The sequence below is a fragment of the Armatimonadota bacterium genome, assembly GCA_039679645.1.
Classification (GTDB): domain Bacteria; phylum Armatimonadota; class UBA5829; order UBA5829; family UBA5829; genus UBA5829.
On sequence record JBDKUO010000045.1, the window covers coordinates 1 to 49104 of the forward strand.

The following is a 49104-nucleotide window of genomic DNA, read 5'->3' on the forward strand; positions in this document are numbered from 1 at the left end:
GTCATTGCTCGTAAGGTAAGTGGTGGCAGCAGATCCGCGAGAGGATCGAAAACACGCATGACTTTATCGAGTTTATTCGGAACCTGGAACCTGCAGGAAAAGGATACTCTACTTACCTGCAATAAGAGCTTGCTGGAGCATTCTAATTTGTACTCATTGATTCTGAGCTGATACGTCTACACGTCTACACTCTCAAGCTTGACTGACGGCAGGCAGGGTAGGATAATTAGTGCTGAGGTGGCCAATTGGGAGAATCAAGGGCTCACAAAAGACAAGTCAAGAAGGCTCTGAAGGATTCGCAGCTTCAGACTGCGCTAATGCGCGCGGCTACGACATACGACAAGGCGCGCGTCGAGGTGATGAAAGATTTCGATGCCGCCGGGTCGCGAGATGAGGTCCGGGCGCTCAAAGAGCGGTGCGTCGGCAATATGGACACGCTCTTCGCCAGGTTCAAAGAGAGCGCAGAAGGTATATCGGCTGTTGTTCATGAGGCGACTGATGGCGCGGAGGCCGTACGGATCGTGCTGGAACTGGCGCGGGAGCGTGGGGTCAAAAAGATCGTCAAGTCCAAGTCGATGCTCACCGAAGAAATCGAGCTTAACCCAAGGCTCGAAGAGGCCGGGATTGATGTCACCGAAACAGACCTGGGCGAGTGGATCATCCAGCTCGCTAAAGAGAAGCCATCGCACTTCACCCAGCCCGCGGTCCACAAGACCAGAGAACAGATTGCGGAGCTTTTCTCGAAGGTGACGGGTGAGCATCAGGAAGCTGATGTGCGCAAGCTCGTAGATGTGGCGAGAGTGCAGCTTCGCAAGGCCTTTATTGAAGCTGATATGGGTATTACCGGCGCAAATATCGCCATTGCCGAGACCGGCGGGATAGTGCTGGTCACAAATGAAGGAAACGGTCGGCTGGTCTCCACGCTGCCGCCGATACACATCGCGATTGTCGGCTACGAGAAGCTCGTAGAGACGATGGATGATGCCAACGCCATCCTCAAGACCCTCTCAAAAAACGGCACGGCGCAGAAGCAGACGGCTTATGTATCGTTCATAACCGGACCCAGCCGCACCACTGACATTGAAAAAACTCTCGCCCTTGGCGTCCACGGCCCGAGGGAGCTTCATATAATATTTGTGGACAATGGTCGAAAGGCTATGGCTGCCGATAATGCCTGCAAAGAGGCGCTCTATTGTATCAAGTGCGGCGCGTGCCTGAATATGTGCCCTGCGTATAATTCTATCGGCGGGCACGCTTATGGCAACGCTTACATGGGTGGGATCGGATCGATACTCACTGCATTTCACCGTGATATGGATGCGACCCTGGACACTATAGGCCTTTGCACCGGGTGCGGTTACTGTACGAGTATATGCCCGTCGAAGATCGACACCCCATCTATGGTATTAGAATTGAGAAAGCGGCTGGTCGAAAAAAATTGCCTGAATGCCACTAGTCAGATCCCGATGAATATGCTCAAGAACCCTGAGAAGTTCAGGAATGCCTTGGCATTGGCGCGCAGTCTACAAGGGCCATTTGTGGACGGCGATGGGATGCTCAAGGATTTCCCAATCGGCCTTGCGATGGGAACTTCGAGAAAGATGCCCGGGCTTGCGAAACAGTTTTTGAGAGAGATATTGCCGGAAGAATCGTCCAAGTCGGGGAAGATGAGCGTCGGGTTATATGCCGGGTGCATGCTCGACTTTATCTACCCTGAGATTGGTCAAGCCATCTGGAATGTGCTGGGTAAGAGCAATGTGCGGGCTTTGTTCCCATACGCCCAAAGCTGCTGCGGAGCACCGGCGTTTTATATAGGCGACCGGGAGAGTGCGAAGGAGCTTGCCATGAGCAATATTGCGGCGATGGAAACCGGGTCGCCTGAATATATCGTGACAGGCTGCCCGACGTGCGCGGTTATGCTCAAGGAAAAGTATCCGGCTCTGCTGGCGGGGACAGAATGGGAAGAGCGTGCGAAAGCTTTATCGGATAAGGTATATGATTTTTCGGCTTTCGCGGTCGATATACTTGGAATCAAGATTGAAAAGAAGCTCGACGGCAAATTTACATATCACGACCCGTGTCACCAAGTGAGAGGCTTGGGCACATCCGATTGCTCAAGAGAGTTGATAAAGTGCGCGGGTATGGAGATTGTCGAGATGGAGAAGCCTGACCAGTGCTGCGGGTTTGCGGGCAGCTATGCGGTCAAGCAATCGGGAATATCATCAGCGATACTGGATCGAAAAATTAAATGTATAGAGGAGACCGGCGCAAAGACTCTTGTCACGGACTGCCCGGGATGCATTATGCAGATCAGAGGCGGACTTGCCACGCGCGGAAGCTCAGTGCGGGTGTGTCACAGTGCGCAGATAATCGAGGGGATAATCGACTAGTATGGCTTATACCGACCTGAGAGATTATATAAAGCATCTGGAAAAGTGCGGCGAACTCATACGGATAAAGTATAAAGTAAGCCCGAAGCTTGAGATCACTGAGATTGCGGACAGGACAGTGAAGTCGGGCGGTCCGGCGCTGCTTTTTGAGAATGTCGATGGCCCCGACCTGCCGGTGCTCATCAATCATTATGGCAGCATGCGCAGGATGGCTATGGCTCTGGGTGTCGAGAATCTGGATGATATTGGTGCTGAGATTGTAAATTTGATGCAGACTGAAGCGCCTGGTGGGCTTATTGAGAAGATGCTGCTGCTGCCCAAACTCGCCAAGCTGGCATCGGCTTTCCCAAAAACAGTGAACAAAGCGCCGTGCCAGGAAGTGGTGCGCACGGGTGAAGACGCAAGCCTTGCGTTTATGCCGATCCTCACGTGCTGGCCGGGGGACGGCGGGCCGTTTATTACTCTGCCAATGGTATTTACAAAGGACCCGGAAACCGGTAAGCGCAATGTCGGGATGTATCGTATGCACGTATACGATGACAAGACGACGGGCATGCACTGGCACATTCATAAGGTAGGGGCGAGGCATTTTGCAGAATATGAGAAGCGGGGTGAGCGGATGCCGGTGGCTGTCGCGCTTGGAGGCGACCCGGCGATCACATATGCCGCCACCGCACCCGTGCCTGAGGATTTTGATGAGATGATCTTTGCCGGTTTTCTGCGTAAGACGCCGGTGGAGATGGTGCAGTGCAAAACAATCGATATGCAGGTCCCGGCGAACTCGGAGATTGTGCTCGAAGGTTATGTGGAGCCGGACGAGCGAAGGATTGAGGGGCCATTTGGGGATCACACCGGATATTACTCACCCGCTGAGGAATATCCGGTATTTCACCTGACATGCGTCACTCACCGAAAGGACCCCATATATCCGGCGACGATTGTGGGCAAGCCGCCCATGGAGGACTGCTTTATCGGCAAGGCGACCGAAAGGATTTTTCTGCCGCTGATAAAGACGCAGATACCCGAGATTGTGGATATGAACCTGCCGGTGGAGGGGATATTCCACAACATAGCGCTGGTATCTATCAGGAAGCGATATCCCATGCAGGCGAGGAAAGTGGTAAATGCCTTGTGGGGGCTTGGGCAGATGGCACTGACTAAGATTGTTATAGTTTTTGATGAAAATATAGACGTGCAGGATATGAGTGAGGTCATATGGAGGCTCGGGAGCAATATAGACCCACAGAGGGATGTATTCTTTACTGAGGGTCCGGTGGATGTGCTCGACCATGCTGCACCGCAGGCTCTGTTCGGCTCCAAGATGGGTATAGACGCCACTAAAAAGCTGGAGGGCGAGAAGCACTGCAGGCCGTGGCCGGACGATATCGTGATGAGCCGCGAGGTCACTAAGAAGATAAATAGTATATGGGGAGAGTTGGGGATTGGATAGAGCTAAGCGCATTATGGTAGCTGTCTCGGGCGCAAGCGGGGCTGTTTATGCCCGGCGGCTGCTTGAAGTTCTGCCCTCGCTTTACGACACTATATACCTCACGGCCTCCGACAACGCTCTGGGTATTATAAAAGACGAACTGTATGTAGATGGCCTCACTGAAATAATCCCGCAGGCAAATGTGCATAAGTTTTCGATATTAAGTTGCGCAGACTTATCCTCGCCTACTGCAAGCGGATCACATGACTATGACGGGCTCATCGTGATTCCGTGCTCCATGGGTGTGGTCGGGAGGATTGCGTCGGGTGTCTCCAATGACCTGGTGACACGCGCGGCGGATGTCTGCCTGAAGGAAAGAAGAAAGCTGGTATTGGTTGTGAGGGAGACCCCACTTAGTCTCATTCATCTGAGAAATATGACCGCTCTGACAGAGGCCGGGGCAATAATACTGCCCGCAGCTCCTGCGTTTTACAATAAGCCGCAGAGTGTGGACGATCTTGTGGATTTTATTGTCGATCGGATTTTGAGGACCATCGGGGCGGACATGCACCTGATTGACGGATGGGGCGAGAGTAAGTGAAATCAGTAATTGCACTGCCGTTCCGTAAGCTTGCGGTCATACTAGACATGATCAAGTTCGAGCATACTATTTTTGCCCTGCCATTTGCGTTGTCGTCAGCACTTATTGCAGCTCGTGGAATCCCTGAGTGGCGCACGCTGGGTTGGATACTGGTCGCAATGGTTGGGGCGAGAAACGCGGCTATGACGTTTAACCGCATTGCCGACGCAAAGATAGACGCCGCTAACCCCAGGACTGCAACCCGCGCTATACCAAGCGGCCTGGTGTCTATCGGGTCGGCATGGGTGTTTACTATTGTATCTGCGGCTCTGCTTGTGTTTGCAGCTTACATGCTCAACCCACTTGCATTTGCTCTATCGCCTCTGGCTATTGTAGCTGTGATTATATACTCTTTCACAAAGCGGTTCACCAGCCTCTCACACTTGTGGCTGGGGCTGTGTTTGGGGATAGCGCCTGTGGGTGCTTGGATCGCAGTAACAGGAAGGTTGGAGTTTGCGCCTATGGTGCTCAGCGCGGGTGTGATTGCGTGGACAGCCGGGTTCGACATCATCTACTCACTGCAGGATATCGAGTTCGACAAAAAGATGGGGCTCTTCTCGCTGCCATCTCGACTTGGCGCGGGTAGAGCGCTGTTTGTGTCGAGGCTGCTGCATACTGCGATGGTCATAATGCTGGTATGGTTCGGTATGCTGACCGGCAGAGGATGGGTCTATTTTGCGGGCGCAGGGTTGGTCGCGCTCTTTTTGATATATGAGCAGAGTATGGTATCGCCGAAGGATATCAGCCGGGTCAACGCAGCGTTCTTTACTATGAACGGCTGCGTGAGCATGGCTCTGCTCGCGTTTGTAATGGTGGATGTGCTTACGTGATCGACAAGATAATAGGCAGCTGCGTAAGCAAAGCCATGCTCACATTTATTTTGATGGATGTGCATATATGATTGATGAAATTATCGGCGGCAGCGATGTCGCGGACGTGCTGCAAAAAGCACTTGATGGTAAAAGGCTGGATGTGGATGACGGCGTGCGGCTCTTTGGCTCGAACGACGTGCATGCCATAGGCGCCGCTGCAAATGAGATCAGGCGGCGGATAAATGGTGACCGGACTTATTACATTGTAAACCGCCACATAAACTACACTGATATCTGCAAGAACAGGTGCAAGTTTTGCGCATACTCGCGCAGTGAGGGCGATGACGGCGCGTATGCGATGAGCGTATCGGAAGTGCTCGAACGCGCCCAGGAATATTACGAGCAGATCAGGTTTACCGAACTGCATATAGTCGGTGGGCTGCACCCCAGTCTGCCGTTTTCATACTATACAGATATGCTGGGCACCCTCAAATCGCACTTCCCGGAGGTTCACATCCAAGCTTTTACAGCTGTGGAAATTGCGCATATGGCCGAGATTTCGGAGTTGAGTGTGCGTGACGTTCTCATTGCACTAAAGGAGGCAGGGTTGGGATCGATCCCCGGAGGAGGAGCTGAGATCTTCAGCCCCAGGGTGCGGGGGATCGTCTGCCCGGAGAAGATGCCCGCTGAAAAATGGCTGTCTGTTATGCGGCAGGCGCACAGCCTCGGGATCAAGAGCAACTCGACTATGCTCTACGGGCATGTGGAGACGGACCGCGAAAGGGTCGAGCATATGCTCACTCTTCGTGATCTGCAGGATGAGACGGGCGGGTTTATGACATTCATCCCGCTCAGGTATCACACTGCCAACACGCGGCTGGGAGAGGTAGCAAAACCGATGAGCGCACAGGACCACCTCAAGCTCTATGCGGTCTCGCGGCTTATGATAGACAATATAGCGCATATTAAAGTCTTCTGGATAATGCTCGGGCTCAAATTGGCGCAGGTTGCTCTGAGCTATGGGTCGGACGATATAGACGGCACTGTGATCGAAGAGAAGATAACACACCGCGCGGGAGCGACTACTCCGCAGGCCATGACTGTGGCAAAACTTAAAGCAATGATCGAGGAGACAGGAACGACGCCTGTAGAGCGGGACACGGTATATAACGAGGTAGTAAGGGATGAAACTGGGATGTTTGCCATATCTTAATGTAAGGCCGTTGGTGCATTCGCTGGAAAACGGCGAGCTGCCCGACGGTTGGGAACTGGCATACGCCCCACCCTCGCAGCTCGCTAAAATGCTGGCAGCAGGAGAAATCGCTGCAGCGCCGGTGTCTATCTTTGCCACGTTTCTTTATACAGACTTTAGCATATGCCCCGGTATATGCATCGCTGCTGATGGGCCAGTGATAAGCGTGCTGCTCATCTCAAAGAAAGAGCCGAAAGACATAGAAACAGTTGCGCTGGACACGAGCAGCCTGTCCGGGGCGAATATGCTTAAAATTTTACTAAAGGAGAGCTATGGCATGGAGCCTGCATTCATACGGATGCCGCCGGACCCGGTGTCGCATATGCTGGATGTATGCGACGCAGCGATGGTTATCGGGGACCCGGCTATGCTCTACCCGAAGGACGGGCTGTTTGTAATGGACCTGGCGGCTGAATGGAAGAAACTGACCGGACTGCCTGCAGTATTTGCAGTCTGGGCGGGCAAGGGAATAACACCTGAGCTTGTAGACATATTGCACGATGCCAAGGCAAAGGGGATGGCGAAGGTCCATCAGATAGCGCTCGAAGAGTCCAAAAGGCTGGAACTGCCTTTTGAAGTGTGTGATGAGTATCTATCGAAGATCATACACTACGATATGGGCGAGAAAGAGGTCGAGAGTATCAGGACATTTCACAAAAAGGCTGTAGAGCACGGGTTGGTGAGAGCATGATGAATATGCATGAAGGTCTGCAGCTATTTTATATGCCTCTGCCTGAACTGCTCGGAGAAGCCGGGCGCGCATGCGATAAAATGCACCCTGGCGGCATAAGGACATATGCAATCGACCGAAACATCAACTACACAAATATATGCGTCTCAGGCTGCAAGTTCTGCGCGTTCTACAAAAAGCCGGGGGACCCCGAAGGGTATGTGCTGACGGACGATCAGATATTTGAGAAGATACACGAAGCAGTCGAGCTGGGAGCGACTCAAATTCTGATGCAGGGCGGTCTACACCCCGACCTTAAAATAGACTACTTTGAATCGCTGTTTAAGAATATCAAGGATCGGTTTGATGTGCAGCTTCACAGTCTTTCTGCGCCTGAAATCGTGCACATAGCCAATATCTCAGGATTGAGTATTGAGAAGACACTGGGAAAGCTGCATGACGCCGGTCTCGACTCGCTGCCGGGCGGCGGGGCTGAGATGCTGGTGGACGAAGTGAGGACAGACGTCAGCCCAAGAAAGTGTTCGTCCGACCAATGGCTGGAAGTGATGCGGGCTGCAGCAAAGATAGGTATGCGCGCGACTGCGACTATGGTGTTCGGCATGGGCGAAACCCTGGCGGACAGGGTCTATCATATGGACAAGATCAGAGCTTTACAGGAAGAGACGGGAGTCTTTACTGCATTTATCCCATGGCCGTTTCAGCCGGGTAACTCGGAACTGGATATGCCTGCTGTAGGCGCTCACGATTATCTGAGGACTCTGGCCGTTGCTCGGCTGTATCTGGATAATGTGGAGAATGTGCAGGCGTCATGGGTCACGCAGGGCAGTGAGATTGCTCAGATGGCGATGAGTTCCGGTGCGAACGACATCGGCAGCACGATGATAGAGGAAAATGTTGTGGCGGCGGCAGGGTGCCGTCATAGAATGAATGAAGCTGAGATCATTGAACTGATCCATCTGGCGGGGTATGATGCGGCGCAGAGGACAACCGGGTATGAGTTGCTGAGAGTTTATCCGGTAGGTAGTGTTGGGATATGATATCCGGTTTTTCTGTTTCGGTCGCGATCGGATATCGCGACCGAGCTTAGACTTCGCTCGGAATGACTATGATTGAAACGCTTGAAATAATCAATATAAAATATCAAATACAAAATAAAAAAGCCCCTCTGCCGGGGCTAATTTGTCTGGCGATTCGTTTATTTTCTGCGCTTCCAGGGTCGAAGGACGATCCCACCAATGCCTGTCATCAGAGCGAGTATAGAACTCGGCTCTGGAACATCCGGCGGAGGAATCGCACCTACAACACCACTGCAGCTTGGCTTGAACCCGAATTCCGGTGAACTGCTCTGTGTCCTGTAAACAACACATGTAGCAGGCGCCTCGGGCCGAAAGCTTTCCGCGGATGCCAGCGGTGTGGCCTGCGCAGGCTGAGTCTCATAAGCCTGAACCGTATAAGCTACCGGTGCAGACTCTATAGGCTCAGATGCAATCTCAAACGATTGACTGCTCGCCAGCTCAAGAGGCTCTTGCAGGACTTGCTCGGCAACAACCGGCTCTACAGTCGGCAAATTGCTTTCAATGTCAGCAAAAGCAGGAGCAATGCAGGTAACCATCAAAGTAACTATTGTTATCGGGACTGCAACGCGCATATTTTTGTTCCTCCAGACACAGTGAAAGGCTGCAAGAATCGTGCCAAAAAACAGACTTAGCAAAAACTCTGCAATAATAGCAGGTAGCAAGGGCTATAAACTGGTAAAATTGCTGGGTGAGAGCCGGATTATCGATCCGATCAAGACACCATTCGGTGACTCCGCGCCAATACACGAAGTAACCAGGGACGACGCGCGAGTGTTCGTTATGTCGCGACATGGCGAGTCCGGCTATCAGATCTCAGCTCCCTTCGTAAACTACAGAGCCAATATATGGGCGCTCAAAGAACTCGGCGTAGAACAGATAATTGCGTGGTCCGGCCCCGGCGCAATTGATCCGTCAATACCCATCGGAGATTTATTGGTCCCCGGTGATATTATCGATGAAACCAGGGGACGAGCCTATACATTTTTTGAAGGGCTCGGCATCGGATTCATAAGGCAAAACCCTGTGTTCTGTCCACGGTTGTCTGCAAGCCTTACGCAGGTCATTAAAGCGCGCCAGGGGCACTGCCGCACACGAGACGTATATGTCTGCACGCAGGGGCCAAGACTCGAAACACGCGCCGAGATCAAAAAATTCTCATCATACGGCACAACCCTGGTCGGAATGACACTTGTGCCGGAAGCGTTCCTGGCCAAAGAACTCGAAATTTGTTACTGCCCGGTCTGTTACATTACAAACTACGCTGAAGGGGTTGTCGAGCGTTCCTATGAACCCGGCAAGCTCTTCGAAGGACTGCTCTCCGACCAGGAGAAAGCGAGAGTAGATGCGGCTGTCGATGCGCTGCCGGGTATAGTAATCGAGGCGCTGACATCCGCGCAAGATACACCTGAATGCCGGTGCGGACAAGCCATGGAGCGCTACAGGCGCCAGGGTATTATCAGCTCAAACTGGCACAAATGGATTTAGTAATTTAGATTTTATATTGATTATTTTGGTGGGTTATTACAACCTCGGTGGTGATTTCCGAATCACCATCGCACGGTATAGGGTCAGGATTCGGAAATCCTGACCCAGATGGAAAGAAATTCTGACCCAGACGGAATGATTTAGTAATTTAGATTTTATATTTTATATTTGGTGGATACTTATATGAATGTGCTTATTACAAATGATGATGGGATACATGCCGAAGGGCTTTTTGCCCTAAAGACGGCTTTTGATAAGATAGCAAAAGTGCATATCGTAGCGCCGGACAGGCCAAGGAGCGCATGCGGCCACTCCATAACGCTTCACAAACCACTGCGGGCTGATAAGGTAAAACTCCGCGATGGAAGCACGGCATTTGCCAGCAATGGAACGCCATCAGACTGCGTGAGCCTCGGGCTGCTGGGAGTGATAGAAGAGAAAGTCGACCTTGTTATCTCAGGGATCAATCGAGGTCCGAACCTGGGCTGGGACCTGACATACTCCGGGACAGTCTCGGCTGCCATGGAAGGTGCCATTTCCGGTGTGCCGTCCCTTGCCATATCCGTCGCTACATATCAGTCCGATGTAAACTACTCGACTGCCGCGCGATTATCAGTCCAGATCGCAAAAATTCTGCAAGAACATAAGCTGCCGGAGAGCACACTGCTCAATATCAACGTTCCACCCGTGGACTCGGACATCAAAGGGATCAGGATCACAAAAGCAGGCAAACGCAGATATATGGGAAGCCTGGAAAAGAGGTCCGATCCCACCGGTAGAGACTACTACTGGCTCGGCGGCGACCAGCCTGTCGACAGCCTGGATGAGGGCACCGACGTGAAGGCAATTGCCGACGACTACATCTCCATTACACCTATCCATCTCGACCTTACGGACTACGCCGCACTTGAATCTATCCGTTCATGGGGCTTGGAAGAGATCGATGTCGGTAAAATTTAAACCCAAAAACATGCAATAATACCACCCGTAGCAATAGTCTATATAATTGATGGATCGTTCCGGCAGGAAACATTTATTCCACGGCGAATCATTTGTTATTGGCAAGTACTGCAAATTTCGTATACAATTGGAACAAGCAGGCATATTCAGCAGTATACATTAATAAAAAACGAATAACCATGCCACTCCAGGTAGGATACCTGGAGGGATACAAAAAAACAAATTACATACAATATGGGGTGAAAAATGTCAGTCCTTTTACGCATCGGACGCTGTGCAATACTCCCCGCTCTACTTCTTGTGGCCGCCCTCCCCTGTATGGCCATTTCAATGAATGTAACCGCAGGTTTCAGTGATACCGCAAAGGCCTCCAAATGGATGCCGATCACTGTGAGTATGGTCAACAACTCATCAGAGGATGTGGCAGGCACTCTCATCGCGGCACAGGTGGAACCTGAAAAGAACACACCTGTCTGCGCAGCCCCCGTGATCCTGCCAGCGAACTCTAAAAAGCTCTATCACGTTTACACCAAGATCGCAGGCTATGGAGCTAGCATGCAGGTGTCGTTTGTACACACAAATGGCGCGACGGACACAAAAAAAGTCAATGTCAATGCCGCTACTGAAGATGATAAGCTGATCGTGTCGGTAGGCAATCGAGCTTCAAGGCTGAGTTTCTTATCGGGTGAAAAACTGCCTGTTAAGACAAAGCCCGTACCAAACACATATGGCGGCCCACAACCGCCGCCCAGCCCTACTGAGGCGACTATATTTCCAACATCAATCGAACCCAATGCTCTGCCGGACAGACCGGCGGCATACGAAAGCGTCGATATGCTGGTCCTCTCGGATTTCGATTCATCATCCGTAAGGCCCGACGCGCTCAAAGCCATCGGAATGTGGGTGGCATCCGGCGGGACGCTTGTCATATCGACCGGAGCCGACTATAAGCGATTCACCAACGATTTTTATGGCGACCTGCTGCCGGTAAAGATCACCGGCGCGGCAAGTGTGCCCGGACTCCCGACGCTCGGCAGTTTCGGCAAGACGGCTTTTCCGTCCGGCGCGACGACTGTCGCAATGAGCACGGTTAAGCCCGGAATCGGGAAAGTAATCGTGAGCGAGTCGGGGACTCCGATATTGGTCGAGAGGAACTACGGCTCAGGCAAAGTCGTCTTCATCGCGCTGGATATTTCGTCTCAGCCATTCAACTCTTGGAACGGGCAGACCCAGTTTTGGAAGAACCTGCTCAAGTCCGAACCGGCCGGGCCGCTGGTGGAAACGGCCAAGGGATTTATCGAAGACAACGGACCTGGATATATGTCTCAGAATGAAGGAGCAAGGCCGGCAATGTCCGGGGTTGTGACTCAGAGCGTAAACGTTAAGACCCCCACTATCAGCACAATCGGGTTGTTTCTGATTGCGTATCTGATAGTGCTGGTGCCGGTCAACTATTTTGTGCTCAAGCAAAGGCGCAAGCTCGAACTCGCCTGGATCACAACACCGGTGATTGTATTGGTATTTACTCTCGGCGCTTATGCAATCGGATATACTATGAAAGGCGGCAGGCTGCAGCTTCGTGAAGCAACCCTGATTGAGGGATCGGCGAATGCCAGATATGCAAGAGTCGTAAGCGACGCATCGCTCTTCTCCCCGGCGCGGCGGCGATATAATATCGAGATTGATGACAAATACGCAATAAGCCAGGCTATACCTGACGACAGCACAGATGCCATAGCCCCGGCGCTGCTGGCGGACACGACTATTATCAACGACGTGCCGATGGCAATGTGGTCGAACAAGTTGTTTGAGTCTGTAAGCGGAGTCGACCTGGGCGGTGAGATCAAAACCAATTTGACGCTCACAGGAGGACATGTGCGAGGCACGATCACTAATGAGACCGGCATCACCTTTACGGAATGCGCGGTTGTCTGTGGATCGGCGTCCAGCCCAGTAGGTAACATTGGACCAGGAGCAACCGTCAAGATCGATATCGCTCAGGCTCCGGCACCTAATAATCAATCCCGGTATCCTTACCAAAATCCATCAAATGACCTTGGATACTCACTTAACACTTTTGCAAAAGATCAGGCAGGTTATGCCGGATGCCCGATACTTGTTGCGCGTGGAAGTGGAGATGGAGAGTATAGCATCAAAGGATTGTCTCACGACAGGCAGGCAGGCAAAGTGTATGTTTTCAGGCTATTATAGCCCTCACCCTTGCCCACAAGGCGAACGCATCTTAAGAAATATGTCTCCGCTTTGTTCGGGCAGATTTAAAATCTGCGCCGAAAAGGGCCAAACGGCATCTCTGATGCCACTACCTAACACTTATATGCAGGCTTAGCGGTTAACGGGATCTCATATCCCGAGATTGCCGCAAAGGGGCCAGATTACAAATCTGCCCCAACAGAGATTAGATGTGTCAGCCCTACCTTTGCCCTCTCACCCAGGGAGAGGGAGTTGGCTCGGGTGAACATTCTCTTATTACACACTTCTGTTTATGAAGGAGAAATATATGCTCAGAACGCAAAATCTGACTAAAATATACGGCGGGCTCACTGCGGTAAACAATCTTAATCTGGAACTCGGCTCCGGAGACATAATGGGGTTTATCGGGCCAAATGGTGCAGGAAAGACAACGACCATAAAAATGGTCGCTACTCTCCTGCGTCCGACATCGGGGACAGTTTTTGTAGATGGAATAGACGTAAATGCGGAGCCTGAAGCCGTGCGGCCCTTGATCGGGTATATGCCGGACTTCTTTGGGCTATATGACGATGTGAAGGTGTGGGAATATCTGGATTTCTTTGCAGCGGCATACAGGACACCCGTCAATAAGCGCAAGGGCACAATAGACGACGTGCTGGAGCTTACGGACCTCACTATAAAACGCGATTCGTTCGTATCCGAGCTATCACGCGGAATGCAGCAGAGGCTCTGCCTGGCAAAGACCTTGATCCACGACCCCAAGCTGCTGCTGCTGGATGAACCGGCGTCCGGCCTGGACCCCCGCGCGCGAATCGAGATCAAAGAACTGCTCAAAGAGCTGCGCTCCATGGGCAAGACAATACTCATCTCATCGCATATACTGCCTGAGCTTGCCGATTTCTGCAACAAAATAGCTATTATCGAGCAGGGCAAGCTGGTAGTGAGTGGTGACGTCTCGGAAATTGTGGAGCAGTGCCGGGGCGGAATATGTCTGCGCATCGGGATTATTGAACGATGCGAGGAGGCTCTGGCATTTTTGCAGAGTCTGGATGTGATTGGCGAGGCTCATATAGAGGACGGTGTGATATCTGCGACTTACACCGGTGAACCTGACTGCCAGCATGAGGTACTCCAAAAGCTTGCTGAAAACGGGTTCAAGGTGAAGGCATTCGCTGAGGCCCAAATGGACCTGGAAGACGTATTCTTAAAAGTGACCAGGGGTGCGGTCAGTTGAGTTTGGCGGCTTGGGTCGAAAACTATATAGCGAGATTTGACCTGCCCATTGTCACGCTTGAAACTAGACGGATTTTGAGAGGAAAGTGGAGCTTTAAGAGCGCGCTGATAGTTGTAGGCCTGTTTTCTGGTGTCTCAGTATTTTTATCCTTTCTCTGCCTGGTAGACGGACAGACTAATACGCTGACGAGTCTTGATACACAAACCTGCGTGATGTTGATGGGTTTCGTGCTCAGCGTGATCAAACTGGGCATTCTCTTCATTGTATTGCCGGTATATGCTTCAAGAGTGCTGGTGGAGATGAGGGAAACAGGCTCTTTTACAATGCTCGCTATGATTCCGCTCAAATCAAGCTCGATAATTATGCAATACGCCTGCATAGCATTTGCGGTGGCGGTTCTGGTGATGCTTATAACGCTGCCCGCAACAATTTTGTTCGTGATGGCATCCGCTCAATTCGGCGAACCGCCTTTCTCAATGCCGTTGCTCTCGATATGGGATATATTGATCTATCCCACAGCGGCGGCATTATATGTTTCTATAGGAGTCCTGTGCTCGTGCCTTTGTTCAAAAGCGCAATCGGCTACAACAGCAACGTACATCATGATAGGTGTTTTGACCTGGCTAATATCAAAAGCGCCTATGTCACTCTTTTCAGACGCGTTCTTGACCTGTAGCCAGCTCGTTCAAATCAGTGTGGCAAGGGCTGTGCCTATACTATTGACTGCGATGCTTAGCGCGGGACTGACAGCAATTGCAATGATGTTTTCGACACGCGCATTCGAATCATTGAGGAGAGCCGAGTGATGAGTGCCGCCGAAACAGCTCGCAAAATGGGATGGCTCGATCTGCCTATTGTCACGCTTGAATCGAGACGAATGCTGCGCAGGCCAAAAATCTTTACCTGGACACTTGTATATGCGGCAGTGTTATCCATCATTACACTGGCTGGAATTGCCATCTTTGGGATGAACAACTCGTTCAGTAGGTCAATCGGACAGCCAAGTATGGCCGTGGTCGGCAGGGGTATCTTCATAACGCTGTGCTGTATACAGATGGCTATGGTCAAATTCGTTGTGCCTGCATATGTGGGCAGAGCGATAAGTTCAGAACGAGAAATGCATACGTTTGAAACGTTGGCGATTACTCTGATCAGGTCGCGCAGCATTGTAACTCAAAAAATGGTTGCGAGCGTAATCCCGGTAGTCGGGCTCATTATATCGGCTATGCCTGTTATGTTCATCACAGTGGTTATCGGAGGCGTATCGCCGGGCGAAGCCTTGATCGCTAACTTCCTGCTCATATTCTCGGTGGCGTATTACAGCTCAGCATGTGTGCTGCTGTCAGCACTCTTTGATAATTCAAGAAATGCAGTCCTAGTTGCATATCTTATAGTCATATTTGCTCTGCCTGATATTCAACCGGCAGGCATGTACGTAATGCGGCGATTACTAGGTATGCTTGCCTTCCTGGGAGCAAGATATGGTTACTCGTGGTGGAACCCCATGGCGCTCACCGGAATATGCGTATTGGCAACACTTCTTTTCTGGTTCCTGGCTGTAAAAAAGGTGAACTCTCTCAGGAGGGCAAAGCATTGATCGGCGGTATTGCCAAAAAGATTGAGAGTATAGATGCGCCTGTACTTCGTCAGGAGATGCGTATCCGGCAAAGAGGCGGAAGGGCATTCGGAGTTATGTTCGGATATATCGCGATGCTCTCGATTATAGCGATATTAATGATGTATATAAGCGACCCGCCAAGCTCGATCAATCCGCAAATCGGCACTTCAGCACTGGAACGAGCCGGAAGGTATATGTTCAGGGGACTGACTTATGCACAGCTTGTGATGGTGATACTGGTCGTGCCGGCATACAGCGCGGGGGTAATATCCATGGAGCGCGAGAAAGGCTCATTTGATCTGCTTGCCATAACAACGCTGCGTTCTGCGAGCATTGTTACTCAGAAACTGTGGGCGGCTCTTGCGCAGGTAGTTTTGCTGTTGATCGCATCTGTGCCGGTGCTATCGATAGTATTCCTGCTGGGCGGAGTGTCGCCGGGCGAGGTAGCGGTGGCCTATGCTTTGATCGCGATGAGCGCGGCTGCTGTAGGGGCGCTCGGGGTTATGTGTTCATGCTACTTTGCTAACACACGCGCGGCTACATTCATGACTTATCTGGTCACGGTGCTATTTCTTGCCGGGCTGCCGATTGCCGGAGCTATACTCGAAAGCTATAGGGGTTATAGCGGCAACTCTTCCGGTATCGGCTATGCGCTCGGGATAACCCTAGCGGTGGCATTCGCTGCAGGGATCATTGCTGTGTTTATGTTCGGAATGGTCGCGCTGATACTGAGAAAAACGACCGGGCACTGGAACTCGCGCACGTTCAGGATGTGGATATTCGGAGCAACATATGCGGCTGTGCTGCTGGTCTTTAACATACCCTCCATCTGCTACGCGATAATGGATACGGCAAATATAGGCGGATTGTTCATGCCGCTTTTTGTAAATGCATTTGTGGCGATGGCTGCTGTTGTTAATCCTGAGACATTTGTTGCAAGCACTTCACTGGTGATCGTCCTGACTCTGCTATTTTCGGCAGGGTGCGCTTATCTGTTTCGTAATCTCTCGGTCATTCGATTCAACGCCATAAGGAGAGTTTAATGAATGTCGCATCAATAGCAATAAATAGAGTGACAAACACGGTTGTGGAGTCTGTATATGATAACCCCGTGATGACTCGCGAGTTTCGCACCCGGATGCGCGGATGGAAGGCATTCGGCGTGATGGGCGGTTATGTGCTTCTGCTGGCTACGTTTCTGTTTATACATTATTTGACGATTGCCAGTGAAAGCCCTCACAACTACGGCTATTACAATCCGCTCGGAAACCTCCAGATAGGCCAGAGGCTGTTCGGCACGCTTGCCTGGACACAGGCGATTATGCTGATGTTTATAGTGCCCTCTCTTACGGCAGGAACACTGACGCAGGAGCTTGAGAAAAAAACTATAGAAATGCTGGTGCTCACACGCCTGAGCGCGGGAAAGATTGTGCTGGGAAAGCATCTCTCGGGGTTCTTCTATGCGTTGATGCTGCTAGTGTGCTCAGCGCCACTTGCGGGTATCTGTCTTATGCTGGGCGGAATCTCTCCGGCAGAAGTATTTATAACCTATGCGCTCCTGGCCGGCACTTCATTTCTGTTTGCGGCCCTGAGTATCGCGTGCTCGTCTTTAATGAACAAAAGCGCCGGGTCCGCGCTGCTTTCATATATGATCAGCATTGGCTATATGGCTCTCACGGCTCCTCTGGGAACAACAGCGCTGATGGGACGCTACAGTCACAATATATACGCACTGAGTATGCTCAACCCGATATTCGCAGCCTACGGCTCGGCGCTTGCCAAGACTCGGGTGTGTGGAATCGAAATTTCTGCGGCGCTCGCGGCGTTTGCAATCGAGGTGATGGTCGGACTGCTTGCACTGTTGATCGCATCCACTCATGTGCGACACCGCAAGGTAGAGCGCGCTTTATCGGTCCGGCTTATGCTGATATTCACCATGGCTCTGATTATATGGCTGGGTGTAGGAAGCCTGACAAGCTTGATATCGTTTGCATGGAGGCCATCTACAGCAGAAGATATGAAAGGCATTCTATACGTAGCATCCATAATCATAGCTTCAATTTTATGTTTGACTGCGGCTGCGATTGCAACAGGTGAGATTACGTCCAGATCTCCAGGTAAGATACCTGGAGAGATATCGAAAGGCTCGCTGCTGATGGGCGTGCTGTCTCTCAAGAAAATGTTTAAGAGTGATGCGCGAGGGGCCGTTGTATTCATGACAGCCATGAGTGTGATTACTTACGCGATATTCACCGGTACTCTATACTGGGTAGCTAAAGTGGAATCGGTGCCGGTATACAAATGGTTCTGGGCGGCATGCGTTAAAAATGGGATCGCAATGACCGCAGTAGTTGCCGGAATATCGGCCATTGGAATCCTTTTCTCCTCGATAATAACCAAGCGCAAAAATGCTGCTGCGCTTGTAGTATTTATAGCTCTGATAGCATTCATTGCATACGGTTTTGTGCTCTCATATTATCAGATCAGATATGACCACACTGCCAGTCTGATGGGGCAGACCGCAGCATTTTGGCCTGTAGCGCCGGTAATCGGGCTTGCAAACGACTGGGGAAGATCAATGCCGACACTTATTTGGAACCCACACAATACGTGGATTGTGACGAGCGCAGCATATCTGATAATTGGATTGATAGCGCTGGCTATTGCCGGGCCTGCACTCCGAAAAACAGGCGGAGTGAAGGAAGACATGGATGAATGATCCGGAGCTTAAAAACTTCATAAAGCGGCTGAGGCATCGTGTGCGGCTGCTGCTTGCAGAACGCTACGCTCTGTTTGGAGCAGGCGGGGGCGCAATTGTATCTGCCATACTTGCACTCTTATCTCTAAGATATGACGCGCTGATCAGTTATGCACTTTGGATTGGAGTTGTCGCGTTGGGCGCGGCGCTTGGAGCCTTGTGGGGTCTGGTGCACAGGCTCGATGATTTGTCGGTCGCAGCGGCCGTTGACAAACGAGCCGGGCTCAAAGAACGCATATCGACGGCAGTAATGCTGCCCCATTCGGACTCTCGACCTGCCGAATCGGCGGTCATCACAGACGCGATTTCACATACATCCGGCCTTAGACCCAAGGATGTCTTCCCGCACAGGTTCGGGCTGCCGCACGGCGCGTTCGGGATCACGCTGATACTGTTAGCCGCCGCGATTCTTTTACCACAAATGCCTGCGATGCAGTCAGGCACTCGCAGGCAGGAAGTGCAGGTGATGAAGCGGGAGGGCGTTAAGCTCGAAAAAATCGCGAAGGATATCCACAAGCAAACATCATCCAAGCACGAAGAACTGCGCAATCTCGCAAATAAGCTCAATACGCTCGGCAAAAAGATGCAGACAGGCCGCATGACTCGCAAGCAGGCCATGCTCAAAACGCGCAAGCTTTCCAAGCAGATCAAAGAGCAGCAGGACCTGCTGGCAAAGCAAAACTCCGCAGCCAAACCGATGGACCAGGCGCAGCTTGAAATGCAAAAAGCCAGCGAGCAGCTCGCGCAGAAGATGGCTGAGGAGCTTGCAAAAAAAGAAAATATACCATTGAGCGAGGCGATGAAAAAGCTGCCGACCGACCAGCGAATGGCCGAGCTTGCACGAAAAGAGGGCCCACTGAGTGAGTCTGAGCGCAAAGAACTCGAGAAATTGGTCTCAAAATATGCCAACCCAAACAGCGGCTTGCCGGTCCCATCTGAGCTTGCAGAAGCCATGGCCAAGCTCGCCCAGAACAAAGATTATCAGAAAGCAGCCGAGCTTATGCGTAAGCTCGCGCAAAGGCTCAACTCGTCCAACATGAGCAAGCAGGACAAAGAAGCGCTCAAAAAACAGATGGAGGCCCTTGCAAAGGCTCTCAAAAACACCGACCTCGATAAGCTCGCAAAAGCGATGCGCGAAAATGCTGAAAAGTTAGCGAATATGAGCGATGAAGAACTCAAAAAGCTGATGAAGCAGATCAAGGAGATGCAAAAGCTCCAGAAAATGTGCGCCAAAGCAGGCGGCGGGTGACTGAGCGCAGGGCTCGCACTCGGGCAGTGCGGATTAGGACTGGGATCAGGAATGAGCGGCAATTCTCCAGGCGGAGGTATGGGCGGAAATAATGCCAATACCGGGCCGCGCGGAAAGATCAAGGATGTAAAGGATGTTGAGAAAGTGCCGTCGGCTGTCGGAGCGAGCGGCATGATCTTCTCCGCAGGCGAAACAAAAGGCGCGCCGGATACTGCTGCGCCCGCGTCTGTGCCATATACCGACGTGCTTCCAAACTATAAGAAGGCTGCCGAGAAGGCGATGGACAAGGAGAAAGTCCCGCCTGCGTATCGGACCAGGGTAAAGGACTATTTCAGCAGTCTTTCGGAATAATTGTGAATTCTGAGTTGGGGACTCAAGTCCCTCATACGTGCGTCGGGGATTCAAATCCCCGACGATCTCAACATAAAACATAGATAATAGTTGAGAGGTAGCGCCCTCACCCCAGCCAACTCCCCCAGGAGAGGGAGTTGGCTAAGATTTACTACCTCTTACTTATCTTTTTGGAGGGAATATTATGCAGGCACAGGAAAAACTTGAACAGTTCAATGCATACTTCAAGCGGCTTCGCGAGGAGGTCGGGAAGGTTATTGTCGGACAGGACGAACTTGTCGAGGACGTGATCACCGCTATGATCTCAAACGGCAACGTCCTGCTGGAAGGCGTGCCGGGTCTTGGCAAGACACTGCTGGTGCGCACACTTGCTGAGGCCATGGACCTGAAGTTCTCACGAATACAGTTTACGCCCGACCTGATGCCAGCCGATATAGTCGGCACAAACATACTGATTGAGGATGAGCAGGGTCGGCGGTGCTTCCAGTTTCAGCACGGGCCGGTATTCGCCAACATAGTGCTGGCGGACGAGATAAACCGCGCCACACCCAAGACTCAATCGGCCATGCTTGAAGCTATGCAGGAGAAATCGGTGACAGTGGCAGGCGAGATAAGAAAACTCGACGAGCCGTTCCTTGTCCTGGCGACCCAAAACCCGCTTGAAATGGAGGGTACCTACCCGCTGCCGGAGGCTCAGCTCGACAGATTTTTGTTCAAGCTGATGGTGCGATTCCCCACCCTGACCGAACTTGCCGGAATTATCGATCGGACGACTGGCTCGTCCGACGCGCACGCCGAAAACGTCCTTAATGGCCCGGATGTTCTCGAGATGCGTGATCTTGCACGCGAGGTAATCATCGCCGACCATGTTAAAGAATTTGCGCTGAAGTGCATCCTGGCTACACATCCGGAAAGTGAGTGCGCTACAGATATGACCCGGCAATATGTGCGCTACGGCTCAAGCCCGCGCGGTGCTCAGGCGATAGTGATCGCCGCAAAAGTCCGCGCTCTGCTTGACGGCAGACTCAACGTCTCATTTGATGATATCAAGCGAGTGGCTAAGCAGTCGCTTCGGCACAGACTCATATTAAACTTTGAGGGCGAGGCTGAGAGGATCGAACCGGACTCGATTATAGAAGATGTGATGGAGAAGGCGGGGAAGGTGGAGGAACTGCCGGTTTAGGTTTCTCGAATCGCGGAGTGCACGGAGGAAATGGAAAACACGGAAATGGGCGCGATAGATAGTATTCCAACTAAACGCGAGTTGACCAACGATGGATGACCAACTAACAACCGAACAAGAACCGCTTCTGACTCCGGACTTTCTTCGCAAGCTGGAGCAGCTTTCGCTCGTCTCGCGGCGAGTATTTGCAGGTAAGATGCGAGGAGAGAGGCGTTCGACCAAACGCGGGGCGTCAGTAGAGTTCGCAGACTATCGCAACTACACTCACGGCGATGACTTCAGGCGTGTGGACTGGAATGTCTACGCCCGGCTGGAAAAGCTATTCCTGAAACTTTTCGTTGAAGAAGAAGATTTACATATATACATATTAATAGATGCATCGAAGTCGATGGAGTTCGGCAGCCCGTCGAAGCTGCTGCATGCAAAACGTATTGCGGCGGCTTTGTCATATATCGGTCTGGCAAACCTGGACAGAGTCGGTCTGGCAGCATTATCCGGCTCAGATGCGCATATTCTGCAGCCGAAACGCGGCAAGCAGTCAGCGCATGAAGTGTTCAGATGGCTGGAATGTATAAGTCCTTCAGGCCAAACTGACCTCGCTGCAAGCATACGTGATTTCAGCCTGCGCACGGCTCAGTCGGGGGTTGTTATAGTTCTGTCTGATTTCTTGTGCACAAGTTATCCACAGGGGTTGATAACTTTGCTCGCGCGCAAGTTTGAGCCTGTAATCTTGCACATTCTCGATCAAGACGAGCTTCAGCCGCCTCTTGTCGGTGACCTTTTGCTCATAGATTCTGAAACAGGGGAAAGGCGGGAGGTCACGATTACGCAGACTCTGCTGCGAAAGTATCAGCAGCGGCTGTCGGCATTCAAAACAGACTTGGAATCGTTCTGCGTCCGCTATGGATGCACGCATGCCTGCATATCTAACCGGACACCGTTTGAAGACCTGGTGCTGAACTATCTCCGCCAAAAAGGCACAATCAGTTGATTTAGTATTTTGGATTTTGTGTTGAGTATTATGAGTCTATTGTCACCGCTCAGTTTAATACTGATCATTCCGCTCGGCGGGATTATTGTATTTCTTTACCTGCTGAAACTCAGGCGCAAGGAACAAATGGTTTCGAGCACGCTGCTGTGGCAGGACGCCGTCGCGGACCTGCAGGCAGATGCTCCATTTCAAAAGCTCAAAAAGAACCTGCTTCTCTTTCTGCAACTGCTTGCGGTCATACTTCTGACAATGGCCATCGCAAGGCCCATAGTGCGGGCGAAGGGAATATCGGAAAATAAAATAGTGGTAATCCTGGACTCATCGGCTAGCATGCAATCGACTGACGTGAAGCCGTCACGCTTCGAATCTGCAAAGGTGCACGCTATGGAAATAGCAAACAAAATGGGTCCGCGCGATACAATGCTCGTTATCACCGCATCTACCAAAACGCAGGTGGTGCAGTCTTTTACATCCGACAAGAAGTCTCTTGATTCTGCTGTATCAGCCTTGAAGCCGTGTGACACGTCGTGCAATATGCGTCAGGCGCTTGTGCTGGCGCTGTCACTTGTCGCGGGGACAGGCTCAGCCCCACCCCGGATCGTTATATTCTCTGATGGCCGTTTTGGCAGCTTACATGATCTGCCCGTAGGCAAAGCGCGGCTCGATTTCATAAAGATAGGCACGGGCAGTGACAACGTGGCTATAACCGGAATCGACTCGCGCAAGAACCTTTCTGGCGGGCAGCAGGTCTTTATCGGCATTAGGAACTTCTCCAGGCAAACGCGGACATTTAACCTTGAGATATATATTGATAATGAAAAAGGCAAGCAAGGTAATCTTTTCGATATACTCGAGGAGACTCTCGGCCCGGGCGAGATGAAGCAGGAGATTATCGGCAATACATCACACCTTTCGGGCAGGATCACTGCTAAGCTGGATATACCGGACGACCTGGGTGCGGATAACTCCGGATCGGTATATCTCGCCAAGCCGCGCAATATGAACGTTTTGCTGGTCTCTAGGGGCAACATATTCCTGCAAAACGCACTTAACCTAGACCCGAGGACAAGCCTGACCCGGGCGCAGTCGGTCCCGGCTGATTTCGGCAGGCAATCATATGACATGGTGGTCTTCGATGGCATAAAGCCACCGTCAAAACTCCCCCCGGGAGGATATCTGCTCATCAACACCATTGCAGATCAGGGTCCTGCTGGGGCGCGATTCGGAGATCATGCCCCATCATCAAAAGGAAACTCACCACGCCCAACAATTATAGATGCGGATCAGCATCACCCGATCACGCGATATGTCGATTTCACGAGTATACGGCTGGCTGAGGCGAATTACCTATCAGCAAAACCATGGGCAAGATCGATAGTCGAAGGTGAATCCGGGCCGCTGGCTGTAGTGGGAACAAATAATGGACGAAGGTTCGTTCAGCTCGGTTTTGACCTGTTGAAGAGTGACTTTCCGCTGCACGTCGGGTTCCCTATCTTCATATCAAACTGCCTGGAGTGGCTGGCACCTTCTCAAATTGGCGGCAGCGCGGGTTCACGAACAGGGCAGCCGGTATATATAGACGTCCCGCCGGGCATTGATAGAATCGCCATTACAGGCCCGGATGGCAGTAAGCACTATGTTGATGTGAGCCAGACGCCGGTCGTCTTCAATGACACGGATCGAGCCGGAATATATCGGGTCACTGGCAAGAACTTCAGCCGCGAGTTTGCATGTAACCTCGCGTCCCCTGCCGAATCGGACACTTACCCGCGCGAGGCAGTCGACATTGGCGGCAGGCAGTTGGCGTCATCGAGCAAGCCTGTCGAGACGAACCGTGAATATTACTGGCCGCTGGCGCTTATCGCGCTTGCGGTGATGGCGTTCGAGTGGTACGCCTATCACAGGAGGCTGTAGGCAATGATCACGTTTACAAAACCTGCATACCTGCTCCTCTTGCCGCTGCTGGGATACTTCACATGGCGCCTGACGCGGGGGAGCCTGGCGGACCTGTCGAAATTCCGCTCGCGCATGGCTCTCGGGCTGCGACTGATAATCATTGCACTGCTGATATGTGCCCTAGCAGGGGCAAGGGTCGTAAAGAATGCCTCGCAGGAGAGCGTTGTGTTTGTGCTCGACGTATCTGACTCGATCCCCAAAGCTAAACAGGACGCCGCTCTTGCATTTGTCAACAATGCTCTCAAACACAAGAAAAACGAGCAGAAGATCGGTCTTATCGCGTTCGGAGCAGATGCATCAGTGGAGCTTGCTCCTTCTGACGCTATCCCTCCAGGTATGATACCTGGAGGGATAAACAGGTTCGATAAGATCTACTCGGTGCCTAACCCGTCGAATACCGATATCTCCCAGGCTCTCGGGCTTGCGCTGGCGACTTTCCCTGAGCAGAGCGCGAAGAAGATAGTGCTCCTCTCGGACGGCAATGAGACTATCGGCAAAGCCATCGAGCAGGCCGCTCTGATCGGCGCGAATGGTGTCTCTATCGACACAGTTCCAATCGCAAGCCAGCTCCCGCGTGAGGCACTGCTGGACAAGATGATCTCGCCGGGAAGTGTGAAGGTGGGCGAACCGTTCGATCTCAAAATAATCGCGGTCTCCAAACAGCCGACTCTTGCCACCATCCGCTTGCTGCGAAATAATACGCCGGTCGGCATCAAAACTGTTGAACTGGTGGGCAGCCCTCCAGGTAAGATACCTGGAGGGACATCAAAGAATGTGCTCACTTTCCGCCAATCGATACCCAAACCGGGAAACTATGAGTATCGCGCAATACTCGATTGCCCGAACGACACCAGGCCGGAGAATAACACAGCGCTCTCGTATACTATTGTCCGTGGCAAGCCTAAGGTGCTCTATATCGAGGGGCAACTGGGTCAAGCAAGTTACCTTGCCTCAGCGCTCAGATCCAGCGATATAGACGTTGATACGCGTGATCCATCAGGCGTGCCGACATCGCTCGCGCAGATGCAGGGCTATGATATTGTGGTCTTTTCCGATCTGCCCGCATGGAAGCTCTCGCCCGATCAGATGCGGATGATCCAATCGGGTGTAAAAGACCTCGGAATCGGTTTCACCATGATCGGTGGAGAGAACAGTTTCGGCGCCGGTGGGTATTTTGACACCCCCATTGAGCAGGCTCTGCCGGTGGACATGTCGATACGCAAAACTAAGATTCTACCGTCGCTGTCGGTTGTGATTGTGATGGACAAGTCCGGCTCCATGGGCGCTATAGAGGGCGGCAGGGAAAAGATCCAGCTTGCCAATGACGCCGCAGCGGCTGTAGTGAAGCTCCTGCAGCCTATTGACAAGGTCGGGATCATTGTATGCCACAGTTACCCGGTTGCCGCGGTTCCACTTAAGTCCGCAGTCAATAAAGGTCCAATCTATGGTGAAATATCGACTATCAGAGCCGAGGGAGGCGGGATAGCGGTCTATCCGTCTATGGTGATGGCTCACAACATGATCAAGAACAGCGGCACTCGTCAGAAGCATATTATACTGCTTGCGGACGGCTCGGACTGTGACGACCAGGAGGGCGTGATCCCGCTGGTCCAACAAATGCAGAAGCAGAAGATAACCGTGACGGCTGTGGCAATTGGCGACGGGCCGCACGTGCCTTTTCTGAAGGGTGTGGCTTATTACGGCAAGGGCGGCTATTATCTGGCTCAGAGGGCTGCCGACCTTAAGGCTATCTTCACAAAAGACGTCATGACGATATCAAAGTCACTCGTAATTGAGGAGCCGTTCACTCCCAGAGCAGACCCTTCAAGCCCCGAACTCGGGGGAATTGACTTGGCGAGCATGCCGCCACTGCTGGGTTATGTGGCGACAAGCGCTAAGCCTGCCGCGCGTGTAGCGATAGCCTCGCAAAAGAATGACCCCATATTTGTAACCTGGCAATACGGGCTTGGTCGGTCGGCTGCGTTTACATCAGACTGCAAGGCCAGATGGGCTGCAAGGTGGCTCACCTGGCCGAATTACAACAAGTTCTGGGCACAAGCGGTCCGCTCGACTATGCGTAAGAGCGCATCGAAGGACTTCCAGAGCAGTGTCGAGATCGATAGTGGCGTCGGGAGAGTAAATATCGATGCAGTAGACGAGAAGGGCAACTTTATCAATTTGCTCAAGTTCGCAGGATCGGTCGTAGGACCGGATATGACCTCGCATGCGCTAAATATAGAGCAGACAGGACCTGGGCGATATGAGGCGAGTTTTGATGCGCGAGAGGTCGGGACGTATGTAGTAAACGTAGCTCGCAGAGATTCGACCCCTCCAGGTAAGATACCTGGAGGTATTGGAGACAGGATTCAGGATTCGACTGCGCCTGATGTGTCGGTGGTCTCTATCCCCTACCCAGCCGAATATAAGCAGATAAGCTCAAATGAGGCGTTACTCAGGCAGCTTGCGTCAGAGACGTCCGGCAGGTTTGACCCAAAGGCTAACAATATCTTCAGCTCGCACTTCCGCAAGTTCAAGACATATACGGACCTTTGGCGTCTGCTGATAATATTGGCGGCTGTGCTCTTCCCGCTGGATGTGGCTGTGCGGCGAGTGGCTCTCAGCTCTGAACTGGCGGCTGAAATCCGCGAGAGAGTTGTCAATCGCATTCGCAGGCGCAGGGCTTTGAAAAGAGTTCACGGTGCCGAGCGCGTGGAGAGTGTAGGATCGCTGCTGCAATCTAAGAAACAGCGAAAAGAGTCGGATGAAGATGTTGCTATAAATGCTCCGGCCCCTTTGGAACCGAAGCAACAAACACCTTTTACTCCATCCGTCCAGGATCAGCACATAGCTTCAAACCCTCCAGGTAAGATACCTGGAGGGATAGGTGATATGAGACATCGGGGGAAAGACTCTCCTGACAATCAAAACGATCAAGATCAACAACAAAGTTACGTCCGGGGCAAGAATACCCCGGATGATCATGGCTCCGCCAAGCCGCAGGAACCGCGAAAAGATGATAATACTGCTGATACGACCTCTCGGCTACTTGCTGCAAAGAGAAGGGCGAAGGACAAGCGCGAATAGTTTGTCTTAAAACTATCATTTCGAGTTGTATACTGAAGATGTAACTATAAATGCTCCGGCCCCTTCGGAACCGAAGCAACAAAAGCGATAATCAACGGCCAGTTTCGCCAAGCCGATATCCTGCAGACTGTAGAGCCATTGATTTCAAGCCATCGAACCCGTCCATTCATCAAACCAACCCCATAAAAGAATTGTCCTGCACTACATATATTTCGCCATTCAATATAAGAATCCTACATGCCATACTGCATCAGAAGATCGTCCAGAGCCTCGCGCAGGAGCACGGCCTCGCCGACCTTTTCACGCTTAGCAAGATGCGCTAGCCGCGCGAGCTGAGCCTGCGTATAGTGGCTGGTCTTAGTGACCATTCTCTCTTCTTTTGCCAGGCAGACTTTGTTACGCCCGGTGGTTTTCGCTCGATACAATGCATCATTGGCCTTGCGCAGAACGTCTTGCGGGCGCAAACCGTCCTCAGGAAACGTCGCGACTGCCGCACTGAATGTGATTGGCACAGCCAACTTCTGTCCATCATGCTCGATCTCATGCTCACCGGCAAAGGCTGCGCGTTCACGCTCCAGCAATAGAAATGCGTCTTCTTTCTCTACAGAGGGCATTACAATAACGAACTCATCTCCGCCTGCACGGAAGCTGTGTCTGAACACTCTCTTTTCGGCAGGTGTAAGCTCTATAAGCCGTCCGGCGACCAGCTCAAGCGCTTTATCGCCTACTTCGTGCCCATAGTTGTCATTGATCTGGCCGAAATTGTCGATATCGATTAGAGCAATCGATACGCTGCCATCCGACTCGGCTGCATTTGTAATCTCGGCAGAAAGAGCTTCAAAGAGCTCCTCGCTATTACCAAGATTCGATAAATGATCCCTACCCGTGACCGTTGTCTCAGACATACCTATTGTCCTCCTTATACATATAATAGCCTATGTATTCATGTCATACCATGCTATTAAGCATATTGCAATAGCATTTATTCGTATTTCCAGTTTTTTTGTATTGAGCGCTTGCGAGTGAGGTTGCGCCCTCACTCCAAGGTATCTAGCCTCATACTTCTATCTTCAATTGCTGATAGTGCGAATGCCTATTGGAGGCAATTGCGATAAACGTCAAACCCAGCGATTTTCTTGCTCGACCGCTTCTCAATTAAACTGGGAGGGCAGTAAAATCGCGACCATATTTCCTCTATCACAACAGCCTCTATTGACATATTTTGATTGCATGCTATACTTCAAATACTGGTAATGCTGTAGCATATAATATAAGTCGGGAGGGTAGCATTATGAGATATGCTAAGGGTTTTACACTAATAGAACTACTTGTTGTCATCGCCATTATTGCAATCCTTGCGGCGATACTTTTTCCGGTATATACAAGCGCAAAAGCGAAAGGAAAACAGGCTGCTTGCCTGAATAATGTGAAACAATTGGCCACTGCATACACCAGTTACTGTGACGACAATAATGGACGTCTGTGCCCTTACGCAATAAGCGGCAAAGGCCGTTGGAGACCGGACTGGCGTTACTGGATGGAAAACATAATGCCTTATGTCAGAAACTATAAAGTGTTCGCTTGTGCGGCACGGCCAATGGGCAAATATGCAGATTACGACAACACAGCTCTCCCATGGTATAAATTTATCGGCTATGGTATTAACTATTACTATCTTGCAAGCAATGTCCCAGGCCAGCCGGGTTATGTCCCGAAGGGGTTCTCTGCAAGCAATATCAAGACTCCGTCGAAAACCGTTTTCCTGGTAGATTCGATTGGCCGCGTAGCTGGAAGTGTAGCCGGCGATGAAATGGATGGACCTTACACATATCAAGGACAACCCTGCATTTATAGTGACATTGCTTCGCCAATGAAAATGCCGGATGGAAGCGCAGAATATGTGGTTTCGGATTGCCACAACGGAGGCGCCATTGTAGCATGGTGTGATGGGCATGCCTCTTGGATGAAGAAAAGCAAGCTTTGCCAGGATACTACGCTATGGGATTGGAACTAAATGGAGTTATCGTTAAGTCTAAAAATAGTTAAAGAAACACCAAGTAAACTGTCGGCGGCCCAGTGCCGCCGAATGCTTGTGGGACCCGGTGTAAACCAACCTGACCCATTCCCCGGATACAATGGATTTGTGGGATGGGAAGCGGCAGCCAGGCTTAAAAACGGAACATGGTTGGTAACGTTCAATGCAGGCTACTGGCATGCTTCTCCTCGCGTGCAGCCGATATTCAATAACCCTATGCCTTGGACTGTCGCAGCGCCTACAGGCGGGCGAGCAATGATCATCAGGTCCAATGATGAGGGGCTCACATGGAGCAAGCCCGAAACCCTTGTTGACACCCCTGATGATGACCGGCACCCATTCATTGTCGAACTACCGAGCGGCACGCTTATTTGCACTTTTTTTGCCTATGGTGAAGATAGGGATGATGAAGGCGAAGTGGCTAAGAGCAGCGCAAGAACATATACCATTCGCTCGTTTGATGGAGGTCTGACCTGGACCCAGCCGGAGCGCATGGACACCGGTTTCAACAGAGACGCAACTGACGGACCGATCATTATTCTCAACGACGGCTCGCTATTGCTTGCAATATACGGCAAAAATGAAGGCGAAGACGAATATTATAAACTAGCAATAATGCGTTCGACTGATGAGGGCGTGTCCTGGAAGCGGCTCTCTGTTATAGAAGCGGACCATACACTCGAAGAGCCGGGTATTGCGCAATTGCCGAACGGACGGCTGGTAATGATCGCCCGTCCACTTGCCGACATATGCTTCTCTGATGACGGTGGAAACACGTGGACCACGCCTTCCCCACTGTGCAAGGGCAAGCTGGGCATATTCGCATGCAATCTGTTATGCCTGGATAATGGCGTTCTTGTGTGCACGCACGGCAACTATGGGACCTATGGCGGAGTGTATGCAATTCTCAGCGCCGATGGAGGGCAGACCTGGCTTTCGCCGTCACGTAAATACGGCTTTAGTGTGGACCCGGATGTTTATGGCTATGCGCAGCCCATGCTGCTGCCCGACGGATCGATCTTTGCGGTGTATCTGGATAACCAGGGTGTCAGGATGGACCAGATCAGGCGCGAGGCGGTCTGGGGAGTGCGGATGCGTATGCGTGAAGACCTTACAGGAATTGAAATGCTCCCAGCACCCGGTGTCACAATAAAATGATAGAAGACAGCATTGAAACTGATGTTGTAGTGGTTGGAGGAGGTTTGGCAGGCACATTCGCGGCGATCGCTTCCGCTCGAATGGGCTGCGAGACTGTCCTCATACAAGACAGGCCGGTGCTGGGCGGAAATGCGTCCAGTGAGATATTAGTCGGTATCGGCGGCGCGGATTTCTCCGGCAGCGGTCTTATTCGCTATGCTCGTGAAACAGGGCTGATGGGCGAATATGCGCTGGAGATGCTGCATCGCTCGACAAGCGCTCTCGGCAGTATACCTCTGCGCAGTGTGATCCTCTGGGAGATGGCAAAACGCGAAAAAAAACTTACCCTGCTGCTGAACACGTCTGTTCGTAACGTCTATATAGATGAGGATGGCTCGATTTCCGCCATTAAGGCATCACAACTGACGAACGAAAAAGAGCTTGTGATCTCGGGCAGGCTCTTTGTAGACTGCACGGGTCATGGCAGTCTGGGAGCGCTGGCGGGAGCCCGGTTCCGAATGGGGCGAGAGGCACGCGATGAATTCGACGAATCGCTTGCCCCTGAATCCGCCGACAAGTGCACGATGGGAGACTCCCTTTACTTCAGAGCGCGCGACCTTGGCAGGCCGGTCCCGTTTACAGCCCCGAGTTGGGCAAAAAAGTTTCCGACGGATGATAGCCTGCCGTTTCGTCACCCTGAGCTGGAGATATATGACCCTGAGACAGGTGAGCTGTTCGGGTTCTGGTGGATTGAATACGGCGGTATGCTCGATGTGATCGATGATGCCGAGGATATCTATGATGAATTGATGGCTGTTGTATACGGCATCTGGGACCACATGAAAAATGCGGGAGACCACGGCGTCGCAAATTACGAGCTTACCTGGATAAGCCCGGTTATCGCTCCAAGGGAGAGCAGGCGGCTGGTCGGCGATTATATAATAAAGGAAAACGATATCAGGAGCGGAACTCTATTTGATGACAGGGTCGCTTATGGCGGCTGGCCGATAGATATTCATCCGCCCGAAGGCATGTATTCCAAGGAACCGCCGTGCATTCATGACTTTATTGCCGAGCCATGCAGTGTACCGTTCAGGGCGCTTTACTCAAAAGATGTGCCTAACTTGCTATTTGCAGGACGTGACATAAGTGTCACACATGTAGCTCTGGGAACGCTTCGAGTGATGGCAACATGCGCGGTGATCGGTCAGGCGGCTGGAACTGCTGCCGCGCTGTGCTCACGACATAACACCACACCGAGAGAGCTTGCAAAGGATCATATACACGAGCTTCAGCAGCAGTTGCTCGATGATGACTGCTACATTGTGGAAATGCGCAAGGATAACTCCGGCGATTTGATTGCGAATGCATCAATTAGGACATCGAGCGAGGCTGTTCTTGAGGTTACCGATGCCGATGAATGGCACGAGCTATCTACCGATATCGCTCAGATGTTTCCTGTGAGCGGGTCCAGACTGGATAAAGTCGGTTTCTACATGCTCTCGGGCCTGGAGCATCCTGTAACGATCGAAGCAGGTTTGAGGGAAGCAAATACAATAAACGATTTCAAAAGCAAGTCGGATGTCGCAACTGCATCAGCAACGGTTCATGCTGCAAATGAAGCACTTTGGGTTGAATTCGATTTTAATGTTGATGTCGAGCCTGAAAAGTTCTACTGTGTGCATTTGTCCGCACAGCCCGGCGTATATTGCGCCGCGCAGACATCAAGAGTGTTCGCAACCAATCGAGCAGTTTTTGACTCCAACGGCAAGGTAAAATGGAGGTCGATGTCGAAGGGAACATTTAGGTTCAGGAATACGCCGCTGTCTCGGCCTTATGGCGGGTCGAATGTACAATCAGGCGTAAACAGACCTGAGAAATGGACAAACTGCTGGATATCCGACCCGCATCAGGCCCTGCCGCAATCGATAGAGATTGAGTTTGATGAAACTAAAGTTGTCAGCAGAGTCGATCTAATCTTTGACCCTGATCTTGACCGGAACATATACTGGCCGCCGCCGTACGGTCGGCTTGGGTCGGGAATGGTTGAGACAATCGTGCGGGATTATGTTATATCGCTTCACGATGGGTCGGGTTGGAAGGAAGCAGCCGTTGTCGTCGGCAACTACCAACGCTGCAGATCACACACGTTTGCCGATATTGCCGCGAAAGGAATCAGAGTTGATTGCCTGGCAACTCACGGCTCCCAATCGGCTAGAATTTACGAAATACGGGCTTTTGGTCCAAAGAAACAAGGAGAATTGTATGAAAAGTAGTCGAGTCCTGCGGAAATTGAGAGCAGGTGAGATAGTAAGCTCTTTGAAGCTGAATCTGGACAGTTCCAGGGCCGCTGAAATGGCGGCAATGGCTGGGATTGACTGCCTGTGGCTTTGCATGGAGCATGTGCCTAATGATCTTGCCTTGATCGAGAGGCAAATATTGGCGGCAAAGGCTTATGATACGGACACGATGGTAAGGATCCCAAGAGGCTGCTACAGCGATTACATTAGGCCGCTTGAACTGGACGCGACCGGTATTATGGTCCCGCATATAATGAGCCTGGAAGATGCGAAAAATGTTGTTAGGATGACTCGTTTTCACCCACTCGGCAGACGGCCGATAGACGGCGGCAACTCGGACGGCGATTTCTGCGCGGCCGAAATGATCGAGTATATGGAATTTGCCAACCGCGAGAGGTTCATTACTGTTCAAATAGAAGACCCTGAACCCCTGGACGAATTGGAAGAGATTGCAGCCCTGGACGGCATAGACATGCTCTTCTTCGGACCCGCCGACTTCAGCCAGGGAATCGGAGCGCCGGGTCAATGGGACGCCCCCAGAATTACCGAGACTCGCAAGCGAGTGGCGGAAGTGGCCATAAAGCACGGCAAGTTTGCGGGAACTCCGGGCAGCCCTGAGAAGATTGAAGAGCTTGTTGACCTGGGCTACAGGTTCCTTCCGATGGGATCGGACGTGAGGACGCTTTCCGTTTTCTTCAACGATGTCGTATGCAAATTTAATGAGAAAGCCAGGGAATATAACAAGTAAATGAGGGTAAACTCCAACTGGACGTTTGTCGAAGTAGATCAAAAAATTGCCGAAGAAATGCGCTCTCTTATGCCTGAGCGCATCTTCGATACGCATGCGCATATCTATCGAATTCGTGATCTTCAGCTATCCGGCTCAAATATAATTACCCAAGGCCCGGATGTGGCAGACATTGAGCTCTGGAAGAAACACATAGGCATGCAGGTCGGCAAAAGTAAGCTGGTCGGCGGACTGTTCATGGGTTATCCCTGCATCAAAGACCTGAACGAAGCAAATCAGTTCACAATCTCGCAGGCAAGCAGCGCTAAAGATAACAGCAAGGCGCTGCTTGTCGTCTCACCGGATTCGAGCCAGGATGAGATCGCCAAGTTATGCGAACTGCCTGTTGTACGCGGGTTCAAACCATATCACACAATGAGCAAGCACACTCCGACTTATAATGCTCAAGTGGGCGAGTATCTGCCTGAGTGGATCTGGCGTGTCGCAAATGACAGGGGCATGGTCATCATGCTTCACCTCGTCCGATACGCTGCACTCTCAGACAAAGGAAATCTGGACTGCATCCGGCGGATGTGCGAGAAGTATCCTGATGCCAGGCTTGTGCTGGCGCACTGCGGCCGAGGCTTTTGTGCATGCAACACAATCAACGGCATTTCGACACTTAAGGGTTTGGAAAACGTCTGGTTCGATACATCGGGTATCTGTGAAGCTGAAGCCATCATGGCTGTCCTCGAAGAGTTTGGTCCGAGAAGGCTCCTGTGGGGAAGCGATTTTCCCATATCCGAGCAGCGAGGCAAGTTTGTAACGGTCGGCGACGGTTTTGCATTTATCACGCCGGAAAGCGCAGACGAGTCTGATTCTTCATTCTGCCGCCCGGCTTTGACGGGTCTTGAATCACTGAGAGCGCTGGTGAATGCCGCGCACTCTTTCGGCTTGAACAAGACCGACTTGCAAGACATCTTCTGTGACAATGCACTGGCTCTGCTTTCGATAAATGAAAGTGATACTACTCTCAGCCAGCAACTCTATACTCACGCAAAGAAGCGAATTCCCGGCGGTGTGCAACTGCTGAGCAAACGTCCTGAGATGATGGCTCCGGACCAGTGGCCGCCGTACTCCGGACAGGCGCGAGGCTGTGAAGTGTGGGACATAGACGGCAGGCATTATTATGACATGTCCACCAACGGAATCGGATCATGCCTGCTGGGCTTTCGCGACCCGGACGTTACCCAGGCAGTGCGGCGCAGGATCAATCTTGGTAGTATGAGCAGCCTCAATCCTCCCGAGGAAGTGGAGTTGGCTGACACGCTCTGCAAGATCCACCCCTGGGCCGAACAAGTCAGATTCGGCAGAAGCGGAGGAGAAGCCGCGGCTATAGCGGTGCGGATCGCACGCGCAACTACTGACCGCTCAGTTGTGACTATCTGTGGATATCATGGCTGGCACGACTGGTATCTTGCGGCAAACCTGGCCGAGAATGATTCACTGCGCGGTCACCTGCTTGCCGGTCTCGACCCGCTGGGCGTGCCAAGAGAGCTTAGAGGAACGGCTTTCACTTTCAAATACAATGACAGAGCGGCACTTCAGGCAATTTTGGATCAACACGGCGAAAAACTGGCCGCCATCATAATGGAGCCGTGCCGCTACAACAACCCTGAGCCTGGATTTTTGGAGTTTGTGAGGGACTCTGCGCACAAGTGCGGGGCATTGTTGATATTCGATGAAATAACTATCGGCTGGAGGCTTCACTTCGGAGGAGCGCACCTCAAACTGGGAGTAAACCCCGACATTGCCGTTTTCGCGAAGGCCTTGGGTAATGGACATCCGGTTGCAGCGATTATTGGTTCGGCAGAAGCGATGAGCGGCGCACAGTCGTCGTTTATCAGCAGCACATACTGGACAGAATCCGTCGGGCCTGCGGCAGCTCTCGCCACAATAGGCAAGATGAAAAGCGCAAATGTGGTGGAAAATGTTGCGCGCGTAGGATCGCTGATATCTGATAGTTGGAACAGACATGCTGCAACAACCGGGCTGCCGGTAGTCGCCGGAGACGGTTACCCCTGCCTTGCCCACTTCAGGTTTGAACATAAACAGAGCGCCGAACTGCGCACTCTCTACACTCAGCTTATGCTCGATAGAAGCTTTCTGGCAGGCTGCAGTATCTACCCCACCCTTGCGCACACTGACGATGTGATTGAGCTTTATGATAAAGCGGTTGGAGAGGTCTTCGAAGAGATTAGCCAGGCGCTTGACTCAAACACGGTACGCGAGAAGCTGCGAGGGCAACCAGCTCACAGCGGATTTCAACGTCTGCTTTGATCGATATTACGCACTGAATAGGGACAGAATTCTTACATCTGCTCAAGACAACCGCTTTACTTACTAGTCTTGAGCAGATATAAGAAGAACGGCGCGCCCAGCATAGCTGTAACGATACCGACAGGCAGCCCACTCGGAGGCAGGACCACTCGCGAGATCAAATCAGCTAGCACTGTAAGCACGGCTCCGCCTATCGCGGCAGTCGGAATGAGGATCCTGTGATCAGGCCCGAAAATCTTTCTACAGATATGCGGCACAACCAGCCCTACAAACCCGATTATCCCGCTAACAGCCACCGCAGCAGACGTGATGAGCGACGCTACAGCGATAATCACGATCTTGAGATTCTCAGTCTCGATGCCTAAATGACGCGCTGTCTCCTCACCCATGGAAAAGACATTGAGGTCTCGCGCAAATGCAAACAGCGCGATCAGCCCGAATGCGGCAAACGGAGCGGCTATACGCGTGTAGCCCCATGGATCGGCAGCGTCGAAGCTGCCTAAGAGCCAGAAAATAATACTCGACTGCACACCATCCGGGCCATGAGGCGCAAGAGCAATTACAAAACTCAGCATTGCCCACAGAAACGACCCTACCACTATCCCCGCCAGCAAAAATGAATGAATCGATACTCTTCCGGCGGACCTGGCAAGCGCATATACGATAAACATTGCGCCCATGGCAAAAACGAATGCGACCACAGGCACGCCATATCCGCCCGCAACCGTGCTCAGACCGAGAATAGTCGCGAGCCCCGCTCCTAAGGCTGCGCCGGACGAGACTCCCACCGTATATGGGTCAGCAAGAGGGTTCAAAAGCAGACCCTGCAAGGCCGCGCCAGCCATCGCAAGCAAGGCTCCAACAATAAGCGCAAGGAGTGCGCGAGGGACACGGATATCCCAGACAATGGTCCGGTCCATCTCGCTGACACCGAGGGCGCTGCCCGCCAGACCGGGCAGATGCGATCCGACAACCCGAACTACTGCGCCGACCGGCACACTGCTCTCACCGTAGGAAACATCGAATGCAAAAGCAAGCGCAAGTAATATAAGAAGCGAAACGCATCCGATCATTATGCGTCTGAATATATGAGACTCGCCTGTGGGTTTCATGATATGCCAAGTATACGCGAGCACACGATAAAGATCAACATTTGACACCACCAACCAGTCAGTTATAATAAGAATGGGAATAAGTCAGGAGTAAATATATGGACAACGAGCAGATCATCCGTAACTTGCGAGGGCAGTTGCTGATTGAAAGAATCTTTTTTGCCCTCATCGCAATTATCCTCATCACCATCTGGGGCATCGGACGCCTCCATGGCGATAAATCTATAATAGTAGTTGACGGTAAACCCGTGGTATGCGTGCCGTCAGAGCAGGAAGCAAGAGGTGTAATTCAGGAAGTTAAACGCAAGACCGGCTGCGACCCCGCCGAGATCGAGTTCAAACAGGAAGTGCGCGTGGCGCGAGCGCCGGGAAATGCGCGTCCGGTGAGCCGTCACATGGCCGTAAGAGTCGTTCAGCACGTTGTCTCGCCCGTTGCGCCGAGGTGGTCGGTTATTGTGGACGGCAAGCCTATAGTTGCTGTGCCGAATCGCAAGACCGCCGGAGAAGTGCTGGAACTCGCTAAGATGAGATTCGGGCAGATGGCCAAAAACCTGGTCGAGGAGCCGCAGTTTAAGGAAAATGTGACTGTCGATGTAGCCGCTATAGACCCTTCGCTCTACTGCAAAACAGCCGAGCAGGCCGTGAAGCTCATATTTGATTCCAAAGAACCCGTCAGAAGAGACGCAATATATATCGTAGAAAACGGGGATGTCGCATCCTCGATTGCATCAAGAAATCATCTGAGTCTGGACGAACTGTCCACACTTAACCCCGGTGTAAATCTTGCCCGCCTACAAATTGGCGATAAGATAAGGATCAAGCAGACGCAGGCGCGCAAGGCCGGACTGACGGTTATCGTCCGCGATCAGAGCGAGCGTATTGAAAAGACTCCTGCACCCGTTCAGAGGGTATCCAGCGCAACACTTTTTGCCGGCAAGAGCGTAGAGCTGTCGCCTGGCGCATCAGGCAAACGCCAGGTGAAGGTCGCCACGATCTATGAAAATGGTTGCAAAGTCGGCAGTGAGACTATTGAAGAAGTAATTCTACACGAACCTTCACCCAGAAGGATCGCGGTAGGCATCAAAGCCAGGTGATGGTTGAGGGATAAACGGGGGAGCGATATAGAATCGCTCCCCCGTTTCAATGTTTTCTTACTTATAGAAACCGCACAACACGCCATTGCCTTTGTCTGCCATTGCCTTTGTCATATCACTAATAGTATAGTATCTACTATTTCCTGATGAAGACCCCGGGTCATTACAGATAATGTAGTTCGGGTCATATCCAATAGCGGCAATATAATGACCTCCACTATATCCATACGGTCGATCCGTCAGATAGCCGGCCGTAACATGAACAAGCACCGGTCTGCCTGCTGCAATCTCGGCCTTGAGACCATCAACGGTCAACGTCGAACTATAGACATGGCTAAGGCTAAATGGCCAGCCATTGGCGGCACTGGCCAACTCAGTGAGACTCGTTCCATTCATGTCATTACCACAAGTATCGCGGCCCAGAAATGACCAGACATTTACAATGTCCTGTGTAGACGGTCCCCTTCCAAGGGCATATGCTGAGCACATGGATAAAGACGCAGGACCGCAACTGCCCGATCCACAGCTATTACCATTGAGCGTGTAAAACTGCGACACAAACGGAACACTCAAAAATGCGGAATCAGGAGGATCCAAAGCTGAAAGTTGAATTCCATATACTTCTATCTCACCAACAAACATCCATGCCGTATTTGACGCCGTATTCTTTTTTGTCAATGTGACGGTCACAGTCTTTGCCTGGGTTGAGCCATAGTGCGTTGTCCAAGCATTTGGAAGACCTGTATTCACTTTGGTTGTGCCGAAGTCTGTTGTAATTGAATCGGGGCTGTACGTTATGGTTGGCACATTCCCTGTATTGATGCGAATGGCCCTAATATCGCAAATCGCACGCAGATTAATCACCAAGGTAACAGTCATCGTTTTACCCCGAACACTATTCCGCCATCCGACGCAACCGTCTTCCACCCCTTGATTTGACGAGAATGTAAGTAAACCGTCCGTTATATCGGATAACGACACGCCTACAGATGAAGCATTCTCGTCACCGTTCACAACTGTAGCAGTCACAGGCTTGCCTAAGGCAAGATTTGTTTCGGTCTCACAAATTGAGGCTGATTCGGCAGATGAAATCGTTATCATAAGCAGCATGCAAACAATAATCCCGCAATACATCTTACACGTCATTCATTTCTCCTTGATCCGCTTGCCACTCTCGCTCAAACAATTGATTTAGCAATTTGTGTTATTATGCCTATTGATAGAAGTAACGCAGCCCGCCGGTATTGCAGCTACCATTACAATCGTCCAGTATAGCAGCCAGCATATCGGAATTGCTGTAGTATATCTGCGCGCCGGAAGAATTTATAGGATCGTTGCAAATTATGTGATTATCATCATAGCCTATGACAGCCACATAATGGCCGCCTCTCCAATCATATGGGCGGTTTGACAGATGCGAACAAACCACATGAACTACCATCGGCCTGCCTGCATCCAGCTCATCTTTTATCGTCTGCAGTGAAGTGATAGATACGGTTGAGACATGGCTGAGACTAAAAGGCCAACCGCGAGCAGCATTTCTGAGCTGAGTCAAGCTCGTCCCATTCAAGTCATTTCCGCATTCGTAACTGTAATCGTATGAGCTTGAATGGCCGTGGACAAACGACCACACTTTTTTGATATCGCTGACTTGAGGCGCTCTTCCAAGCGCATAGGCAGCACACATAGAAAGCGATGCAGGGCCGCAGCTGCCGCTTCCACCATCGGAGCAGTAAGCATCACTGAAGTGCTGTGGCAAAAATGTCACCGGCAATAACACGCCGGTGGGCGGCGGCGGTGTCTCTATAACCTTTCCATACACTTCAATCTCTCCAATAAACATCCAGTTTCTGTTTGCCGCCGTATTCGTCTTTTTCAATGTAATAGTAACCGTTGAGGCATCTATCGTGGTAGTGGCATAGTGCGCAGTCCAGGCGTTAGGCACTCCGTTAACACTCGTGGTCCCAAATGGTGTTGTCATTGTATCAGCCGCCAGGGTTGCCAAAGGCAGGTTCCCCGGGTTGTAGCGTATAGCGCTTATAGTGCAGCTAGCGCCCAGGTTAATCTGAACGGTGACAGTCATTGTTCGACCGCGGACGCTGTTTCGCCAACCCACACAACCGTCATTCTGCCTTTGCTCCGGTGAGATAAAAGCAAGGGACCCATCGGTTATATCAGATGAAGATTCACCCTCATATGCCAGATTGGCGTCATTGTTCACCACCGTGACGGTAGCGGTCTTGTTTACAGCGAGATTTGCCGCAGTGGCACACCCGCTGCCAAGCGCGTCAGCGGATATACTAATGGCGAGAAATGCGCAAATAATCAGAAGTCTCAGCCATATTATTCTATTCCTGCACATATTCCTCAAAATTGTTCTATTCCTCCGTGTCCGAACCATTCAGCATATAGCCCAGGCCGGTCGAGGTATACGGCGAAAACCCACCATAGCCCCTGACACTCGTAGCGGAATATTGAGTAAACTGGCAGCACAATCCTGCTAAATCAGTCTGATTGACTATCTTAAACATCAGGCTGTTAAGCCCACTGTGAAGAGTGATCGCAAATGGTCCATCATCGCCATAAACGACACCGCGACCCGCTGAACACACATTCTGATCTACACGTAAAATTTCTGGCGTTGCGTTACTTGTGTCATCACCATTGAGCCAGACCCGGCACCAGTCATTGCACCCTGTGTTGAGGTATACGCTCGGACTATCCGTTTGTGACCATATATAAAGGTGGACGTATATCACGCTGTGCTCTACATCTGCAGGAGCAAGCACGCTGTCCAGAGCCAGTATGTCGAACTGACTCTGCACGCGCTTCCAAGTGCAACTGCCCACCACATCACCGATCCTTGGCATAGCGGCAAACTCATCTACACCGGTATACGCTTTTATAAAATCAACGTCCAGCAGTTCGTAATCGTTGGTATGGCTCGAATCCTTGAACGGGCCGAGCACAAGCCATTCTCTGGGATATTTATATTTGCCGGGGAAAGGAAGCGCATGAAATGCGCTGCCTGCATATGTCCAATCGGCGTATTCTCTTCTCATATACAGATTTGTGCCGTCTGCAATACCTCGTACTCTCACTGCTTGGCCGGTGGTAGGCTTGGTCATAGATCCACAATAGACCTTTATTTGCGTTGCGCTTCCATCGCTGATCATAAAGTAGTTACTGCCGGCGCTTTTTACCTTGCCCCATGTCAGAACAAAAAGCCCGCGGGCGTTGTCCTTGGCAAGCGCGGTGTTGTTCATCCCGTATGCTTCCAGAGGCACGTAGGCGCCGGTCTTTTGAATAGTGCTGACATTTATATACTTGCCGGTAGTGTCTGAGGCGATGGCGCCGGTAATTGTCACGTCATCACCGATACCGACTCCCTTTGCCGCAAGCGAGGATACATAAAACCGTGCGCCTTCCATACGATTGGTATCTTCGATGTGACCGTAATCAGTTGTTATTCCGCCTGTGCCGCCCACGGCAGTAATTCGAACATTTGCGAGATTGACAGAATCTCCAACATTTAAGTTACGAAGCCCAAGTTGAGCATATGACATGCTCGACACGGCAAGAATTCCAATAACGACCAACATTACAATTGACTTGAAATGGCTCATATCATGCACTCCGCCTTTCGCGCAGCCTACCCCACTCTGTAATCATTCCATTTTTATCATGCAAGCACGCTAAAGTCAAGACAAATGCCACATTCCTTTAATCATATTTAGATCACTTTTAATCACATCAAAATCAACGAACAAGGTCTGCGGCTGTAAGAACTGCCATACCAAGCACGCCCTGCCTGTGCGTTCTTTTGAGACTTGCCGCCATCTCCTGTGTAGTGCGGTTCATCTCGCGACTGGTCTCGTTCATTTCCTGGAGCGACGCGGTAAACTTAGGGATTTCACGGCTTACAGGTTCCATTGCCGTAAATGCCGCAGTAAGCTGATAGCCGGTCGCATCCAGACTTTTTTTCATCTCGGGTAGAATTGAAAACTGGGTGTTCATTGTTTTAAGAAGTCCTTGCATTTCATCGAGGCCGCTACCTACATGATCGATCCCACTTGTAACGTTCTGAATATTTGCTGCAGTCTTGTCCAGACCGGCATTCGTCCGCTCTAATGCTTTTTGCAAACCGCCAAAACCGGGCAAGCCTGATGCCATACGCTCGACTGAACTTCGCATTTGACGCACCTCGCCTCCCACGCCGGTCAAGCCGCTTGAAACATCCATGAGCCTGCCGGCTGTACTGGTCATGCAAGTGTTTGTGGCGATAAGTCTAGAATTGGTCATATCCATCTTGAGATTCATCGCCCTGGACTGATCAAGCGCTTTCTTGCCTGTGTCGGCCATTATCGGCATATAACTCATGTATTTCTCCATTCTCTTGACACCGGCATTTGTTTTGTCGATGGCTGAGAGCCTGGTCGAAAGCTCACTCATATCGGCAGCCATGGTTTCAACTTTGTCCAGCTTTGCAGATATAATCTTAAACTCGGCTACCAGGCTGCTTAGTAAATACAGAGCATATATCACCGCCACAAATTTGGCAATAAAAATGGCCCGGGATGTTATTCTGGAACCAATAGCCGTCATTGTTTTAGGCTTATGTGCGCGCTTTTCTCTGCTTGCAATACTCATATTGCGTTTCCTCCCAGTCAGTAATAGCGTACACTTTTACCCTTCGATCAATATGTGGAAAACAATTAAGCATAGGAGGTTGCATTTGGGAGGATGGCAATACAAAAGGGGCTCGGAGGCCCCCTTAGTATTTAGTATTTAGTATTTGATATTTATTATTTGATATTTCCTGTTTTGTAGAGCAGGTCTTTGGCCAGAGGGGAGTTTCTGTTTGAGCGTCTCAATTCTCTATACTCCTGTCGGGCTTCATCATAGAGACCAACCGATTCATATGCCGCTCCAAGCGCAATATGCGAGCCGGGAAGCGTCCTCTTAACTTTTTGGATCGAAGAACAACCATCCGAAGAGAGCACAAAGAACTTAACCGGCTTAGACTCCGCCCATGAATCGCTCTCGCTGAACCTTACTCCGACACGCCATATATACCCTGCGCCCCTTGCAAGCGACTTCGGCAGAGTAATGGAATTCTTATCTGTTGTGATCTCGCTTACAAGCTGGAATTGCGAATCATATACGCGAACTCTATAAGAATCAGCCAGATTTACCTTGGACCAGGTAAGTGTCGGCCTGTCGGCCATTACTACCTTGCCAATCGGCGCGGCCGGCTTTGGCGCATTGGGAGAAGGAGTATACCCTGCCCCATTGTCTCTCAAATGAACCTCTGCCATAGCATACTGAGCCGTTTTTGCATGTGTGACCTTACCGGTTCGGAGTTTCTCTTCTATAGAGGCTGCAATCTTAGCCTCAAGCGCAGTCCTGGGTGCGCCGCTTGCATCAGCAAAGACCATCCGCCCATTGCGCTTGATTACACTATAGTTTCCGTCCTTGAGGATAACCCTGGACTTAGGCTCAGGCTTGGCAGAAACTTTATCCGGCTCTGCAGCAGGTGTGCCAACATTCGGTTTCACACCAGCCGCACTTTTGCCCGGCTTGGGCTGCAGATTAGATACATTAGGTTTGATCTGATCGACCACAGGCGGTTTCGCAGCCACCATAGTCGGCAACTTGGGCGCTGAAGTGAAAGAACCGATCACTATAGCCGCTCCTGCGATAACAGCCGCTCCTGCAAAGCCCGCAAATACGCGCTTCCAAATGCCGAAGCCATGGCTTGCAGCACGGCGTGTTGCCATCGGATGGACCGTAATCTTCTCACGAAGCGCGGCATGCGAGCGCATTTCACGAATTTGCTCGACGTCGGCAAAGCACGCCTCACATAAGTGTATATGCGATTGTATTGAAACCATCCGGTCCGAAGGCAGAGCGCCGTCGACAAATGCCGATATATCTTCGTACTCAGGGCAGTCGTCCATACCCAGCAGTGACGCGCCCAACTCTGCCGCGGCCTTTTTCAGCGGTGCTATATCACCGAGCGCCGCCCGGCAGTTGGAGCATGAGCTTATGTGCTCGTCAATCTCGATCATCCTCTCGGGATCGAGCCTGGCCTCTACGTAAGTCTTAAGTTCTTTCTTATCTATACACTTCATCGCATTGTACCTACGATTTGTTAAGACGCGTCATACAGGCAAATGTTGCCAGAAAATATATCGGCTTAAGAAACTGTTATATTTACCAGGAGAAGTAATTGCAAAAGTCCTAAAACCCAGTCATTTGGTGCGCAGTGAGAGACCAGCTTTTCACAACGTCAAATTCAAAATAATCAATATAAAATACTAGATAATCAATCAGATCAGGGCTTGTTCTTCGTCGAGAGAAAGAGCGGATTTCTTAGTACGCCTGCGAATTCTACCCCAGGCCTTGAACCGGACACTCGGCACGGCTCTTGCCTGAATGCCAAGCTCATCAGCTGTGGCGGCATCCGGCACAGGCAGCTTATTTATCAAAGACGCAAGCTCCCGCATGTTTATCTCCAGCGATTTTGCCACTTCTTTCAGACCGACTGCCGAACCGAGTGCCATAACCTGGTCACCGGCCATCCCATAGAGCAGAGCCTTGCGCTGTTTGATTGAGAGCTGGACGAATTCCTTCCAGAACCAGTCGATCACATGAGCGAACCAGCCGGAGTCGACAACCTGTTTCTCAACATCCGAGTCGGGCGAGACGAGCCACTCCAGAGGCGCACCACTCTCATCATCACCATCAGGCTGTGAATCGATGGAGAGTGGTTCGGTCGTACGTGTCTGCCTGAGATCGGTAATGCAGCTTGTAAGCACGTCAATCTCGACAGGACCACTGCAGCAATCAAATATGGCGGAAGCCAGTTCATAGGTAGCCAGCTCCTGCGGGTCACGATTGTTCAGATACTTGCTGCGGAAGGATGCCTGGTTGTCGATAATCTCGCGGCACTTTGCGCTCGCATGCTTTGATGAACCGAGCCAATCGGCAAAACCGCATATGCGCGCGCCGCTATCAGGGTGCTGCCAGAGCGCAAAGCCCTCGATATTTGCCTTGCCTGAGAAAATTTCAAGCAGCTCGAGCTTAAGGTTATACCATGTCGGACGCTTGCGGCGAATGGCGTCGCAGTAGCGATTGTGAACCGCGCGCCTGATGAAAGCCTCGAAGTTATCGATGCCGGTCTCGGACTGCCCAAGCTTGAGCATGTTTATCTTGGTCCAGATTGCAAGGATGCAGTCTTCCTCAAAATCTTCGAGATCGGCGATCTCACGCTTGCCGATCGACCTGTGTACAAGGTCTCTGACGCTATCCGAAAGATCATCCCAATATTCGTCACCGGAGTTGCCCGGCGAGTTTATATATGCCTCAAGCAGGCCTTGTGCGTCCATATAACCTCAAGCTTATAATTCACAATGAAACCGACTGAAAGCGGAATGTGGAAAGTGGAAAGCCCAAAACAGGCTGCTTCATGCTTTCAGCTTTCCACTGTCCTCTGTAAGATATTTACCACGGACATCCGTAAAGAGCAAAACAAGCCCAATAAAACGGGTGAGCATATTGTTTGCCGTCTATGGCGGCAAGTTGGGCGGACCGCAGAGACTCGATTCTGGATTTGCCGCCCGTCAGGCCGCGATAAAACCCGCCCATTATATTAGACGCAGATTTATCCGATACCTTCCACAAACCACCTAATATAGATTTCGCTCCTACCATGGAAAATACCTCCGCAGCGCACGACGGACCTGAGGATATCGGGTCGGAAGAGGAAATAGAATCACATGCGGAGAGTACGACGAGATTCAGATGCGAATTATTGACCGATGAGAGCTCGTCTATTGTGACGCTGCCATCGGAACCGCCCTGCGCAGCAAGCGACAGTTCAAACTTATTGGGGTCAATCTTGTGATGGGCGGCAATGTGCAGCACATTTGCCCTGCTCGCTTCTTTGATGAAATTTGCGCTGGTTGCATTTTGGCCGACATACCACCCGCTGTTCAAATACAACGCCTTTATTGCTCTAGCCTCATCCTGAGCACCGGGCAAATTGTTGTCAGGGTCGACAAAGATCGCGAGCCTGTCGGACTTTGAATCGATCTTGCTGCTTTCATCAATCAGATTGTCGAGCATGCCATGATCATGATCAAGATAACTGATCCCGTATTCCCTTATGAGAAACCTTGGGACATGCTCAGCGTTCGGGTCCGAGGGTTCGAGCAGGGCATGCATCGGGATGCCCACAAGCTCATCGGGCAGAGCGAAGTGAAGAGTCTGGGCGCTCTCGATATCCTGCTTTATGGGTGCAATCAATATATTATACAGCCCCTCCAAGGGCTTGCGGATCTCGGTAAAGGACTGAGACTGCCAGTCGTTGACCGGCGGCGTAGGTATGCCCGCCCTCTGACTATCTTCGCAGTCCTTAAGAGCAGTCCGGAGATCGGATATCTGCTTTTCCAGGTCTCCTCTCGATATGCGGATCTGCCTGCATATGGACTTTTCATATTTGCAGACAAACACATATGCAGACGTATCCGTAAGCATATACTCAACTACAGTGCCGAACCTGGGCAGCACATTGCGCTTACTGTACAGGTCAAGAGGGTCAACGGGAAGAGAGTTAAACACTGACGGGTTTTGCGTTCTGAGCATCAGGCATACCTGCCAGTAATCCGCCCAATTATCAGCCAGAAGCCTGTCACCGCCGGAAATGCCGTTATCATCCGTCCGCCCACTCCCGGCGACAATATCCAACGACTGCGCAAACTTCGCGATCTTGGGATTTGCATCCTTTTTCATTTGGCTGATGCGTTCCGGAAGCCATGAGAACCGTGCGACTTTCTGAAGCAGGGCCTTTGCATCGTCTGCTCTATCTTCAAGGACATAAGCAGCCGCCAGATTGCAGTAGATGTTCATAATGATCTCGCTATGAGATGAATTGAGCGAAGGATCAATCTTATCACCAGCTGCTTTGGATTCCATGTCGTTCAGGCTGGTTTCAAGCGTATCACGCGCATCATCCCTTCGGCCTGCAGACATTTGGGCGTCGGCAAGCTTGAGAGAGACTTCATATGCTGCCCATGAATCACCCACTTGAGAAGTATATCTGATACGCGCATCCTGCAGGTTGCGGATCGCTTCTTCATACTGCCCGTATTTGGCATAAAGAGTTCCACGCGCCTCCAGGACACTGGCAAACCCGCGCAGATTGCCTGAGTTCTCAAGAATTGGGACAAGCTCGGTAAAGCTTTCGAACGCATTTTGCGGGTCACCCATCTCTATGAACGCAGGCACCATATCATACTGGACTATATCTGCGGCCAGTGACTTTTTGTTCGCTTTCATGGCAGTCATGGCAGCATCGCGCCTCACTACCAGCGACTGCTTCGACTTGCCCTGTGCATCAAGCGCATCCGCATATTTACGAAGTGCGGTTATTTTCTGATCCGCCATTGCCATGATCGGATATAGATCGGCAATCCTCTTCCACGCGGAAGCGGATTTGTCGAACTTGCCCAACTCCATATATGCCGATGCGCCTATTTCGGCCTTGACCTGACGCGCTTGACGGGTATTCTCGTTGGCCATAGGGTTGTTTTCGAGATTGGCGATAGCGGCATCGCCGGCTGCGGCAGCAGAGCTTAGTATCTTTTCCCGATTGCGTCTGGCCGCGGCTGATTTTGCATCCTGGCGCGCAGCGGCATATACCTCAGAAAGCATCTCATATGTCTTTGCAATGAGTATCGCATTACCCGACGAATTGCAATCGCGCCCGGCTTCATTGAGCAGGTCCAGCGCTTGCGGAATGTTGCCTCGTTCTTTGCATAGATCCGCGACGGAGAGCAGATTGGTTACCAGTTCGGAATAGGACCGCTTGGCATACGCCCAGACGCGAAGCTGATCCAGACCCTCGGTCATCAGTTGCAGTGCCCTGGTGGTATCTCCGGCGGCCCTTGAGGCGTCCCCTGCCCTCATATACTCACGGCCTGCAAAACGGTATCCGCTGGGATCCAGACCGGCAAGAAACACCCACTGCCGAGCGGCCAGATTGTAGTTGTCTATAGCATCGGAATAGTTGCCGGTCTCAAAGTCGAGCCAGCCGCAATCGTCGTAGATGATCGCACTCGAACGTCTGCAGTTGTATAATGTGAATGTCAGAGATGCACTCTTATAACACCACTCTTCAGCATCGCGATATCTGGCCATACCATATAGATAATGGTCTCCAAGCTCCTTCTGAGCTACTGCGCCTGAGATATCCAGGTGCAGCCTCTGACACATATCGATAACGGCAGACAGTGAATTGACCGCCTGAGTCGGATACGATTCTTTGTAGTCCACAGCTCTTTTGTACTCAGTGCGCAAATTTATCAGCAGAGACGCTTCGTCGCTACGTTCCACAGTTGACTGAGTAGACTTGTCCGCCGACTGGAGAGTTGAAAAAATCTGCTGCGCTGAATTGACCAGGGGATCATTGAGCCTTTTTGTGAGGGCCGGTATAACCGTGGTAATATTCGCGATATCAAGTGGTATGTCCGATTGTCTGACCATCCACTTGTAGACAATTAAATCTATGGCTAGATGAACCGACTCCGTAGGGATGGCTTTTACCACGAAATCGACACGTTCGGAAAGCGGGATTTTTGACGCTTGGGTAAGCTGAGCCAGCATTCGGCCCTTCTTTGCGGCTGTCTGAGACCAGCAAGCGCCGGATGCAAATATTATAATCAGGACCAAAGCCCCGATGAATTGGGCTAATCTTCTAATAAACAAAATCCACCCGCGCAGTTATGTGATAGGTAGAGAGCCAGGTAACCCATGTAAGATTCTATCACATTGGACTGCCTCTTGGATATCACAAAACCCAGGGCTAACGCATCTAATTTCTGTTGGGGCAGATTTGCAATCTGGCCCCTTTGGGGCAATCTCGGGATCTGAGATTCCGTTAACCGCTAAGCCTGCATATAAGTGCCAGGTAGTGGCATCAGAGAT

General features: G+C 51.4%; 37 protein-coding genes. 27 read left to right on the forward strand and 10 right to left on the reverse strand.

Features of this window, described 5'->3' with window-relative positions; genetic code table 11:
• Window positions 1–245: 245 nt before the first annotated feature.
• The 7 genes from ldhH (at window position 246) to mqnC (ending at window position 8251) form a co-directional block, all read left to right on the forward strand.
• Window positions 246–2390: an L-lactate dehydrogenase (quinone) large subunit LdhH gene (ldhH, locus tag ABFD83_09230; GenBank protein MEN6357251.1), complete on the forward strand. Its 2145-nt coding sequence runs from the start codon at window positions 246–248 to the stop codon at window positions 2388–2390.
• 1 nt (window position 2391) lies between these two features.
• Complete coding sequence (locus tag ABFD83_09235) at window positions 2392–3840, forward strand: menaquinone biosynthesis decarboxylase (protein MEN6357252.1); 1449 nt, start codon at window positions 2392–2394, stop codon at window positions 3838–3840.
• Window positions 3833–4420, forward strand: coding sequence for a UbiX family flavin prenyltransferase (locus tag ABFD83_09240; GenBank protein MEN6357253.1), 588 nt, complete (start codon window positions 3833–3835; stop codon window positions 4418–4420). Before ABFD83_09235 ends, ABFD83_09240 begins: the two co-directional genes overlap by 8 nt.
• Window positions 4417–5289, forward strand: a complete 873-nt coding sequence (locus ABFD83_09245; protein MEN6357254.1) for a UbiA-like polyprenyltransferase — start codon at window positions 4417–4419, stop codon at window positions 5287–5289. Before ABFD83_09240 ends, ABFD83_09245 begins: the two co-directional genes overlap by 4 nt.
• A gap of 67 nt (window positions 5290–5356) precedes the next feature.
• Window positions 5357–6484, forward strand: a complete 1128-nt coding sequence (gene mqnE, locus ABFD83_09250; protein ID MEN6357255.1) for an aminofutalosine synthase MqnE — start codon at window positions 5357–5359, stop codon at window positions 6482–6484.
• Window positions 6456–7214 (forward strand): menaquinone biosynthesis protein, encoded by a 759-nt coding sequence (locus tag ABFD83_09255; GenBank protein ID MEN6357256.1) that lies wholly within the window; start codon window positions 6456–6458, stop codon window positions 7212–7214. The genes mqnE and ABFD83_09255 overlap by 29 nt, the downstream gene beginning before the upstream one ends.
• Window positions 7211–8251 (forward strand): cyclic dehypoxanthinyl futalosine synthase, encoded by a 1041-nt coding sequence (gene mqnC / locus ABFD83_09260; protein ID MEN6357257.1) that lies wholly within the window; start codon window positions 7211–7213, stop codon window positions 8249–8251. Before ABFD83_09255 ends, mqnC begins: the two co-directional genes overlap by 4 nt.
• A gap of 158 nt (window positions 8252–8409) precedes the next feature.
• On the opposite strand, the gene ABFD83_09265 is transcribed toward mqnC, so the two are convergent.
• Window positions 8410–8862 carry a PEP-CTERM sorting domain-containing protein gene (locus ABFD83_09265; GenBank protein MEN6357258.1) on the reverse strand — a complete coding sequence of 151 codons (453 nt, stop codon included), beginning with the start codon at window positions 8860–8862 and terminating at the stop codon, window positions 8410–8412.
• Between the two features lie 40 nt (window positions 8863–8902).
• On the opposite strand from ABFD83_09265, the gene ABFD83_09270 reads away from it, so the two are divergent.
• The 14 genes from ABFD83_09270 (at window position 8903) to ABFD83_09335 (ending at window position 27370) form a co-directional block, all read left to right on the forward strand.
• Window positions 8903–9775 (forward strand): MTAP family purine nucleoside phosphorylase, encoded by an 873-nt coding sequence (locus ABFD83_09270; protein ID MEN6357259.1) that lies wholly within the window; start codon window positions 8903–8905, stop codon window positions 9773–9775.
• A 183-nt stretch (window positions 9776–9958) separates the two neighbouring features.
• Complete coding sequence (surE, locus tag ABFD83_09275) at window positions 9959–10735, forward strand: 5'/3'-nucleotidase SurE (GenBank protein MEN6357260.1); 777 nt, start codon at window positions 9959–9961, stop codon at window positions 10733–10735.
• A gap of 318 nt (window positions 10736–11053) precedes the next feature.
• Entirely contained in the window at window positions 11054–12946 is a 1893-nt protein-coding gene (locus tag ABFD83_09280; GenBank protein MEN6357261.1) for a hypothetical protein, read from the forward strand.
• Between the two features lie 307 nt (window positions 12947–13253).
• Window positions 13254–14180: an ABC transporter ATP-binding protein gene (locus ABFD83_09285; protein ID MEN6357262.1), complete on the forward strand. Its 927-nt coding sequence runs from the start codon at window positions 13254–13256 to the stop codon at window positions 14178–14180.
• Window positions 14177–14986 (forward strand): hypothetical protein, encoded by an 810-nt coding sequence (locus ABFD83_09290; GenBank protein ID MEN6357263.1) that lies wholly within the window; start codon window positions 14177–14179, stop codon window positions 14984–14986. The genes ABFD83_09285 and ABFD83_09290 overlap by 4 nt, the downstream gene beginning before the upstream one ends.
• Complete coding sequence (locus ABFD83_09295) at window positions 14986–15777, forward strand: hypothetical protein (GenBank protein MEN6357264.1); 792 nt, start codon at window positions 14986–14988, stop codon at window positions 15775–15777. The genes ABFD83_09290 and ABFD83_09295 overlap by 1 nt, the downstream gene beginning before the upstream one ends.
• Window positions 15774–16841: a hypothetical protein gene (locus tag ABFD83_09300; protein MEN6357265.1), complete on the forward strand. Its 1068-nt coding sequence runs from the start codon at window positions 15774–15776 to the stop codon at window positions 16839–16841. The genes ABFD83_09295 and ABFD83_09300 overlap by 4 nt, the downstream gene beginning before the upstream one ends.
• Window positions 16841–18517 (forward strand): hypothetical protein, encoded by a 1677-nt coding sequence (locus tag ABFD83_09305; protein ID MEN6357266.1) that lies wholly within the window; start codon window positions 16841–16843, stop codon window positions 18515–18517. Before ABFD83_09300 ends, ABFD83_09305 begins: the two co-directional genes overlap by 1 nt.
• Complete coding sequence (locus tag ABFD83_09310; GenBank protein MEN6357267.1) at window positions 18510–19805, forward strand: hypothetical protein; 1296 nt, start codon at window positions 18510–18512, stop codon at window positions 19803–19805. Before ABFD83_09305 ends, ABFD83_09310 begins: the two co-directional genes overlap by 8 nt.
• Before the next feature lie 51 nt (window positions 19806–19856).
• Entirely contained in the window at window positions 19857–20156 is a 300-nt protein-coding gene (locus ABFD83_09315; protein MEN6357268.1) for a hypothetical protein, read from the forward strand.
• Window positions 20157–20340: 184 nt separating this feature from the next.
• Window positions 20341–21339: a MoxR family ATPase gene (locus tag ABFD83_09320; protein MEN6357269.1), complete on the forward strand. Its 999-nt coding sequence runs from the start codon at window positions 20341–20343 to the stop codon at window positions 21337–21339.
• Between the two features lie 91 nt (window positions 21340–21430).
• Window positions 21431–22330 carry a DUF58 domain-containing protein gene (locus tag ABFD83_09325; GenBank protein MEN6357270.1) on the forward strand — a complete coding sequence of 300 codons (900 nt, stop codon included), beginning with the start codon at window positions 21431–21433 and terminating at the stop codon, window positions 22328–22330.
• A 30-nt stretch (window positions 22331–22360) separates the two neighbouring features.
• On the forward strand, window positions 22361–24244 hold the full coding sequence (locus ABFD83_09330) for a VWA domain-containing protein (GenBank protein MEN6357271.1): 1884 nt from the start codon (window positions 22361–22363) through the stop codon (window positions 24242–24244).
• A gap of 3 nt (window positions 24245–24247) precedes the next feature.
• Window positions 24248–27370, forward strand: coding sequence for a VWA domain-containing protein (locus ABFD83_09335; protein ID MEN6357272.1), 3123 nt, complete (start codon window positions 24248–24250; stop codon window positions 27368–27370).
• A gap of 233 nt (window positions 27371–27603) precedes the next feature.
• Here the strand turns inward: ABFD83_09335 and ABFD83_09340 are convergent, their stop codons facing one another.
• Window positions 27604–28275, reverse strand: coding sequence for a GGDEF domain-containing protein (locus tag ABFD83_09340; protein MEN6357273.1), 672 nt, complete (start codon window positions 28273–28275; stop codon window positions 27604–27606).
• 386 nt (window positions 28276–28661) lie between these two features.
• Here ABFD83_09340 and ABFD83_09345 point away from each other — a divergent pair, with 386 nt between their 5' ends.
• The 5 genes from ABFD83_09345 (at window position 28662) to ABFD83_09365 (ending at window position 35909) form a co-directional block, all read left to right on the forward strand.
• Complete coding sequence (locus ABFD83_09345) at window positions 28662–29384, forward strand: prepilin-type N-terminal cleavage/methylation domain-containing protein (GenBank protein ID MEN6357274.1); 723 nt, start codon at window positions 28662–28664, stop codon at window positions 29382–29384.
• A gap of 72 nt (window positions 29385–29456) precedes the next feature.
• Window positions 29457–30563, forward strand: coding sequence for a sialidase family protein (locus ABFD83_09350; GenBank protein MEN6357275.1), 1107 nt, complete (start codon window positions 29457–29459; stop codon window positions 30561–30563).
• On the forward strand, window positions 30560–32818 hold the full coding sequence (locus tag ABFD83_09355; GenBank protein MEN6357276.1) for an FAD-dependent oxidoreductase: 2259 nt from the start codon (window positions 30560–30562) through the stop codon (window positions 32816–32818). The genes ABFD83_09350 and ABFD83_09355 overlap by 4 nt, the downstream gene beginning before the upstream one ends.
• On the forward strand, window positions 32808–33590 hold the full coding sequence (locus tag ABFD83_09360; GenBank protein MEN6357277.1) for an aldolase/citrate lyase family protein: 783 nt from the start codon (window positions 32808–32810) through the stop codon (window positions 33588–33590). Before ABFD83_09355 ends, ABFD83_09360 begins: the two co-directional genes overlap by 11 nt.
• Complete coding sequence (locus ABFD83_09365) at window positions 33591–35909, forward strand: aminotransferase class III-fold pyridoxal phosphate-dependent enzyme (GenBank protein ID MEN6357278.1); 2319 nt, start codon at window positions 33591–33593, stop codon at window positions 35907–35909.
• 56 nt (window positions 35910–35965) lie between these two features.
• Here ABFD83_09365 and ABFD83_09370 read toward each other — a convergent pair whose 3' ends face one another.
• Complete coding sequence (locus tag ABFD83_09370; protein MEN6357279.1) at window positions 35966–36982, reverse strand: iron ABC transporter permease; 1017 nt, start codon at window positions 36980–36982, stop codon at window positions 35966–35968.
• Window positions 36983–37119: 137 nt separating this feature from the next.
• On the opposite strand from ABFD83_09370, the gene ABFD83_09375 reads away from it, so the two are divergent.
• Window positions 37120–38115, forward strand: a complete 996-nt coding sequence (locus ABFD83_09375) for a G5 domain-containing protein (protein ID MEN6357280.1) — start codon at window positions 37120–37122, stop codon at window positions 38113–38115.
• Window positions 38116–38172: 57 nt separating this feature from the next.
• Here the strand turns inward: ABFD83_09375 and ABFD83_09380 are convergent, their stop codons facing one another.
• The 7 genes from ABFD83_09380 to ABFD83_09410 form a co-directional block, all read right to left on the reverse strand.
• A complete protein-coding gene (locus tag ABFD83_09380; protein MEN6357281.1) occupies window positions 38173–39261 on the reverse strand; it encodes a C39 family peptidase in 1089 nt (362 codons plus the stop codon).
• A gap of 67 nt (window positions 39262–39328) precedes the next feature.
• Window positions 39329–40477 carry a C39 family peptidase gene (locus tag ABFD83_09385; protein ID MEN6357282.1) on the reverse strand — a complete coding sequence of 383 codons (1149 nt, stop codon included), beginning with the start codon at window positions 40475–40477 and terminating at the stop codon, window positions 39329–39331.
• Window positions 40478–40493: 16 nt separating this feature from the next.
• Complete coding sequence (locus ABFD83_09390) at window positions 40494–41741, reverse strand: hypothetical protein (protein ID MEN6357283.1); 1248 nt, start codon at window positions 41739–41741, stop codon at window positions 40494–40496.
• Between the two features lie 133 nt (window positions 41742–41874).
• On the reverse strand, window positions 41875–42765 hold the full coding sequence (locus ABFD83_09395) for a hypothetical protein (protein MEN6357284.1): 891 nt from the start codon (window positions 42763–42765) through the stop codon (window positions 41875–41877).
• 155 nt (window positions 42766–42920) lie between these two features.
• Window positions 42921–44249: a zf-HC2 domain-containing protein gene (locus ABFD83_09400; protein ID MEN6357285.1), complete on the reverse strand. Its 1329-nt coding sequence runs from the start codon at window positions 44247–44249 to the stop codon at window positions 42921–42923.
• A gap of 198 nt (window positions 44250–44447) precedes the next feature.
• Window positions 44448–45506, reverse strand: a complete 1059-nt coding sequence (locus ABFD83_09405) for a hypothetical protein (protein MEN6357286.1) — start codon at window positions 45504–45506, stop codon at window positions 44448–44450.
• 115 nt (window positions 45507–45621) lie between these two features.
• The gene (locus tag ABFD83_09410) at window positions 45622–48885 is read right to left on the reverse strand and encodes a CHAT domain-containing tetratricopeptide repeat protein (GenBank protein MEN6357287.1); all 3264 of its coding nucleotides are present in this window, start codon (window positions 48883–48885) and stop codon (window positions 45622–45624) included.
• Window positions 48886–49104 lie beyond the last annotated feature (219 nt).

Excerpts from the sequence above, each read along its gene's own strand:
- ABFD83_09385 (MEN6357282.1), bottom strand. The coding sequence starts at position 40,477 with ATGTGCAGGAATAGAATAATATGGCTGAGACTTCTGATTATTTGCGCA.
- ABFD83_09375 (MEN6357280.1), top strand. The coding sequence starts at position 37,120 with ATGGACAACGAGCAGATCATCCGTAACTTGCGAGGGCAGTTGCTGATT.
- ABFD83_09395 (MEN6357284.1), bottom strand. The coding sequence starts at position 42,765 with ATGAGTATTGCAAGCAGAGAAAAGCGCGCACATAAGCCTAAAACAATG.
- ABFD83_09335 (MEN6357272.1), top strand. The coding sequence starts at position 24,248 with ATGATCACGTTTACAAAACCTGCATACCTGCTCCTCTTGCCGCTGCTG.
- mqnE (MEN6357255.1), top strand. The coding sequence starts at position 5,357 with ATGATTGATGAAATTATCGGCGGCAGCGATGTCGCGGACGTGCTGCAA.
- ABFD83_09285 (MEN6357262.1), top strand. The coding sequence starts at position 13,254 with ATGCTCAGAACGCAAAATCTGACTAAAATATACGGCGGGCTCACTGCG.
- ABFD83_09355 (MEN6357276.1), top strand. The coding sequence starts at position 30,560 with ATGATAGAAGACAGCATTGAAACTGATGTTGTAGTGGTTGGAGGAGGT.
- ABFD83_09320 (MEN6357269.1), top strand. The coding sequence starts at position 20,341 with ATGCAGGCACAGGAAAAACTTGAACAGTTCAATGCATACTTCAAGCGG.
- ABFD83_09310 (MEN6357267.1), top strand. The coding sequence starts at position 18,510 with ATGAATGATCCGGAGCTTAAAAACTTCATAAAGCGGCTGAGGCATCGT.
- ABFD83_09235 (MEN6357252.1), top strand. The coding sequence starts at position 2,392 with ATGGCTTATACCGACCTGAGAGATTATATAAAGCATCTGGAAAAGTGC.
- ABFD83_09405 (MEN6357286.1), bottom strand. The coding sequence starts at position 45,506 with ATGGACGCACAAGGCCTGCTTGAGGCATATATAAACTCGCCGGGCAAC.
- ABFD83_09265 (MEN6357258.1), bottom strand. The coding sequence starts at position 8,862 with ATGCGCGTTGCAGTCCCGATAACAATAGTTACTTTGATGGTTACCTGC.
- ABFD83_09345 (MEN6357274.1), top strand. The coding sequence starts at position 28,662 with ATGAGATATGCTAAGGGTTTTACACTAATAGAACTACTTGTTGTCATC.
- ABFD83_09305 (MEN6357266.1), top strand. The coding sequence starts at position 16,841 with ATGAATGTCGCATCAATAGCAATAAATAGAGTGACAAACACGGTTGTG.
- ABFD83_09330 (MEN6357271.1), top strand. The coding sequence starts at position 22,361 with ATGAGTCTATTGTCACCGCTCAGTTTAATACTGATCATTCCGCTCGGC.
- ABFD83_09400 (MEN6357285.1), bottom strand. The coding sequence starts at position 44,249 with ATGAAGTGTATAGATAAGAAAGAACTTAAGACTTACGTAGAGGCCAGG.
- ABFD83_09360 (MEN6357277.1), top strand. The coding sequence starts at position 32,808 with ATGAAAAGTAGTCGAGTCCTGCGGAAATTGAGAGCAGGTGAGATAGTA.
- ABFD83_09350 (MEN6357275.1), top strand. The coding sequence starts at position 29,457 with ATGCTTGTGGGACCCGGTGTAAACCAACCTGACCCATTCCCCGGATAC.
- ABFD83_09325 (MEN6357270.1), top strand. The coding sequence starts at position 21,431 with ATGGATGACCAACTAACAACCGAACAAGAACCGCTTCTGACTCCGGAC.
- mqnC (MEN6357257.1), top strand. The coding sequence starts at position 7,211 with ATGATGAATATGCATGAAGGTCTGCAGCTATTTTATATGCCTCTGCCT.
- ABFD83_09365 (MEN6357278.1), top strand. The coding sequence starts at position 33,591 with ATGAGGGTAAACTCCAACTGGACGTTTGTCGAAGTAGATCAAAAAATT.
- surE (MEN6357260.1), top strand. The coding sequence starts at position 9,959 with ATGAATGTGCTTATTACAAATGATGATGGGATACATGCCGAAGGGCTT.
- ABFD83_09380 (MEN6357281.1), bottom strand. The coding sequence starts at position 39,261 with ATGACGTGTAAGATGTATTGCGGGATTATTGTTTGCATGCTGCTTATG.
- ABFD83_09370 (MEN6357279.1), bottom strand. The coding sequence starts at position 36,982 with ATGATCGGATGCGTTTCGCTTCTTATATTACTTGCGCTTGCTTTTGCA.
- ABFD83_09295 (MEN6357264.1), top strand. The coding sequence starts at position 14,986 with ATGAGTGCCGCCGAAACAGCTCGCAAAATGGGATGGCTCGATCTGCCT.
- ABFD83_09255 (MEN6357256.1), top strand. The coding sequence starts at position 6,456 with ATGAAACTGGGATGTTTGCCATATCTTAATGTAAGGCCGTTGGTGCAT.
- ABFD83_09340 (MEN6357273.1), bottom strand. The coding sequence starts at position 28,275 with ATGTCTGAGACAACGGTCACGGGTAGGGATCATTTATCGAATCTTGGT.
- ABFD83_09390 (MEN6357283.1), bottom strand. The coding sequence starts at position 41,741 with ATGAGCCATTTCAAGTCAATTGTAATGTTGGTCGTTATTGGAATTCTT.
- ABFD83_09280 (MEN6357261.1), top strand. The coding sequence starts at position 11,054 with ATGGCCATTTCAATGAATGTAACCGCAGGTTTCAGTGATACCGCAAAG.
- ABFD83_09315 (MEN6357268.1), top strand. The coding sequence starts at position 19,857 with ATGAGCGGCAATTCTCCAGGCGGAGGTATGGGCGGAAATAATGCCAAT.